Origin of the sequence: Eikenella sp. NML120348 (assembly GCF_001648435.1) — a bacterium.
GTDB classification, from domain to species: Bacteria; Pseudomonadota; Gammaproteobacteria; order Burkholderiales; family Neisseriaceae; genus Eikenella; species Eikenella exigua.
Map to the genome: position 1 here is coordinate 1 of NZ_LXSP01000001.1, position 56,896 is coordinate 56,896.

Consider the following 56,896-nt stretch of genomic DNA (forward strand, 5'->3'; position numbering starts at 1 on the left):
CCGCCACCACCAATGCCAGCTTGTTCCACCATTCCCATTCGCTCATTTTGAACCAAGCCATTTCGCTTTCTCCATTCGGTGTTCAGGCTACCTGAAAATATGCCTACCCGATTTTTCAGGCAGCCTTGCACATTCTTCACAAACAAGCAATTAAGTCTACCTGATAACCATGATTGTCTCCTAAGAACAGTTAAAGAATACAAGGCCAAGATGCGCAAACCAGCTCGCGCTCATTCAACAAAGGCTACCTGAAACCCATTTCAGGTAGCCTCTTATCAACTCAGCTTCGCCGCATGTTCCCTGGTTTCATGGAACACAATATCCGACCAGCGTTCCTGCGTCAGGTTCAGGTTCACGCGGTTGGGCGCGAGGTAGGCGAGGTTGCCGCCTGCGTCTACCGCCAGATTGCCCGCGTTGGCTTTTTCAAACTCCGCCAGCTTTTTCTTGTCTTCACACGATACCCAGCGTGCCGACCAAATGGATGCGCTGTCAAACACGGCTTCTACGCCGTATTCGTTGGCCAGCCGCGAGGTAACGACTTCAAACTGCAACACGCCGACCGCGCCCAAAATCAAATCCGCGCCGCTCATGGGTTTGAAGACCTGTACCGCGCCTTCTTCGCCGAGCTGTTGCAAACCTTTTTGCAGTTGCTTGATTTTCAACGGGTTTTTGATGCGTACGCTGCGGAACAGTTCGGGCGCGAAGAAGGGGATGCCGGTGAACGCCAGTTGTTCGCCTTCGGAGAAGCTGTCGCCGATTTGGATGTTGCCGTGGTTCGGGATGCCGATGATGTCGCCCGCGTAGGCTTCTTCCACCAGCTCGCGGTCGTGCGACATGAAGGTAACCACGCTGGAGGCGGCGATTTCGCGGTTGATGCGCAGGTGTTTCATCTTCATGCCGCGCTCGAATTTGCCGGAGCAGACGCGCAAAAAGGCGATGCGGTCGCGGTGTTTCGGATCCATATTAGCTTGGATTTTAAAGATAAATCCGGAAAACTTTGGCTCGTCCGGCTCGACCATGCGCACGGTCGCATCGCGCGGTTTCGGTGCGGGCGCCCAGTCAATCAATGAATTGAGGATTTCCTGAATACCGAAGTTGTTAATCGCCGAGCCGAAGAACACGGGTGTGAGGCTACCTGAAAGAAATTCGTCAAGATTAAACTCGTTGGAAGCAGCCTGCACTAATTCGATTTCGTCGCGCAACTGCTGGATTTCCAGCGGAAAGCGTTGTTCCAATTCGGGATTGTCTATGCCTTTGATGATGTCGAACTCGTGCGGCAGACGTTCGCCGCCGGCTTCAAAGAGATAGATTTCGTCGTTCAGGATGTGGTACACGCCCTTGAAGTTTTTGCCCATGCCGATCGGCCAGGTTACTGGCGCGCAGCGGATTTTTAAAATATTTTCCACTTCGTCCAACAATTCCAAAGAATCGCGCACTTCGCGGTCATATTTGTTCATGAACGTGACAATCGGCGTATTGCGCAGGCGGCAGACGTTCAAGAGTTTGATGGTTTGCGCTTCCACGCCTTTTGCCGCGTCGATGACCATCAAGGCGCTGTCGACGGCGGTCAAAACGCGGTAGGTGTCTTCGGAGAAGTCTTGGTGTCCCGGCGTGTCCAAGAGGTTGACGGTGTGGTCTTTGTAGTCGAACTGCATCACGCTTGATGCCACGGAAATGCCGCGCTGCTTCTCGATTTCCATCCAGTCGGAGGTGGCGAATTTGCCGGTTTTCTTGCCTTTTACCGTACCCGCGCTCTGAATCGCACCTGAAAACAGCAGTAGCTTTTCGGTCAGCGTGGTTTTACCCGCGTCGGGGTGGGAAATGATGGCAAATGTGCGGCGGCGGCGCACTTGGTCTGGAATATTGGACATGGCGGAAAATCCGAATTGAAAACGACGTATTTTAACATATTGCCGTGTAGGGAAAGGCTACCTGAAAGCATGAGCAATAATGAAGTTAAAAATCTATCCGCCCGATTTTTCAGGTAGCCTTCCCCTTGTATAATGCCACCTTTGTTTATTTTCCCGCCGTCTTGCCATGTCCGACCTATTCGCCCCCGCCGCGCTTTCTGTTTCCGAGCTCAACCATTTGGCCAAAAACCTGCTGGAAGACCAGCTTGCCGGGCTGTGGGTGGGCGGCGAAGTGTCGAATTTGGTGAAGGCGGCGAGCGGGCACTATTATTTTGTTTTAAAAGACCAACGCGCCCAGGTGCGCTGCACTTTGTTTAAGCATGCCGCCCGTTCGCTGGCCGCGCTGTTGCGCGAGGGCGAGGAAGTGGAGGTGTTGGGCAAAATCACGCTGTATGAGGCGCGCGGGGAGTTTCAGATTAATGTGCAGGAAGTGCGGCGCAAGGGGCTGGGGCAGCTGTTTGAGGCTTATGAGCGGCTGAAGCAGCGCCTGCAGGCGGAAGGGCTGTTCGCCGCAGAGCGCAAACGACCGCTGCCTACCGCGCCGCAGTGTATCGGCGTGGTCACCAGCCTAGCGGCGGCTGCATTGCGCGATGTGGTCACCACGTTGCGGCGGCGTGCGCCGGATGTGCGCGTGGTGGTGTATCCCACGGCGGTGCAGGGCGCGGGCAGCGAGTTTCAGGTAGCCTCGGCCATTGCGGCGGCGGCGGAACATGCGCAGGCAGATGTGCTGATTGTGTGCCGTGGCGGGGGCAGTATTGAGGATTTGTGGGCGTTTAACGAAGAAGCGGCGGTGCGCGCGGTGGCGGCCTGCCCGATTCCGGTGGTGAGCGGGGTGGGGCACGAAACCGATTTCACGCTCACGGATTTTGCCGCCGACGTGCGCGCACCCACGCCCACCGCCGCTGCTGAGCTGGCCAGCCCGAACCGTTTGGAGCAACTGGACAAAATGTGCCGCCTGCATAGCCATATGCGCCACACGCTGCAACGGCGCTGTACAGACGCGGCGCAACGGCTCGATTGGCATGCCGCGCAGTTGCGCCATCCGCGCCAGAAATGGCAGGAACAGCAGGCTGGCTTGTTGCGCAGCCGCCAAATGCTTGCCGACAATATGCTGCGCCACCTGCACCACAAACAGGAGCAGCTGACCTACTTGGTCGAACTATGTCGCCGCAGCCGGCCACAAGTGCAGACTGCTGTGCGGCAGCTACAAACACAGGCTATACAACTCAACCGCTACATGGCCGCACTCTTGGCACAAAAGCAGGCACAGTGCCAAAAGCAGGTGGGCATTTTGGATGCCCTCTCGCCACAACACACGTTGTCGCGCGGCTATAGCGTGATTACCGACCGTACGGGCAAAGTGGTGCGCGATGCGGGCAGACTGCACAGCGGGCAGGTGTTGCAGCTGCATTTCGAAACCGGCACGGCCAAGGCGCAGGTGTTGCCGCAGCGTACCGGGCAGCAGGATTTGTTTGATTAGCGCGTGCAAATATCGCTGCAGCAATTTTTTCCTGCGAGGTGGCACAAGCCAATGCAATCAAGAAACATCATCGCTGTAGTTATAGTTTTTCAGGTAGCCTCACTATAGGAAGGCTACCTGAAAAAGCAAAACGGCTTCTTTTGCGGAAGCCGTTTGTTGTTTGACCGATACGTTTATGTCACGGTAAAACCTTCTGCCGAGATGGCAGCTTTGAATGTTTCAAGGTCGAAGCCTTCGCCGTGTGTAATGACTACGCGGCCATTGTCATGATTAGCATTCACCATTCTCACACCCGCAACAGTTTCGCCCTTCAAAACCAAGCGATCCTCATCCGTTTTGTGCTTCATACCGGATACTTGAATCAACGTTTGTGGCATATTAACCTCTAAATATTAAGTTGATTGAAAACAAAGATCTGGCCATACTGCACTGTTTTTTACAATTATGCGGCCGTGTATCACAAAAATATTGTTCACACTTTGTTACGCGTTTCCCCCAACATCCTTGCTGCATCAAACAGGCAATGTATACATTTTGCCTAGGTAGCGGCAACTTGTCCAGCATTATTAAGGGGGGCCATATTCGTTGCTCGGTGTGTGGCAGCACACCCTAATGCTGCCAATGGCGCATTTGGTAAGATGTTGATGGATACGCAAAGTTGGATAACTATAGTGGATTAACTTTAAATCAGTAAGGCATTGGCTCGCTTTGCCGTTACGTGTGTACTATTTGTACTTGCCACCTTGTTCTGATTCTTGTTGGGTCACTATTATAAAGAGGTGGAAAAATGATCAGTATTTTTGACATGTTCAAAATCGGTATCGGCCCGTCCAGTTTGCATACCGTGGGACTGATGCGTGCTGGTATACTGTTTCGCAAACAGCTTATCAAACAGGGACTGCTGGATAAGATTGCTCGGTTTAGCGCCCATGTGTACGGCTCGCTCTCTTTCACTGGCAAAAACCACGGCATAGACCACACCATCATCGGCAGCCTGGCGGGCTACGAGCCGGATACAGTAGATACCACCGCCTCCCCCGAATTCATCGCGCAAGTATTGCACGGCAAAACCCTCACCGACATTGGCGGCCACTACACCCCGTTTGACTACGAACGCGACTTCATGTTCCATTCTTCCTTCCGCTACACGAAAACGGCATGCGCCTGGAAGCCTATGTCGGCGATGAGTTGGTGGCGCAGGAAGTGTTTTACTCCATCGGCGGCGGTTTTGTGGTAACCGAAAAACAGTTTGCCGACAGCGGCAAGCAATCTACCCCGGTGAATGTGCCCTATCCCTACACCAATGCTGAAGATCTCATCCGCCAGTGCAACGAGCATAATCTCACCCTCTCTGAATTGATGTTCCGCAACGAATGCGCCCTGCGGCCGGAGCAGGAAGTACGCGACTATGTACGCACTGTGTGGCAAACCATGAGCGATTGCATCCAGCGTGGCCTGCACGCCGAAGGTGTGCTGCCCGGCCCTATGCGAATACCACGGCGTGCGCCGCTTTCACGCAAACAATTTGAAAAGAATGGGTTAAACGAGAGAGACCCGATGGCTGCGGTGGACTGGGTAAATATGGTGGCCTTCGCCGTCAACGAAGAAAATGCGGCGGGCGGACGGGTGGTTACCGCGCCCACCAACGGCGCCTGCGGCATCGTGCCCACTGTGTTGGCCTACTACGACCACTTTATTTTCAAAGCCGATGACGAACACATCCTGCGTTATTTAATCACGGCCAGCGCCATCGGCAGCCTGTATAAAATGAATGCCTCCATTTCCGGCGCGGAAGTAGGCTGCCAGGGCGAAGTGGGCGTGGCCTGCTCCATGGCCGCCGCCGGGCTGACCGAGATTCAAGGCGGCACTGTCGAACAAGTGTGCATTGCCGCCGAAATCGCCATGGAGCACCATCTCGGCCTCACTTGCGACCCGGTGGGCGGCCAAGTGCAGGTGCCGTGCATCGAGCGCAACGCCATTTCCTCCATCAAAGCCATCAACGCCTCGCGCATGGCGCTGCAACGCACCACCGATCCCATAGTGTCACTGGATGAAGTAATCAAAACCATGTATGAAACCGGCAAAGATATGAACCCGAAATACCGCGAAACCTCTACCGGCGGCTTGGCCACACATGTGGTGCATGTGATGTGTTGAGACTTAATGCTGTTTAGTGCCGCAGAGACAGGAAGGCTACCTGAAAATGATTTTTCAGGTAGCCTTCTGATTGCAGCCACAGCCAAAACGATTATTCTCCCTGCCAAGCGACAAACAATAAAGCTACTTGCAAAGCGCGCCTACTCCAGCGTGAATGAAACGCTTTAGCTATACGATATTAACGGTTTGCCTGTTACCCATTTCCCCCCAACTGCCGCCATCCTTTACCATACACTTTTTTACGCGCTTGAAAAGTTTTGTTTTAATGTTTGCCCGAACGCCAGATAGACCAGATAATCCACAAGCTGTTGGCAAAGGCCAAGAGATAGCCGAGAAAGCCCAGAAACGAGAGGCCGAACAGCTTCGGGCCGATATTGCTGCTGAGCAGGATGGACGAGCCGATAATCAGAGCCGCCGTTACCATGCCCATGGTCAGCCGGTTGGCGCTATATTCCAAGTGCCGGTTCAGGGTATCGAGGCGTTTCAAATCCAGGTTCACGTTTAGCCGGCCGCTTTGCAGATTGCGGTTGAGACGCAGCAGGTTTTTGGGCAAATCGCCCAGCATCTGCCCCAGCATACGGCTTTGCGTGCGGCTTCTGCGCCAAAGCTGCTGCGGCGAAAGGCGCTGACGGATAACTTTCTGCACAATCGGTTTGGCGTGCTCCAGCAGTTGGAAGCTGCCGTCCAGCCTTTTCACCACGCCTTCGAGGGTGAGCAGGGCTTTGAACAGCATCACCAAATCGCCCGGCAAGACCAGCTCGTGCTCGCGCATGATGCGGGTTAAATCGTTGATCACCTGGCTGACGCGCAAATCGCGCACGGCGGTGTGTTCGTAGTCGAGCAGCATTTCCATCACATCGGCGCCGAGCAGATCCTCATCGGGAACATCGCCCTGTGCCCAGTTGCTCAGAATATATTGCACGGCAAACGGGTCGCGGTGGATAAGGGCTTCAATCAGCGCATTGATTTCCTGCCGACGCACCGGATTCAGGTAGCCTGTCATGCCGAAGTCGATCAGGCCGATGCGCAAATCGGGATAGACAAAGATGTTGCCCGGGTGTGGATCGGCATGAAACAGGCCCTGCCCCAGTATCATATCGAGCAGCACGTCGGTGATGCGGCAAGCCAGAATATGCCGCTCTTCAGCGCCCAGCAATTCGATGTTGGTATCTTTCAGCAGGGTTGCAGCCACATACTCCTGCACCAGCACCTGCCGGTTGCTGTATTCGGGATATACCTTGGGAATGTGCACCGCCGGATGGTTGGCATACAGCGCAGCAAACCGCTGCAAATGGCGCATTTCAGCCAGCAAATCGGTTTCCCTGGCCAGGCTTTTGGCAAAATATTGCACCATCTGCACCGGCTGATAGCGGCGGGTTTCCGGCATTTCCGATTCGGTGAGCTGCGCCAGATGGGTTAGAATACGCAAATCTGCCCGGATGAGCGGTTCGATATCCGGCCGGCGCACCTTTACCGCCACCTCGCTGCCGTCGAGCAGCACCGCGCGGTGCACCTGCGCGATGGAGGCGCTGCCCAAAGGCTCGCTGTCGATGTGCTGAAACACCTGCTCCGGCGGGCAGCCCAGCTGCTCGGTGAGCATGGAGAGAATTGCCTCGAAGGGCAAGGGATTCGCACTGCTTTGCAGATGCTCGAATTCCTCAATCCATTCGGCGTTGAAAATATCAACCCGGGTGGCCAAAATCTGGCCGAGCTTGATAAAGGTTGGCCCCAGCTCCTCAAACGCCAGCCGGAAACGATGCGCCGTGCTCGAATCACCAGCATCTTCCTGCGCGGCTGAGCCGCCGAGCCAAGAAGCCCGGTTCAGCTTAATCCGGCTGAGAAAACCGCCCAAACCGTGCCGCGCCAGCGTGGCCACGATTTGACGCAAACGATTGATGTCGCCCAAAGCGGGCATGGCAGATCTAACCATACAGCCCCCTTGCGGAACCAGTGTCCGCACAAACAGATACACAGCATAACATACGCGCCCACCCGTGCGCACAAACTGCCCCTATTGCACACTGCTCGGCCAAACACATTGCCGCGCCTTACCGCACTATGCTATAACATGGGCAAAACAAGAAAGTTTCAGATTGATGAAGTGGATAAAACAAGCAACCCTCTGCGCCCTGGCCGCCCTTGCTTTCGGCCTCGCTCCCGCCGCATACGCCGCCCCGGAAGGATTGGATAACGACGCACTCGAGCGCCTGATCCGCGAACGCACCAGCCACAGCAACAATGCCCCCGCATCCAGCCGACAGTCTTCATCTTCCGGCAGCCGCTCTTCCTCAGGCAGCCAAGACGAAGCCGGCGACCTCATCATGAATGCCATGAGCCTCATCGGCCTCTCCTACCGCTTTGGTGGCAACTCCCCCACCCAAGGCCTCGATTGCAGCGGCTTCATGCAATATATCTTCAAACGCAGCATGGGCATTACCCTGCCGCGCACTTCCGCCGAGATGGCCACCGTAGGCCAGCAGGTTGACCGTGCCAATCTCAAACCCGGCGACATGGTATTTTTCGGCGGCGGCGGCCGCGTTTCCCACGTCGGTATGTATATCGGCAACGACCGCTTCATCCACGCCCCGCGCACCGGTCGCGACATCGAAATCACCAGTATGAACGGCACCTACTGGAAAAACCGCTACATTACCGCCCGACGGGTAGACCGCTCCACCCGCTTCACCCGCTAAAGGCCTGCATCATGAATATGCCCGCCATGCCCAAATGGCACAGTGACGACGGCAGCATCGTATCGTGCACCGAAAAAGTGAAAGTGATGCAGGAAAACATGCAAGAACTCTACCAGCTCGCGCAAGATACCTTCGAAGACGCCCTATTGATGGGCTGCAGCGAAAAACAAGTGCGCGAATTCCTGCAAGATTTGGTACGCAGCGTGCATAACCCGTATAACTAATGCAGGCGGTATCTGCTGATTAAGGAAAGGCTACCTGAAACGCAAATGTGTTTTCAGGTAGCCTTTTTGCGATGGAGACGGAATAAATGAAAACAATACAAACGCATTTGGGTGAATGGAAAAGGTGCGGGAAGAAACAACGGACAGAGTTTCCCTGGTGGGGAAGTTTTTGGAGATGCCGGTGTCGGTTGAGCTTGGATCAGCTGGTGTTGAGTGGGTGGATTTTGATTTTATTCAAGACAAGGTATCCAAGTTGGCCCAAATGAAAGTGGCAGACTGAATTGTTTTTTGAACACATTGCCAGAAATAGCCCCGATTTATTGGATATGGCTGCAGAGGACGCAATTGGCGGATTGCCGGGATTGCGTTTCTTGTTCTGAAATTGCGTTTAGCGGCGGGGCGGAGAATTGGAGCATTGTTTATCGGGAAAGCGTGTTTCCGATTGCGGAGCCGTATGGGATTTTGGTGAATTATTTGGGGGGACGGTGTAGTAGGGGTTGAAGATATATCGGATGCGGAGGAGTGCTTGTGAGTAGTTTTGAGGCTGCCTGAAAATTGGCGGCCTGATATAAAACAGCACGGTATTAAATCGGGCATAACCGCTATATAATCTATACTATATAATTAAACTATTTCCACACACGCCGAAACCCATATGGATTTAACCAACCATTTCCTCATCGCCATGCCCGATATGCAGGATAATTTCTTTGCCGACAGCGTGGTGTATGTTTGCTCCTATTCCGCCGAAGGCTGCATGGGCGTGATCATCAACAAGCCTTCGCCGCTGCCGTTGCGGCAGATTCTGTCTGCCCAGCAGCACGCCGAGCCGCAGCATTTGTTTGACGACTATATCTTCTTGGGCGGCCCGGTGCAGGTGGACCGCGGGTTTGTGCTGCACAGCCCGGCGGGCAACTGGATGAGCAGCATCATCGTGGGAGACAGCCTCGCCCTCACCTCCTCCGGCGATATTCTTCCCCACCTGCACGACGAACAAAGCGTGAAACAGGCCATGCTGTTTATGGGCTACACCGGCTGGAGCGCCGGCCAGCTCGAGCGCGAGCTGGCAGAAAACAGCTGGCTCACCGTGCCTGCCAGCGAACACATCATCTTCGGCATGCCGCACGAGCAGCGCTACCACGCCGCCATGTCGCTGCTTAATATTGCACCCGAACAACTCATCCGAACCGGCGGCCATGCTTAATATTCCACACGGTATCACGCTGGCCTTCGATTTCGGCGAAACCCGCATCGGCGTGGCGCAGGGCGACGCCGAAGTGGGCATTGCCCACCCGCTGGCCACCATCAGCGGCGAGGGCAACGACAAAAAATTTGCCACCATTGCCGCCCTGGTGGCCGAATGGCGGCCGGTGCAATTCGTGGTGGGGCTGCCGCTTTCCACCGACGGCAGCGAACACGAAATGACCCGTTTGGCCCGCAAGTTCGGCCACCGCCTCAATGGCCGCTTCGGCCTGCCCGTGTATTGGGCAGACGAGCGGCTCACCTCGCTCTATGCCGCCGAACTCCTCAACCAAACCGGCCTGCGCGGCCGCAAACAAAAGCCCGTGCTCGACCAAGTGGCCGCGCAGGCGATTTTGCAGGGCTTCTTTGAAGGGGGCTGGGTGGAAGAGTTTCACGGTTGATCGCATGAAGGCTACCTGAAAACGGGAGTGAGGTTTCAGGTAGCCTTTTGGCAATGTGCAGGCAAATCTTTGGAGCTATATGCTGCCCGTTGCCATCTGGTTTGATCTATCCCCACTCAAATAATTAAGGATGAAAACATGAAACTAAAATTATGGCCAGCCATATTGGTGCTGTTGCCCGTGGTGGCTTTAGCCAAGCCTGCTCCGCGCGGCGAAGAAATCGTTTATTTCAGCGCGCCGCCGGCAGGTTTTGAAATCGGTTATCGGGCTTCGCAGGGCGGGCAGACGATTGTGGAGCTGGTGCCGAGAGGACAGACAGTGCAAAACTGGGAGCGGATGGTTACCCTGCAAACCTTCGCCGGCTACACCCGCTCGGTAAGTGATTTTCGCCGCGCGGTGTCGGACGGCTGGCGGCGCGCCTGCCCGAGCGGCAACACAATCAATCTGAGCGAGGGGCAGGAAAACGGCTATCCTTTCGCTTTTTGGCAAATGACCTGCGAGCGCAACCCGCAAAGCGGCAGGCCGGAATACACTTGGATAAAAGCGATGCGGGGCGAACGTGCGCTTTATGTGGAGCAATACGCTTTCCGCCACTTGCCGAGCCGGGCGGATCTGACCGATGCGGCCCGCCGCCTGCGCGGTATGTCGCTGTGCGATACGCGGCCGGGTAGGGCACGCCAGCATCCTTGCGGCCGTCGTTAGAAATGTGGGAAAGGCTACTTGAAAGCTCACTATATCCGCTTTCAGGTAGCCTTTAAGCTGAATGCTGCTGTATGCTTGTCGGGCAGGGAACTGTCTGTATGGCAAAGCTAAACTACGGTGATGTGGTAAGAGTTGGCTGAAGTTTTTCAGGTAGCCTGTGGGGGAAAGGGGCTACCTGAAAACATATGGGCTGCTTCTCGACAGTTCCGAAGCCAAACAGCAATCTGCCCCGATTACCCCGTTCCGTTATCATGCTTCCCGTTTGGATTTGCAGGTATGCGGAACCGCAACGACTGGGTGTGGAAACATTTTTACCGGTGGAAGCATTCAACAATTTGGCGTTCGACTGCCTTTGCTGCGGCGGCTTGAAAAAACAGGGCGGCGGGGTATAATCGCGCCCAATTAGTCGGGGTGCCGCCTTGGGCGGCTGAGAGGATACCCGTTGTACCTGATCCGGTTAGCACCGGCGTAGGGAACTATCAGGCAGAGGGCTGCGGGCGGCGTGTGCGGTTCAGGTTACTTTGCCCTCATCCGGAATGGATGGGCTTCTTCTCAGCTTTGCATTGTCCCTCGGCTTGGTATGCCGGGCTTTTTATGCGCGTTTGATATGCGGCTCGGTGAAGTGGTTTCTTAAATATCATAGAGGAAACAATTTGATGGAACAGCAGGCAGATAAACTTTCGGTTACCGCTTCGGCGGTGATTTGGTTTGGGGCGGCGGTGTCGGTGGCGGAAATCCTCACCGGCATGCTGTTTGCGCCGTTGGGTTGGCGCATGGGGCTTTTGGCGGTGGCGATTGGCCATGTGATCGGCGGGGTGCTGTTTTATCTGGCCGGGCTGATCGGGGCGCAAACGGGGCGCAGTGCGATGGAAACGGTGCAGCTTTCCTTCGGCCGGCGCGGCTCGCTGCTGTTTTCGGCGGCCAACGTGGTGCAGCTGGTGGGCTGGACGGCAATTATGATTTTCACCGGGGCGCAGGCTGCGGCGGCGCTCACGGCAGGCTGGAGCGGTGCGCAGATAGGCTGGAGCGTGATTATCGGTGCGCTGATTTTGCTGTGGCTGCGTATTGGGATGCGGAATTTCAGCAAAATCAATTTTGTGTCGATGGGGACGTTGTTTACACTGACGCTGTGGCTGAGTGTTCAGGTAGCCTCCGGCAAGCCGGCGGCAGCCGGGCAGGCAGATGCGGAGGCGATGAGTTTCGGGCTGGCGGTGGAGCTGGCGGCGGTGATGCCGCTGTCGTGGCTGCCGCTGGTGTCGGACTACACGCGCCGTGCAGCCAAGGCGCGGGCAGCCACGCTTTCGGCTACGCTGGCTTATTTCTGCACCAGCTCGTGGATGTATGCTATCGGGCTGGCGGCGGCACTGTTTGCCGGCCAGAGCGAAATCGCGCCGATGCTGCAATATGCCGGGCTGGGCGCGGCCGGGATTTTGGTGGTGGTGGTGTCCACGGTGAGCACGACGTTTTTGGATGCGTATTCGGCCGGGGTGAGCTTCCACAGCATCAGCAGCCGTTTTGGTGAAGTGGCGGTGGCGGCGGCGGTTACGCTGCTGGGCACGCTGCTGGCGCTGGTGTTTGATGTGAGCCGTTTTGAAGGGTTTCTGTATTTTATCGGCTCGGTGTTTGCGCCGATGATTGCGGTACAGATTGCGGATTATTTTGTGCTGAAACGCAAGCCGGCTTCGGGGGAAGTGGATTGGGTGAGCCTGGTCTTGTGGCTGGCGGGCTTTGTGTTTTACCGCCTGATGCTGCAATGGCAGCCGCTGCTGGGCACCACGCTGCCGGTGATTGCGGCCACGTTTGCGCTGACGCTGCTGGTGCGTAAGTTGCTGCCGGCGTCGGACGGGGCGGCAGTGCACGAAAGTTGAGTAGAACCAAGAGCAAAAGGCTACCTGAAAAATTTCAGGTAGCCTTTCGTTTTGTTGTAGATGGAGGAAAGTCTGTTCCCCACCATTTTTCAGGTAGCCGCTATCCGAAGGCTACCTGAAATTTTTGGCGGGTATCAGCCATTAAACACGGGCAGGATATTGGCGCGGCTGAGGATTTGGGCGGCTACGTTGGCCAGCCCGAAGAAGAACACCCAAGCCATCAGCCATTTCCCACCGTACACGCGGTAGCCTTTGCCTTCGCCGAATTTTTTGCGGCAGGCGTAGAGCAGTAGGGCGGGCACGAATGCGGTCCACACGGTGGCTGCGAAGCCGACGTAGCTGATGGCGAGCACGAAGCCGGTGGGGAACAGCAGGCAGGCAACGAGCGGGGGCAGGAAGGTGAGGGCGGCGGCTTTGCTGCGGCCGGCGCGGCTGGTGCCGAAGCCGAACAGGTCGGTGAGGTAGTCGAGCAGGCCGAGGGTTACGCCGAGGAAGGAGGAGGCGATGGCCATGTAGGAAAACAGTGAGAGCACGCGCACCAGCCCGCTGCCGGCCACTTGGGAGAGGGCGGTGAGCAGAGCGGCCACGTTGTCTTGCGCGGCAATCACGGGGCCGAATTGGCTGCGCGGCAGGTTGCCTTGCACGGCGAATTGCCAGAGGGCGTAGATCGCCAGCGCCACCAAGGTGCCGAGCCAGAGCGAGCGGGCCACTTTTTTGGCGTCGCCACGGAAGTAGTCGAATAGGCCGGACACGTTGCCGTGAAAACCGAAGGAGGCGAGGCAGACGGGCAGGGCGGTACCGAGGTAGATCCAGTAGCTGCCGTTTCCGCTGCTGGCAGTATCGAATAATACGGCGGGCTGGGCGGAAAGGAGCAGGCCGCCGTTGGCCCAGAGGAAGGTCATAATCATGCCGCCGATGAGGATGGTGGTGCCGCGGTCTACCCAGAAGGTGGACCACCATACGCAACCGGCGAAGATGAGGGCAAACACGATCTGCCCCACCCATAGCGGCGCTTGGAGGGCTTGGGCGGTGAGGTTACCGCCGGTGAAGATGTAGGCATAGGTGAGCAGATAGAGCACAAAGGCTACGGAGAGGCCGGTGATGATGCTCCAGCCGCGGCCGAGCAGGTCTTTAACGATGGTGTCGAAGTTGGCGCCGGGCGGGTAGTGGGTGGTGGCTTCGAGAATCATTAGGCCGCTGGAGAGCATGGAGAACCAGGTGTAGAGCAGCACGATGAGCGAACCGGCAAACCAGATGCCGGCGGTGGCGGTGGGGTTGGCGAGCATGCCGGCGCCGATTACGGTGCCGGCGATAATCATGGCGCCGCCGAGTACGGAGGGTTTTTGATTCATGGCGATGTGGGTATGGAGTGGGTTTTGGGTATGGTTAAAGCACTGAATTGCTTCCTGCTGCGTTGGCTTGCCTTGCTGTCTGTGGCTCACCGCCATGTAGGAACAAATCATTGCTTCTGCCACACCCTGGGGCAGGAAAATGAAACGGCCGCCCAAATCTGCAGCGGCCGGAGGCGAAATTATACAGGGCAGGGGCTTGGCTTGACTATATGATTTGCGATTTTTGTGAACCTGGTTTTTGGCATATTCTCACGTTATTGCTTATTTAATGGCGTTTAGTTTTTAATATGCAGTTTTGTTGTCATGTTGTTGCTTGGATGTTGTCTAGCAGGCAGATCATACTGTTTGAGCCAGAGGCTACCTGAAAATAAATTGTTAGCTTTGCAGAAACGGGCAAAGCTCGTTGGAACTTTGTTGAAGCCTTATGTTTTCAGGTAGCATGTGGCGTAGAACAAGTAACTTGCTGCTCACGTGGCAACTGTATTGGCTGTGTAATGCTGCATATGTTTCAACTAGAGAAAAAGGCTACCTGAAAATACCGGATAGGGTTTCAGGTAGCCTTTTCAATCAGGCAGGGCGTTTGGTTTAGAACAGAGCGTCAATCTCTTGCGAGGGTACTGCGCCGCCACCGCCGTTTTGCGGCTGTACCGGCTCTACCGCGGTTTCTTCCGGGATCACCGGATCGCCGCCTGCGGCTTGGATATCTTCGGCATCAGGAGTGGCGCCACGGTTGTCGATAGCCAGGCGCGGGCTGGTGCTCTGCTGCTCTTGCAGGAAGTATTCGCCGCCATTGCGGACAATCTTCGCGGGCATCGGCATGCCTTTTTGCGGTACTCCTTTGAGTGCGTAGCGCATGTATTCCACCCATACGGGCAGGGCGATCGTGCCGCCAAAGCCGGCGCGGCCCATGCTGCGCGGTTTGTCGAAACCGATATACACCACGCCCACCAAGTCGGGATTGAAACCGGCAAACCAGGCATCTTTGTTTTCGTTGGTGGTACCGGTTTTACCGGCAATATCACGTCGGCCCAGTGCGTTGGCGCGGGCACCGGTACCTCGGCGCACCACGTCTTGCATGATGGTATACATGATGTAGGCGTTGCGCGGATCAATAACCTGCGGCGCGCTTTCGCCGGCCACCAAAGGTTTCATCTGGGCATGCAGACGGCCTTGGTTATTTTCAATACGGTCAATCACATAGGGCGATACTTTATAGCCGCCGTTGGCAAATACGGCATAGGCCTGCGCCATTTGCAGCGGGGTAGCCACGCCACTACCCAAGGCCATAGACAGCGAATCGGGAACCTGGCGGGCATTGAAGCCGAAACGCTGTACGTATTGATGCACTTCGTGCACACCGAGTGCCATCACGATGCGGATAGAAACCATATTTTTAGACGCAGTAAGCGCCTGGCGTAGGGTGATGAAGCCAGAGTAGCGGCCATCAGAGTTTTTCGGACGCCACGGACGGCCGCCGCTACCCATGCCGGGCAATTCGATCGGGGCATCATTGATGGTGGTGGCGGCAGTCATCCCTTTGGCCAAAGCAGCGGAGTACACAAAGGGCTTGAAGGTAGATCCGGGCTGGCGCTCGGCCTGAGTGGCACGGTTGAAGCTCTTACTATGGAAGTCGAAACCGCCCACCAAGGCGCGGATGGCGCCAGTTTTGCTGTCTAATGCCACAAATGCGCCTTGCAGCTCGGGCATTTGGCTGATTTGCCAGCCGCGATCGAGTTTGCGCACGCGGATAACCGCACCGGGGCGGATGGCATTGTCTTTACCGTTGTTGATAGTACGCGCTACATAGTTGAGTGCATTGCCGCTGATTTTGATGCGGTTGCCGCCTTGTGTGTAGGCCTCTATCGAAGAGCGGTTGGCTTGCAACACCACAGCCGGTTGTAGACCGGCTACAGTGTAAACTGTATCCAGATATTGATCTAGGTTTTCATCCAAGGCGTCGGCTTCTATCGTTTTTAAATCGATAAATGCTTCTGCACCACGATAAGCACCCAGCCCGAAGCCTTTCAGGGCACGGCGCAGGGCTAGGGTGGCCACTCTTTGGCTTTCTGAGCTAACGGTGGTGTACACACGGAAGCCTTGAGTATAGGCATCTTCGCCGTATCGATCGTACATTTCTTGGCGAACCATTTCAGCTACATATAGAGAGTTTTGGTCAATCTCTACCTGTTGGCGTCGGTAATGCAATTCTTCAGCCAGCGCTTGGTCACGTTCCGCGGGCGTAATCATCTTTTCTTCAACCATATTGTTGAGAATATAACGCTGGCGCAAACGGGCACGTTCGGGGTTCACGATCGGGTTGAAAGAAGAAGGTGCTTTAGGCAGGCCGGCCAGGATGGTGGCTTCGGCCAAAGTCAGTTCTTTAACTGGCTTATTGAAGTAAATCTGCGAAGCGGCAGCAAAGCCGTAGGCACGCTGACCCAAGTAGATTTGGTTGAAATACAGCTCCAAAATCTGTTGTTTGCTTAGCGATTGCTCGATTTTGTAGGCCAATAATGCCTCATTGAACTTACGGCGGTAGCTGCGCTCGTTGGTGAGGTAAAAGTTGCGGGCTACCTGCTGGGTAATAGTACTGGCACCAGATTGCACACCGCCGGCACGGAAGTTGCCAATCAGAGCACGCGCCACGCCAGTAACGTCTACCCCCCAGTGTTGATAGAAGCGTTTATCTTCTGCAGCGATAACGGCATTGATCAATATCGGTGGGAATTCGTCGATTTTAGTAAACGCACGGCGCTCTTCGCCATACATACCGATGAGCTTGCCATCTGATGAATAAATAGTTAGCGGCATCCTGGGTTGATAATTTGTTACTATCTCTAAGCTGGGTAGTTTCGGGTAGGTTGCTAAAACTGCAATAGCCAGCAATCCGATACCGAACAAGGCTAGCCCCAATAATAATCCAAAGACAGTTTTAAATATTTTTCTAAACATAGTTACAAATTTTTCTATCAATAAGTACTTTGATTAAAGTAAACTATACCTTAATTTATGCAAGAAAACGCAAAACCTGATATAAATTTACCTGTGACCGTTCAATTGGTCTTTCAAAGGGAGACTTAAAGATGCGAATATTAAAAAAACCAAGAAAATCAAAACAAAAGACTAAAATATCTTTTGGCAGCAAAGGCTGTTTGGGCGTGGATATTACGCCAACCGCCATTAATATGGTACATCTTGTTGGCAGCGTTCCGGGTAATCTTCGGTTGGAAAATTACACCATCCAGCCCCTACCTAAAGGCGTTATTATAAACGGCAACATCGAAGATCATGACCAACTCGTGTCATATTTACAACAAGCTTACCAACAGCTCGGTAGTGGTTGCAAGAATGTAACAGCAGCCTTGCCGCAAGCTCTAACCAACATACAAACGATTACTTATGATGTTCGTAGTTCTGATTTGCCGATAGATGAGTTCGTTGAACTGGAAGCCAGCCAAACCATCGGCTCCGATAATCTGAGCTATGATTTCCAAGTTACTGCTGAATTGCAAAACGGTAATGTGCAGGAAATCGTGATGGCTGCCGCCAAGCGTGACGATGTGGATTTGCGCACAGACTTGTTCTCGGATGCTGATATTCCATTGACACAAATGGATGTGGATACTTTCGCTGTTGTAAATGCTTTCTCTGTTTGGATCGATCAATTCGCTCCCGATTTGGAACATCAAAAACTGGCTATCTTCCATGTAGATGAAGATCAGACCAAAGCTTTGATCCTCCAAAATGGCAATCTTGTTTATAAACAAGAAACCAATTTTGGCAACAAGCAGCTGACCCACAATATCCAGCGCCAATATAAATTGAGCGAGGATGATGCGTGGAGTATGCGTTTCAAAAGCAATAAGCCCGCAGATTTCCAAGGCGCAGTAGCTGATCACTTTAATAGTCAGCTTACTCAGGAAATCCAAAGGGTTCTGCAATTCTATTACACCACGGTTAGCAGTGATTACCAAGATAGCATTAAGCACATCTTGATTTCTGGATGTCCGTTTATGCAGCCTTTCGGTCTTGCAAAAAGCGTGTACGCTCAAACAAATATCTCTACTCAGCAAGTGGAGCCTATTGCTAGCACACGAGGCAGCAAACAAACCGAAACTTCGAAATTTAATTTGGAATCCGGGCAACTAACCGTTGCATTTGGATTGGCTGTAAGAGGATTGTAAAATGATTCCATTGATTCAACTGAATATGCTCCCTTATCGTGAGGAGCAGGATAAGCAGAAAAAAGCTCAGTTTACCAGGCTGATGGTATTTTCCGGTTTGATAGGAGTTGGTTTGTTGGTGTTTACCTATGTATCGCTTAGTGGCTTGATTTTGAACCAAGAGTCCCGCAATCAGCAGTTAACTGCTGGTATCGAGCAACTAGATATTCAAATCAAGGAAGTAGAAACCTTGGAAGCTGAGAAACGTGACTTCTTGGCTCGGAAAGCCAAAGTAGAAGAACTGGAAAATAAACGTTTTGAAGCGGCTAGGATGATTGATTCTCTGAATACTGTTGCACCTGAAGGTGTTTACCTTACAGGGATTAAGGCAAAAGATGTCAGTACTTATACCCTGTCGGGCAAAGCTACCAGCGATAGCAAAATTGCCGATCTCATGCGTGTGATCCCGAGTACCAATGTATTTGGTCAGCCCTCATTAGATCGCATCAATAAAGTAGAATCAGTGCAAGAATTTGAATTGACCGTAGCAGTTTCTGCTTCTGCACCGATGAATGGCGACTATGCGAATGTTGCTCCTATTGTAATGCCGTCAGAGTCTGCTTCTGCTGCCAGCGACGTTTCCGCATCAATACCTAATACACCTGTAGCGCCTGCGTCATCTGCTACAGCCACTTCCTCCCCTGCGAATTAATGGAAGGATGAAATCATGGCACAAAAAATTGACCTTAACACCCTATATAAACAGAACAAGCTGGTTCAGCTTGGGGCTGGTATTGTTATTGTTGTTCTTCTTTTAGTTGCGGGCTACTTTGTTTTGTTTAAAGAGCAGTGGGAAGAGTTTGAGGCCTTGCAGCAGAAAGAAGAGCAGTTGAAGCAGGACTATCAGAGTAAAGCTGATCAAGCGGCTAATCTGCCGGTTTTGAAAGATGAACTGGAAAAAATCCGAACTGCATTTAATGTGTTGCTGAAGCAGCTGCCAACTGATGCAGAAATTCCGAACCTGATTCAGGAGCTGCATCAAGCTGGGGCCAAAAACAGTATGCGGATGAATAGTGTGAAGCCTCTACCCCCGGTGGATCTTGATAACGTACAACAATTGCCTTATGAAATTTCCATTTCGGGAAATTATGATCAAATTGCACAATTTATACGTGATGTGGGCCGTCTGTCCCGTATCGTAACTTTGGATAAGATCAGTCTTGCTCCTGCAGATGCAAAAGATAGTAATGGCGTACTCACTTTGACTGCTAATGCTAATACCTATAAGGCGTTGGCGCAGAGTGAGGTGGCTGCTGCATCAGCTGCATCACAAGCTGAATGATAAGAATGGTTCTTTATAAAGGATTTTATAATGAAGAAAAATATACTAAGGTTCTTAGCTATTATTTTTTTGCTGACGGCCTGTTCTTTGGCAGAGGGTGATTTGCAGCAGTGGATGGATAACGCCCGGGCTGAAGCAAAAAATAAAGTTCGTCAACCTCAGATACCAACTATTTCAAAGTCGCCTGAGTATATCGATCCTGTTATTAATGGTTTGAATATATTTGATTCAAAGCGGCTTCGTGTGAATCAGCAATCAGGTATTAATGCTCCAAACCCCGATAGGCCAAAAGAGATTTTGGAGAACTTTAGTTTGGAAAGCTTGCGTTATGTGGGCTCTATTAAGCGGGGTGGACAGGTTTCTGCTTTTGTTGAAGCCGGTGGGCATACCTATACCGTACATGTTGGCAATTATCTCGGTCAAAACTACGGACAAATTACAGCTATTACGCCGGATAAGCTGATTTTATCGGAGGTAACTGAAGACAGCTATGGTGCATGGCAACGTCGAACAGCGGAGTTGGAACTGAACACAACTCCAGATGCTTCTAATCAATCAAAACCTAATTAAACTTATCAAGGGATTTACGCTATGAAAATCAAAAAACTGCAATATCTAACTGCTTTAGGTATGGGCTTGGCCATACAAGGCGTACTAGCTGGTAATATTACAGATATTAATGTCTCTGCTTTGCCAAATAATCAAAAAGTTATCAAAATCCATTTCGATCGGGATGTGTTGAAGCCTAGCGGTTTCATTACTACTACGCCTGCTCGTATTGCTTTGGATTTCCAAAATACCGGTGCTAATCTTAGCCAACCGGTACTTCAATATAATGACTCCTTGCTTAGTCAAATCGCAGTTGCTCAAGACGGCAATAAGACCCGTGTTTTGCTCAACTTAAACAGACCAGGGCAATACAATGCTGAAATCAAAGGTAACGAAGTTTGGATTTATCTGAACGAGTCTGGTCAAGCATCTTCTGCAGCTGCCAGAACTACTGCACCCAACAACCAGATTCAGCAAGAGTCTCTGGGTGTAACTGAGCGTAAGCCTGCCGCAGGACAAACTGCTCTTGGCAGCAATACTGCAAACGTAGCAGTTGATTTTCACAAAGGTGCAAATAATTCAGGTGTGATTGAAATTAATACCGCCGGCTATCGTGGCGCTCCTGAAATTAAACAGCGTTCAAATAACCTGGTTATTTTACTGAAAAATAACCAATTGCCGATTGCTGCTCAGCGCAATTTGGATGTGACCGATTTCAGCACACCGGTTCGGACTATCAGTTTGCGCCGTTTAGGTAACGATACTGAGATTACCATTAAAAATCAAGGCGGCTGGGAGCATAAAACCAGCCAGTCTGCTGGTCGGTATACTATTACCGTTTCTCCCAAATCTGTAGTGGCCGAAGATGGTATCAACCGTAATCGCAACCGTAACTTTACCGGCAAACGTGTTTCTTTAGATTTCCAAGACGTAGATGTGCGTACCATTCTGCAAATTTTAGCTAAAGAATCCAATATGAACATTGTGGCTAGTGACAGTGTTTCTGGCAAGATGACCTTGTCATTAAAAGATGTGCCTTGGGATCAGGCTTTGGACTTGGTAATGCAATCACGCGGGCTAGAGTCACGTCGTAACGGTAATATTATCCGTGTTGCTCCTGCTGATGAATTTCGAGAAATTGATCTTAAAGCTTTGGAAGGTGCTAAACGTATCGAAGAGCTTGGTCCGCTGGTGTCTCGTACATTTCAGTTGAAGTATAAAGATGTTAATGAATTCCGCAAAATTTTGAATATTAATGAGAATGGTGGATCCAATAACAGTAATAACAATAACTCTTTATTGAGCAGTCGTGGTTCTGCTGTTATTGATCCGGCTACTAATACTTTGATTATTAAAGATAATCAAAACGTTATTAAAGAGTTTGAGCGATTAATTGAACAGTTGGATGTTCCTGCCCGTCAAGTGATGATTGAGGCTCGTATTGTTGAAGCTAAAGATGGCTTCTCCCGTGCATTGGGTGTGAAATTTGGTTATGATCGTAAATTCGGTTCAACCCGAGTAGGTAGTGGTTTGGGTGGGGGCTCCAGCACCACCGGTAACATCTTTAACCTTGCTCCGAACGTGAATCTGCCGGCAGCATCTGCGACTTCTTCGCTGACCATTGTTCGTGCCTTGTCTTCCGGTGCACTTGGTTTGGAGTTGACTGCCATGCAGGAGCAAAACCGTGGCAAGATTATTTCTAGTCCGCGCGTGCTGACTCAAGACCGTAAAGAAGCAACCATTAAAGCTGGTCGGGAAATTCCTTACCAAGAAGCTTCTTCCAGTGGTGCTACCAGTACCAGCTTCAAAGAAGCTGTATTGGGATTGACCGTTACTCCGCAAATCACGCCTGATGGCAATGTGATTATGGATATCAAGCTGAATAAAGACTCTGTGGATCAGGGTTGTAGCGTATTAGGTACTCCATGTATCAGCACCAAAGAGCTGACTACCCGTGCCATGGTAGAAGATGGTGGCACTATTATCTTGGGTGGTATCTATGAGGAAGATAACTCCAATACTCAGTATAAAGTACCTTTGCTGGGTGATATTCCGCTCTTTGGCCCCTTGTTCCGTGGTACTAAGCGCAACAATGAGAAGAACGAATTACTGATCTTCATCACCCCGAGAATCATGGGTAGTGAAGGTAACGTTCTGCGCTACTAAGCCACACTTCACCGATTGATTCGGTTACAATGCCTGCCATGGATACCATGGCAGGCAATATTTTTTTCATCGGATTGATGGGTGCGGGTAAGACCACGCATGGGAAGCAGTTGGCAGCGTTGCTACAACGCGATTTTATCGATAGCGACCAACTGATTTGCCAACGCACTGGCGTTTCTATCCCCACTATTTTCGAGCTGGAAGGGGATAGTGGTTTTCGTAAGCGCGAAGCTGCCATTATTGACGAACTTACCCGCCGCCATCCCATCGTCCTTGCCACAGGTGGTGGAGCTGTCTTGTCTCCCGACAATCGCCGTTGTCTGCATACGCGCGGCACAGTGATCTATTTGCACGCCACCCCAGAAATTCTATACCGGCGCATCCAATACGACAAAAACCGCCCCCTGTTGCAGGTAGCCGACCCACTCGACAAGCTGCAAACATCCTACCAACAGCGCGACCCGCTCTACCGCGAAACCGCCCACCTCATTTTCAATATTCCGCCGCAACACTCCTGCCCGCGAATCACCAAGCAACTGTTGCAGCTGATTCAACAACATAGCCAAGAAAACCGATGATGCAAACTCTGCACGTCCATACCCCCGGCCACAGCTACCCCATCCACATCGGCTTTCGCCTGCTTGATAATCTGGCCGAACACATCCGCCCACACATTAGCAGCAAAGCCGCCATCATCAGCAACCAGACCGTTGCCCCGCTCTACCTTGCTTCTATTGAAGCCGCCTGCCGACAACTCGGCATCAGTACCTGCAGCATCATCCTGCCCGACGGCGAACAATACAAAAATAACGAATCCCTCCAGCAAATCTACACTGGATTGTTGCAGCACCATGCCGACCGCCGTACCACCATCCTCGCTCTCGGCGGCGGCGTAATCGGCGACCTTGCCGGTTTTGCTGCCGCTACCTACCAGCGCGGCATCCCCTTCATTCAAATTCCCACCACCCTGCTCAGCCAAGTCGATTCATCCGTGGGTGGGAAAACCGGTATCAACCATTCCCTCGGCAAAAACATGATCGGCGCGTTTTACCAGCCCCAAGCCGTCATTGCCGATACTGCCACCCTACAAACCCTTCCTCCGCGCGAATTTTCCGGTGGCTTGGCCGAAGTCATCAAATACGCCCTGCTCAGAGACATTGATTTTCTCGCCCGACTCGAACAAACCATGCCCAGCATTATGCAGCAAGAGCAAACCGCTCTCGCTGATACCATCCGCCACTGCTGCCAAATGAAGGCGCACATCGTTGAGCAGGACGAAAAAGAACAGGGCATCCGAGCCCTGCTCAACCTCGGCCACACCTTTGGCCATGCCATCGAAACCCAAATGGGCTATGGCAACTGGTTGCATGGCGAAGCTGTGGCTGCCGGCATGGTGCTTGCTGCGCGACTTTCCGAGCATAAAGGCTACCTGAAAACCGCCGACACCGAACGCATCATCCGCCTGCTGCAAGCCGCACGATTGCCCGTTGCACCGCCGGAGTTTGTGATTGATACCTGGCTTGCCCACATGCAGCATGACAAAAAAAATCAAGCCGGCCAAATCCGTCTTGTTATTCTCAAACAGCTCGGCCAAGCTGCAGTGGAAGCTGGCTTCAGCCGTGAAGACATGGCAGCCTTGCTGCAAAGCATCTGATTGCCCATTGCAAGCGAGTTGGCTAATTTATCAAGTTGGTACAGCAATACAGGCCGATGCCATATCGGGAATAAAAATCTTAGTTTTGCAGAAACTCGCCTTTTTGTGGAAATCTTACTTTCAGGTAGCCTCTCATACAGCAGGCTACCTGAAAATTATTTTGGCTGTTGGGCATGGTTTAAGTTTAAGGTTTGCTGAAAAATAAGGCTTTGTCTTTGGTAATAATCCAGAGGATCAATATAAGCAGCAAACCAGTTTGGATGATTTTGCTATCGGGATGAGTGGCAAAAATTTCGTTGCCGAGGTTGGCAGATAGGTGGAACAACACAGCAATCAGGATACTGCGGCCGCTTTTCAGATACAGCCAGTTGGAAAGCAACACGAATACAATCATGCTGAACACAAAATTGGCGGTATATAGCGCGCCTTCAGCTACTACTTGGCTATGGTAGTAGCCTTGAATAAAGGCCAGCGGCAGATGCCACAGCGCCCAATATATGGTAAAGATCATGGAGGCGGCGAACATACTGAATCGGCTCAATAGCGCATCGGTGCCATAGCTGTGCCAGGCCAGCTCTTCAATGATGGCAGCAGAAATGAGGAGGAACCACGGCGAGACCATAGCTGAGCTAAATGAGGGGTTGCCGGAGATGTGGAATTGCGCCATGCTGTGGCCAAACAGCAAGGAGATAAATTGTGCCAATATCAAAGTAAACGGCAGGAGCAGAAGGGTGCACAGCAGATAGCGTTTGGGAAAACCGCCCAGCTTCAGCAGCCGGTTGGCAGCATCGGCACGCAAGCTGGGGTTGCTTCGCAGCAGCCATAATGCCAGCAACATCGGCGATACCAGCCCAATTATGCTTAAGCCGATTTGTATATACTTCATAGCCTTCGAAGGCTGATGATGGCTGATGTAGGCGGCGACGAACCACATCAGCCAGGGAAGAAGCAGGGAAAGGGAGAAGAAGGTGAGGGGGTGGTAGGTTTGTCGCATGATAGTTTGGTATTTGCTATGCTGGAAAAGTTTTCAGGTAGCCTGTCTCAGAACAAAAGGCTACCTGAAAAACAAAATAGCGGCTTGAAAAATTGTCTGCTTGCCGTTACCCGTTTCAGGTAGCCCTCTGCTTGGTTTGGGGCTACCTGAAAGCGTAAGTTTCAACGAAGTTAAAACCGTTCGCCGTTTAAAACGTGTAGCCAGTTTGCAGTTCTTCGTCGCCCACCAGCTCGAGCAAGAGTGTGTAGAGTGGGGCGAGTTCGCGGTAGCGGCGGGCGGTGCGGCGCAGGTAGTTGAGGAAGCGGGGGATTTCGGGGCGGTATTTGCCTTTGCCGTCGCGGTGCCACAGGCGGGCGAAAATGCCGGCCACTTTCAAGTGCCGCTGCACGCCCATCCATTCGAAATCGCGGTAGAAACTGTCGAAATCGGCAGGTACGGGCAGGCTGGAGGCACGGGCTTTTTCCCAGTAGCGCACGGCCAGGTCGATCACAAACTCTTCTTCCCATTCGATAAATGCGTCGCGCAGGAGGGAGACCAGGTCGTAAGTAATCGGGCCGTAGAGCGTGTCTTGGAAATCCAGCACGCCGGGGCGGCCCGGGGTGAGCATCAGGTTGCGTACGATGAAATCGCGATGCACATACACTTGCGGCTGGGCGGTAAGCATGGGCAGGAGGGTGTCGAGCGTTTGCCGCCACAGCTGTTGCTGTTTGAAGTTCAAGCTTTTGCCCAGCTCTTTGGCCATAAACCAATCGGGGAACAGCTGCATTTCCCGCCGCATCACGGCTTCGTCGTATTCGGGCAGCACGCCGGGGTGGCTGGATTTTTGCAGTTCGATCAGTGTGTCGAGCGCATCTAAAAGCAGGGCGCGTTGCACTTCGGGACGGGTGTCGTGTTCCAGTGCGGCCAAGTAGGGCACTTTGCCGAAGTCTTCCAAGGCGGCGAAACCGTGTTCGATATCGTGATGGAACACTTGCGGCACGTGCACAGCGGCAAAAATCTCGCGCACGCGCAAATAAGGCTCGATGCTCATTTTGTCGGGCGGTGCGTCCATGCAGACCACGCTCTCGCCGTTTTCGAATACGGCGCGGAAATAGCGGCGGAAATCGGCATCCGCTGCAGCGAAGGAAAGGGTGAAACTCCGCTGCGGATAACGTTTCTGCAGCCAGTTTTGCAATTCTTTTTCTCGTTCCATGATGTTTTTCGGGTTAAAATATGCGCCATTTTAAACCCGCTGTGAAAAATTGGGGTGATTCTTTGTCTTGCTTTTTCCGATTGAGCTCGATGGCGGCCGCCGTGTTGGCCGGTTTGAGCCTGCCGGCCATGCTGCAGGCCGAGCCGTTGTCGCTGGCGGCAGAGGGAGGGGCAGCCTGCCACAGGCCGGATGCGCCCAAACAGATGATTGCGCCGGTGAAAACCAGCGGCGAAGGTGCATTGGCCGAAGGTGTTACCCGCGTGAATGCCGACCGTGTTATCGGCCAGAGCGATGTGCGCGTGCGTGCTGAGGGCGATGTGGTGGTGGAGCGCGGCAACCAGGTGCTCAACGCGCAATGGATTGACTACAATCAGCCGCAAGATACCGTGCATGCCGGTGGCCGCTTCATTTTGGAGCAGGGCGGTGGGCGCGTGAGTGGCGAGAATCTGCGTTATAAGATGGACACCCGCCAGGGTGAGGCCACCAATGCCCGCTTCGAAGTCGAAAGCAGCAGCGGCCGCCGCCTGCAGGGCACCAGCCGAACTCTGCGCATAGATGGCGAAAACCGCTACCACTTGGAAAACGGCCGCTTCAACACCTGCGACTCGGGCGATGAGAGCTGGTATATCCGTGCCAAAAGCATTGAAGCGGACTACGAACGCAATGTCGGCGTGGCGCGTAATGCCTCGCTGGTTGTAGGTGGTGTGCCGCTGTTTTACACGCCGTGGATTGATTTTCCGCTCAACGGCAACCGTAAAAGCGGCTTTTTAGTACCTACCTTCAAAGCCGGCTCCAACGGCGCGGAAATCACCATTCCCTATTATTTCAACCTTGCTCCGAACTACGACTTCACGCTTACGCCCAAACTCTATAGCCGGCGTGGCCTGCAGCTGGCCGGCCAGTTCCGCTATCTGCGGCCTAAATACCAGGGAGATATAAGTTTGGCCGTACTGCCCAAAGACCAGCTTAGCCGGCACGCCACCCGTAGCAAAATCGATTGGAACCACCAACATCAATTCAGCCGCACCCTCAGCGGCGGTGTGGATTTCCACCAAGTATCCGATGACGATTACTACCGCGATTTCTACAACCGTACTGATATCGCCACCAATGTTAATCTCAACCGCCAGTTGTGGCTGCGCCACCAAACCGAATTGTGGACTGGCCGCTTCGACAGCTACGCCACTGTGCAGAAATACCAAACTCTGGCTAATGCCGACGGCTACAAAGGCGACCAACCCTATGCATTGTTGCCGCGCCTAAGCAGCCAGTGGCAGAAGCGTTTTGGCATCGCCAACTTCCAAATGTTCGGTCAATACAGCAACTTCCGCCACGATAGCAAACAGGAAGGCAGCCGTTTGGTGCTCAACCCCAGTGTGAGCGCGGAACTCAACCGCAGCTGGGGCTATGTCCGACCCAAGCTCGGCTTGCACGCCACTTATTACAACCTCGATAGCCACAACGGCGCACAGGCACGCAATTTCAGCCGCATACTGCCCACCTTCAGCGTGGATAGCGGCATGGTGTTTGAGCGGCCGGCCAGCTGGCAGGGGCGTGATTATGTGCAAACCTTAGAGCCGCGCCTGTTCTACACCTACATCCCCACCAAGCAGCAAAACGATATTCCGCTGTTTGATACTGCCGAAAACAGTTTCAATTACAGCCAACTATTCCGCGAGAACCGTTTCTCCGGCCACGACCGCATCAACGCTGCCAACTTCCTCACCATGGCGGTGCAAACCCGCCTGTATGATGCCCGGAATGGCGCAGAGCGTTTCTCCGCCGGCCTTGGTCAGCGCCTGTATTTCACTCGTGACGACGTATTGCTCGACGGCAGCCGTGTGCAGCGGCGCAGCGGCCATTCCGATTTGCTGGCCTTTGCCGACGGCCGGGTAACCGACAATATCTGGCTGAACAGCGAAGTGCACTACGACACCAGCCAAAATGCCGCGGCCAAATATCATTTCGGCCTGCGCTACAGCCCGGAGCCAGGCAAAACTGTGGGTGCGCGCTATCAATACCGCCGCCATGGCGAAATTTACGACGACGTATACGGCAAAGTGCGCCGGGCCGACGTGTATTTCCAATGGCCGGTGAGCCGCAATCTTTATCTAGTGGGCCGCCACAGCTATTCCTTCAGCGAACATAAGCCAGTGGAACACCTTTTGGGCATGGAATACATCAGCGGCTGCGGCTGCTGGAGCTTGAGTGCCGTCGGTCAGCATTATGTAAACGGCGTGAACTCTAGCAAAAACGCCTTCTTCCTCCAGCTGCGCCTGCGTGATTTAAGCAGCTTGGGCAACAATCCTTTTGAACAAATCCGCCAGTCGATTCCTGGCTACACCAACATTGATGAGGTAATGCGTAAATGAAAATGAAAACTTTGGTTTTGGCGCTGGGCATGAGCCTGGCTTTTCAGGTAGCCTCGGCCAACACCGTGCGGTCGGTAGACAACATCGTGGCCGTGGTGGAGAACGAAGTCATCACCCAGCGTGAGCTCGATCAGGCCGTGGCCCACACCCGCAGTCAAATGCCGCGCGGTACGCAAGTATCCGAGCAGGAATTGCAGCGGCAAACCCTGATGCAGCTGGTGAACCAATCGCTTTTGGTGCAGGCCGGTCGGCGCAACAATATCCAAGTGCCCGATGCCGAAGTGGAAGCAGAAATCGCCCGCATCGCCGCCTCCCGCCGCAAAAGCGTGGCTCAATTTGAAGCTGCCCAAGCCCGCTTTGGCATCAACAAAAGTGCCCTGCGTCGCCAAGTACGCGATAGCATGCTCGCCCAGCGCGTACAGCAGGGGCAGACCGCCGGCGAGACTAAAGTGAGCGAAGAGGAAATCAATGCCGCTATCGCTCGCGCCCGCGCCCAAGGCATTGCCTTGCCGCAGGCTACGCCCAAAACCCAATATCATGCCCAGCACATCCTGATTGCCAGCCAGGGTGAACGCTCCCAGCGGCTGGCGCAACGCCTGGCGCAAAATGCCCAACGCGGCGCCGATTTTTCCGCCTTGGCGCGCCAGTATTCGCAAGACAGCAGTGCTGCCAACGGCGGCGATTTGGGCTGGCTCTCTGAAGGTGAAACCGTGCCCGAGTTCGAGCGCGCCATGCGCGGCCTGAAGCCTGGTCAGGTAAGCGCGCCGGTGCACACCCAGTTCGGCTGGCATGTGATCCGCCTGGTGGAAGCCCGCACGCCCAACACGCCCGATGCCCGCATCCGCGCCGGCGTGCACGATGCCATTGCCGCCCAGAAAACCCAAGCCGCTATGCAGAGCCTGCTCCAGCAGCTGCATCAAAACAGCTTTATTTCCATTCGGATGCAGTAGGCGGATTGGCCGCAGAGGATGATTGGCCTATCCTTTGCGGCCAATTTACAGGCTACCTGAAAGTTTCAGGTAGCCTCAGGTTTGGCCAAATCGTGCTGCCATAGATTTGGTATGACCATACCAATGCCACACTTCTTTTCAGGTAGCCTCCAAGGCTACCTGAAACCCGTAAACCCAAGTAACAGAAGCCTAATAGAAGAGAACTACCATGCGCCCGCTTACCGCCACCATCCGCCTCAGCCACCTGCGCCACAACTACCAACTACTCAAACGCCTGCACGGCAACAAAATGCTCGCCGTGGTGAAAGCCGATGCCTACGGCCATGGTGCCGTGCGCTGCGCCCGTGCGCTGGCCGATTTGGCTGATGGTTTTGCTGTGGCCACGCTGGATGAGGGCATCGAACTGCGCGAAGCCGGCATCAGCGCGCCCATCGTGATGCTCGAAGGCGTGTTTGAGCCCGCCGAATACGCTGCGGTAGACAAATATCGCCTGTGGCCTGGCGTACAAAACCAATGGCAGCTCGAAAGCCTGCTGGCACACCGCTGGCGCGAGCCGGTAACCGTTTGGCTGAAAATGGATTCCGGCATGCACCGCGTGGGCTTCTTCCCGCAAAACTTCGCCCCCGCCCACCAAGCCCTGCGCCAAAGCCCGCAGGTGGCGCATATTGTGAACATGACCCACTTCGCCCGCGCCGACGAGCCGGAACAATCGATGACCGCCGCCCAGCTGGCCGCCTTCGACACCGCCGTGGCTGGCCTTTCCGGCGCACAGAGTCTCGCCAACTCCGCCGCCATCATCGCCCACCCCGCCGCCCGCCGCGACTGGGGGCGCGCCGGCATCGCCCTCTACGGCATCGACCCCTTCCCCGGCGCCTGCCCCGAACTCAAACCCGTGATGCGCCTCACCAGCCGCATCTTTGCCGAACGCACCCTCCAGCCCGGCGAGCCCGTCGGCTACGGCGCATCCTTCATAACCGAACGCTCCACCCGCATCGGCATTGCTGCCTGCGGTTATGCCGACGGCTACCCCCGCACCGCACAAAACGGCTGCCCGCTCACCGTAAACGGCCAACCCAGCCGCCTCATCGGCCGCGTGAGCATGGATATGCTCGCCGTCGAGCTCGACCACCACCAAGGCGTGGGCAGCGAAGTGGAGCTGTGGGGCGACGCCGTTTCCGTCGCCACCGTGGCCCAATCCGCCGGCACGATTTCCTACGAGCTGCTGTGCCACATCAAGCGGGCCAACTATGTGTATCAAGAGTAATCAATAAGTTGAAGGCTACCTGAAAAAAGCTTCAACAGCGTTTCTGCGAAGTTTCAACGCAGTTAAAACAGTTGTGCATTTTCAGGTAGCCTTTGGCCTGTTATTTGAGGCTGTATAAAGCTATCATTCATCGACAATACTACCCATGACAATACCCATGAAAAAACTCCTTCCCTTCCTGCTCTTCGCCCCCTTGTGCGCCCAAGCCCAACCGCTTGGTACAGGTACATACAAATACGTTGAATGGGGCGTCCACGGCGGTGCCGACATCCGAAAAATGCTGGTGATCGAGGTGTTGCCCAACAGCCAGTACTGCCTGCTTTCCATCATGGATTACAAAGAAGACAGCGCCGCGGGCAGGTGGCAGCGCAGCGGCAACAGCATTCGTCTCGGCAACGGCCTGCGCCTGCAGCAGAGAAACGGCCAAGTGTATGCCGGCCAACAAGTTGTGCAATACGAACCCTATGCCAGCAAAGACAGAGAAGACTATGCCGCCAGGGTTTGTAAAGAAATAGAAGGCAATAGCACGCCGTCTCGGTAAAGTTGTTCCGCTGCTTGGAGGCTACCTGAAAAAAGCAGCCCGGCATTTATCGCCGACGTTTTGCCAAACCCGCCCAACACACATCAAACCACCCATGCCGCCAACCCTTTCCCCCGAAAGCCTGATCGAAGCCGCGCTGCTCACTCAATCCGAGCCGCTGCCCGAACGCCGCCTGCGCGCCCTGTGCGAGCCGCCGCTTTCTGCCGATAAGCTCGAAGACGTGCTCGAAGCCCTACAACAACGCTGGCAGGGCAGGGCACTGCAATTGGTGCATACCCACGAGGGCTGGCGGTTTCAGGTAGCCTCTGCCGCCTTCGAGCGGCTTGGCAGCCTGGAAGAGCAGCGTACACCGCGATATTCCCGCTCCGTGATGGAAACTTTGGCCATCATCGCCTACCGCCAGCCGGTAACGCGCGGCGACATCGAAGCCATTCGTGGCGTGGCGGTGTCGCAAAACGTGATGCAAACCCTGCAAGAACGTGGCTGGATAGAAAGTGTGGGCAAGCGCGACACCATCGGCCGCCCCAGCCTGTGGGCCACCACCAAAACCTTCCTCGCTGATTTGCAAATCGACACCCTCGAATCCCTGCCGCCCCTGGCTGAACTGGGTGAGTTGGTGTTGCCTGAGTTGGGTATTCATGGTGCAACGGCAGAAGAAGAGATGGTGGAAGAAGAGGACGTGGAATAGAGCATTCGAGCGCGCCCCATATTTTCAGGTAGCCTGATGAAGGCTACCTGAAAAGTATCCGCTCCAGTACAATCCCGCCATCTTTCTGCTCCGTACAAGCCCACGTTTTAGCTTCGCAGAAACTCACTCCGTTCGTTTTAACTGCGTTGAAGCTCACGCTTTCAGGTAGCCTTCCTCATGAGCGCCGATTTCAAACAACAACTCAAGCTCACCGACGCCACCGCCGGCAAGCTCGCCAAGCTGCATATCCGCAGCCTGTGGGACGCCGTGCTGCACCTGCCCCTGCGCTACGAAGACGAAACCCATATCACCCCGATCAAAGACGCGCCCGTGGGCGTATCCTGCCAAGTGGAAGGCGAAGTGGCGCATCAGGAAATCCAATTCCGCCCGCGCCGCCAGCTGATTGCCCAAATCCGCGACCAATCCGGCAGCGTGCTGCACCTGCGCTTTATCCATTTCTACCCCAGCCAGCAAAAGCAGCTCGCCAAGGGCAAATGCATCCGCGCCATCGGCGAAATCCGCCACGGCTTTTTCGGCGACGAAATGGTGCACCCCAAAATCCGCGATGCCGAGAGCCAAAGCCTGGCCGAGAGCCTCACCCCCGTGTATCCCACCGTGTCCGGCCTCAGCCAGCCCACGCTGCGGCGCATTATCCGGCAAGCCCTCGAGCAAACCGATTTGGCCGACACGCTACCTGAAAGCCTGCTGGCCAAACTCAAGTTGCCGTCGTTGGCCGAAAGCCTGCACCTTCTGCACGCGCCGCCGCCCGAATACAGCATTGGCCAATTGTCGGATGGCAGCCTGCCTGCCTGGCAGCGGCTCAAGTTCGACGAACTGCTCGCCCAACAGCTTTCCATGCGCCTGGCCCGCGCACAGCGGCTCAGCGGGCAGGCCGTGCCGCTGGTGGGCGACGGCAGCCTGGCCGAGCCGCTGGTGCAGAGCCTGCCTTTTGCCCTTACTGCCGCGCAGGAGCGCGTGTTGGCCGAAATCCGCCAAGATTTGGCGCACCCGCACCCGATGCACCGCCTGCTGCAAGGCGACGTGGGCAGCGGCAAAACCATCGTGGCCGCGCTTTCCGTGCTGGCAGCCATCGAAGCGGGCGCGCAAGTGGCCGTGATGGCGCCCACCGAAATCCTCGCCGAGCAGCACCACATCAAATTCCGCCAATGGCTCGAGCCGCTGGGCATCAGCGTGGCCTGGCTTTCAGGTAGCCTCAAAAAGAAAGAAAAAGACCAAGCCAAAGCCGCGCTGGCCGACGGCCGCATCCGCTTGGCCGTGGGCACGCACGCCCTGTTTCAAGACGACGTATCCTTCCAAAACCTCGGCTTGGTGATTGTGGACGAGCAGCACCGCTTCGGCGTGGCGCAGCGCCTCGCCTTGAAAAACAAAGGCCGCGACGTGCACCAGCTGATGATGTCCGCCACCCCCATTCCGCGCACGCTGGCCATGAGCTTCTTTGCCGACCTCGATGTTTCGGTTATTGACGAGCTGCCGCCTCGCCGCACGCCGATTAAAACCCGCTTGGTCAACAACATCCGCCGCCGCGAAGTGGAAGGCTTTGTGCTGGCTACCTGTAAAAAAGGGCAGCAGGCCTATTGGGTGTGCCCGCTGATTGAAGAGAGCGAAGCGCTGCAGCTGCAAACCGCCACCGATACGCTCGCCGAGTTGCAGGCCGCCCTGCCCGAGCTCACCGTCGGCTTGGTGCACGGCCGCATGAAAAGCGCGGAGAAAGCCGCCGTGATGGCCGAATTTGCCGCCGGGCGGATTCATGTGCTGGTGGCCACCACCGTGATCGAAGTGGGGGTGGACGTGCCCAATGCCGCCCTGATGGTGATCGAACACGCCGAGCGCATGGGGCTTTCCCAGCTGCACCAATTGCGCGGCCGAGTGGGGCGCGGCGCTGCGGTGTCGAGCTGCGTGCTGCTGTTTGCCGAGCCATTGGGCGACACCGCCAAAGCCCGCCTCAAAGTGATCTACGAAAATACCGATGGCTTTGAAATCGCCCGCCAAGACCTCAGCATCCGCGGCCCCGGCGAATTTCTCGGCGCCCGCCAAAGCGGCCTGCCCATGCTGCGTTTTGCCGATCTGGAGCAAGACCTGCCCCTCTTGGAAGCCGCACGCCGGATCGCGCCCGAGCTCATCGCCCGCCACCCCGATATTGTGGAAAAACACTTGGAACGCTGGCTTGCCAGCCGCGAAGAGTATTTAGGGGTATGAGCGGGGAAAGACCACCTGAGAACGGATTCCGTTAAAATTGAAAGAAGTAGGCAAATTCAAAATATCGGTGTGGCAACACCGGCCTACAAAGGAAGTGGAGGGTAGGGAGGTGTGACCACGCTGCCGTTTGGGCGGAATTGGATGGGAGAAAAGATACTGCTACATATTTTGTCAAATTCTCACTGTATATAAGGATGGATAAATAAATATACACCTTTTGGTTTTATTACATTTCTCGGATTATGTCGCCGACACATTAAAACTCAAAATCCTATCCTATCGGGCAGGGTCATTATTCCTGCTGCACTTAGCTTGGCGGCGACCTGCCTGCCTCTATCTCCTACGGAGCTAAAAGCATTCAGGCTGCTTTGGGTTGGTATGGCTTTCCGCTCTTCAGTACGGCAAAGCAGTAAACGGACAATTTGCACATGATGCACAAACAATCTGCTTGCCCCGGCATTGTAAATGCCATGACGGCTGGCATGTACAATGCCGCCCTCGCCGTCTTACCAAACAGCTCAACAAGCTGGTAAAAGTGCGGGCCTTGGGCAAAGACCGCAACGAGCTCCTGCGTCTCACCGATATTAACCACGGCCAGGTAGTGGCGTAACCGATAAGAGCTATGTGATTGAAATCACGGGCACCAGCGACAAACTCGACAGCTTCCTCGAAACCGTACCCAAAGGCCTGATTCTGGAAACCGTGCGCACCGGCGCCGCCAGCATCGGGCGCGGCGAGCGGATTTTGAAGATTTGATGTTTGTTTGGCCGGCTTAAAGCCTGCTGTGAATTTTCAGGTAGCCTTTTGCTGCACAGGCTACCTGAAACCAGCCACCACAACGCATACCGAAGACCAAAATAATGACAGGGTGGGCTTCACTTGCTGCTATTGAATTGTTGGCGATAAATTCTGTTTATATGAGTTAAATGGGGAGAATCACTTTTGGTAGCTTGGAATTGTAGGTAATGAATAGTTTTTCACTGCCATGCTGTTTGGTGGAAAATGGCGAAAATCCTTGCTGCAACGGGTTTGCAAACGATAGAATCCCCACCCATTAAGGCGTCCTGCCACATTTTCAATCGAGTTTTTACTGTGGATACTCCAGTTTACAACTTCTCCGCCGGCCCGGCCGTGCTGCCCGAATCCGTATTGCGTACCGCGCAAAGCGAAATGTTCGACTACAACGGCACGGGCTTTTCCGTGATGACTATGAGCCACCGCTCTGATGTGTTCATGAGTATCCTCTATCATGCCGAGCAGGATTTGCGCCAGCTACTGAATATTCCAGACAATTATAAAGTTTTGTTTTTGCAAGGCGGTGCCAGCGCACAGTTCAACATGACCGTGATGAACCTGAGCAACGGCTTCAAGCGTATTGATTCCGTAGTGAGCGGCAACTGGAGCCGCATTGCTCATCAGGAAATGGGCAAGCTGTCTGATGTAAACATCCATCTGGCCGCGCATGGCGGCGAGCAGTTTGATTACACCGACCTGCCGCCTGTTGCGTCTTGGGATATCGATCCGAGCTCTGCCTTTGTGCATTTCGTGATTAACGAAACCGTGCATGGCCTGCAATACCATGAAGTGCCCAAACTGGGTACGGATATGCCGCCCTTGGTGTGCGATATGTCGAGCGAGATTCTTTCCCGCCGCATCAATGTGGCCGATTTCGGTGTGATTTATGCCGGCGCGCAGAAAAACATCGGCCCCTCCGGCACCACCATCGTCATCATCCGCGAAGACCTGCTCGAGCGCTGCTCCAGCCACGTGCCCGATGTGTGGAACTATCGTTCGCACATCGACCGCCAAGGCATGTATAACACCCCCGCCACCTATCCCATCTACATTTCCGGCCTCGTGTTCCGCTGGTTGCAGTCGCAGGGCGGGGTAGGACAGATGGAAACCATCAACACCCTCAAAGCCAAAACCCTGTATGCCGCCATCGACAACAGCGGCGGTTTCTACCGCAACCGAGTTTCGCCTGCCGCCCGCTCCAAAATGAACGTGATCTTCACCACCGGGAACAAAGAATTAGACGAACTTTTCGTTCAAGAATCCACCACCCGCGGCCTACGCCTGCTGGGCGGCTACAAGAGCATGGGCGGTATGCGCGCCAGTATCTACAATGCCATGCCCTTGCAAGGGGTGGAGGCGCTGATTGAATTTATGCGCGAATTTCAGAAACGCTACGGCTGATGCGTGTTGAACATAATTCGCTGAAATGATTGTTTTTTCATACAAGGTGAGTTTATGCAGTAGGAAGAAACCAGGGCATTGGCGATAGGCGTATAATGAGGCTACCTGATAATTATTTTCAGGTAGCCTCTGTTTTTACTTCGTGAAAGCCTCGCTTGAGCTTTGAGAAATTCTTTCAGGTAGCCTCTTATTTGGTTTGTTTCTGGTGTGCAAACAGATAGTTCACAGGAGAAAGCCATGATTAAAATAGAAAATGCCATCAGCGAAACCCTGCTGATTCCGCTCTATATGAAATACCGTGCCTCCCAGCAGGCCAATCCTATCCTCACCGACCCCGCCGCCTGCCGCTTGGTGCCGCAGATCGACTATGATTTTGCCAAGTTCGACCGCGCCAAGCCCACTCTCATCGGCACAGCCATCCGTGCCCGCTATTTCGACCGGCTCACCGCCGATTTCATCCGACGTCAAAGCCGCCCGGTGGTCGTTATCCTCGGCTGCGGGCTCGACAGCCGCCGCGAACGGCTCGGCAGCGAAGCAGACGGCATACCGTTTTATCAGCTTGATTTGGAAGACGTTATCCAATGGCGGCGCGCCATCCTGCCGCCGCAAAGCAACGAAACCCTGATTGCCGCCTCCGCCTTCGACACTGAATGGATGGATGATTTGCATGTCCGCCACCCCGATGCCCAATTCCTGTTCGTGATTGAAGGCGTGCTGATGTATTTTCCCAACGACACAGTACGCGCCTTGTTCCAAAGCCTTGCCGCCCGTTTCCACGGTAGCGAAATCGCCTTCGATATGTGCAACCGCTGGGCGGTAAAAAACTCTGCCCGCCACGATGCCATGAGGCATGTTAGTGCCCGCTTTGAATCCTTTTGCGACAACGAACGCGAGCCGGAGAAATGGGCAGATAATCTGTGCTTCATTTCCAACAGCTATATCGTTGGCGACTTCCCTGACGAGTGGAAACGCATCGGCTTCGTCTCTAGCCTGATTATGCGCCTGGTGCGCGTTATCCGCGAAAGTAGCCGCATGTTGCACTATCGGATTGATTGAACGCGGCCTTGCCCTTTGTTTGGTGGAAATTAAAGGCTACCTGAAAGCGCAAGCTTCAACGAAGTTAAAACGAGCAACGCGGGTTTATGCGCGGCTATGGTTTCAGGTAGCCTTTATCTATGGAACGGGCTAACGGTTTAATCGTCGGGATCGAATTTGGAAGAGAGGATGCGGCCGCTGCGGGCGTCCACAATCACTTCATAATCGCCACGCCGGCCGTCTAAATCCACTTCATACACACGGCGGCCGTGCCAGGTGGTGAGGTACACGTCGGTTACGCGGGCACGGGTGTGGCGGGCAGCACAGGTGCTCGAATCAAAGTTCGGAGGTTGAGGAAACCGGGAAAGGCTACTTGAAGGATATGGCGTCGATTTTAACGAGACTCTAATGTGTTCGTTTTAACTTCGTTGAAGCTTGCGCTTTCAGGTAGCCTTCTTGCTTACTGGATGCGGGTAACAGCTTTCACATCCACTTCGGTGCGGCGCCATTCTTGATCGATTTCAGCTTCGATGCGTACTTTATCGCGCGGGGAAACGTTCAGGCCACGCCATACGTCATCGTCGATTTCCACTTCGATACGGCCGCTGGCATCGCGGAAGATATAGTGTTCGTGGCGCACTTGGCGTTCGATGTAGCCTTCCAAGATAACGTAGCTGTCGTCCGGTACGCTGCGCAGGGCAGAAACGCGGGTTACGGCATTTTGGGAGGCAGACGCTTGGCCATTTTCGGAGAAGCCGGCGGAAGCGGTGGCGGATACGGCTAACAGGGCGGTGAAGAGCAAAGCGTTTTTCATGGTGTTTTCCCTTATTCAAGATTGTGGTTTATCGGGCGGCAACCGGTGTTGCCTGAGGTGATGGCTCGCATTATAGGCAGGCAAGCTTAGCGGAAAATTAGGGTTGCGTGAAAAAATGTAAATTATGCAAACCGGTAAAAGCTGCCTAATAGTGGATGAATTTAAATCAGGGTGCAGCGGTATGGTTTAAATTTATCCGCTATAAAACAATCCGGCCGTATCCATTGCGGGATTCGGCCGGGCGGAACTACACGGCTTATTGTAAACCTTGAGTAAAGTTGTCCGCGGCATCCATTTCTTCGTTGCTCATGCGTTTGGCAATGTTGCTCATGATGGAGTTGGTGCGCTGGCCGCTTTGTGTAGATGCGGAGTTGGTCTACCACACAAGATTTGTGCTGACCGGCCAGGCGTGGGTAAGCCACTGTGCCGTCTTTCTGGGTTTGGTTGCCCCGAATGCCCGCGCCACAGGAACCGTGCCACGACATACATGCAGGCAAGCTACCACGATGCGTGCCTAATCTCTATTTTTATAAACGTGGTATTCTATACTAAATTTTACTTTTTGTTCTAGCTATGTCGCTTTTTAAAAACGCCAAATTTTATACCACCGTTAATCACTTAAGAGACCTACCCAATACCCCTGCCGAAATTGCTTTCGTGGGGCGCAGCAACGCCGGCAAATCCAGCGCCATCAATACGCTCACCGCCCACACCCGCCTGGCTTACGTTTCCAAAACTCCGGGCCGCACCCAGCATATCAACTTCTTCAGCCTGCCCAACGGGCACTATATGGTGGATTTGCCCGGCTACGGCTACGCCCAGGTGCCCGAAGCCGTGCGTGCGCATTGGGTTCAGCTGCTTGGCGGCTATCTGCAAACCCGCGCCCAGCTGATCGGGCTGGTGTTGGTGATGGATGCGCGCCACCCGCTCAAAGAACTGGACAAGCAAATGCTGGAATTTTTTGCCAGCACTGGCAAACCCGTGCATATTTTGTTGTCGAAAGCTGACAAACTTTCCAAAAACGAGCAGATTAAAACCCTCGCTGCCGTGCGTTGCGCCCTACAGCCGTTTGCCGAGCGGCAAGCGGTGGGAGTGCAACTGTTTTCCAGCCTGAAAAAACAGGGCATGGAGGAGGTGGATACTGTGGTGGCCGCATGGTTTGCGCAATGGGAGGCGGAGCATGCTTTGCCGGAAAACGAGCAAGCTGCCGAAAATGGAGAAGAGGCTACCTGAAACATGAAGCAGCCGGAAACCGATTGGTTTTAGCTGCAACAATGAATTTCCTGTAGGGCGAGCGGCGCTGTATGAAATATTGCAGCTGTATCTCACGGGGGAACGAAATCAGCTTTTCAGGTAGCCTCAGCTGAGGCTGCCTGAAAAGCTGCCGAAAGCAGCAGCAACAAGCTGGCTGAAAGCCGCATGGCTTAAACTTTCCCAACAGTATTTCAGGTTATAATCCGCCGCATGCAAAAATCTCTCTCTCTCTTTCTCAACGGCGAAGCCGCCACTGAAGCCTTCGGCAACCGCATCGCGCCCGATTTGGCCGCACCGCTGGTGGTGTGGCTGGAAGGCGATTTGGGTGCCGGCAAAACCACGCTGGTGCGCGCTATTTTGCGCCGGCTTGGGCATGCGGGCGCAGTGAAAAGCCCCACCTATGCCATTGTGGAAAGCTACCGGCCAAACGGCCTGGCGGTAAACCATTTCGATTTATACCGCTTCGCTGCGCCGGAAGAGTGGGAAGATGCCGGGCTGGGCGAACTGTTTGTCGAGCCCGCCATCCATTTCATCGAATGGCCGCAACGCGCCGAGGGCTTTGCGCCCGCAGCCGATTTGCGCATCGCCCTGCAAAACAGCGGCAGCGGCCGTGTCTGCACCCTTTCCACCGATTCCGAAAAAGGCAAGCAACTCATCGAATTATGGCAAAACTTACCCGCCGAACTTTCCTAAGCAGCGGCGCCGGCCTGCTGCTCCTGAGCATTGTGCCCACGGGCGAAGCGCACGGTACGCCGCAGTTTGTGGCCGTGCGCATTTGGCCAGCTTCTTCCTACACCCGCGCCACGCTCGAATCCACCCGCCCTCTGCAACATAAATACTTCCTGCTGGACAACCCGCGCCGTCTGGTGGTGGACATTCAGGGCGCGAGCCTCGATAGCGTGGTGCAGAGCCTGCCGCAGAAGCTCAGCCGCAGCGATCCTTATGTGGCCGGCATCCGCGTGGGGCAGTTCAACCCCGACACCATCCGCGTGGTGATGGATTTGAAAACCGCCGTGAACCCGCAAGTGTTCGCACTCACGCCGGTGGCCAATTTCAAACACCGCTTGGTGATCGACCTCTATCCCACCCAGGCTGTGGCGCTGGCGCAGGAAGCCAATGATCCGCTGATGGCGCTCCTGCAAGACTACACCAACGGCCGTATCCGCCAAGACGGCACCGCCACTGCGCAGGCGCGAACCACCAGCGTGCCGCCGGTGCAAAACCATGCCGGTGGTAACCGGCGCGGCAACCGCAAGCTAGTGGTGATGCTCGATCCCGGCCACGGCGGCGAAGATTCCGGCGCGGTCGGCCCCAGTGGCTTGCGTGAGAAAGACGTGGTGCTCTCGATTGCGCGCGAAGCCAAACGCGAAATGGAGCGGCTCGGCTATCAGGTGTATATGACGCGCAACGAAGACGTGTTTATTCCACTGGGCGTGCGCGTGGCCAAGGCGCGCAGCCGCAAAGCCGATATTTTCATTTCGATTCATGCTGATGCCTTCACTACGCCGCAGCCGCGTGGCACCGGCGTGTATGCCTTAAGCCGGGGCCGAGCCACCAGTGCCGCCGCCCGCCGGCTGGCGCAATCGCAAAACGCCTCCGACCAAATCGGCGGTATCCGCGTGAGCGGCAACCGGCAGGTGGACCACACGCTGTTTGATTTGGTGCAAACCGCTACCATCAACGACAGCCTGCGCCTGGGCAAATCGGTGCTTGACGAAATGGGCAAAATTAACCGGCTGCACAAAGGCCATGTCGATCAGGCTGGCTTTGCCGTGCTCAAAGCGCCGGATATTCCGTCTATCCTGGTGGAAACCGCCTTTATCTCCAACCCCACCGAAGAGCGGATGCTGGCCAGCAGCCAGTTCCGTCAAAAAGCCGCCCGCGCCATTGCCGCCGGTGCACAGCAATATTTGGCTACGGCAGCGGTGGCAAGGCGTTAGGTGCTTGTCCGGCATGCTTTAAAGGCTACCTGAAAAGGCAAACCCGTTTGTAGAGGCAGATGGGTTTGTTTTTTCAGGTAGCCTTTGCATTCGCGCCGGGTTGGCTGCCTGTGCTACACTTCGTGCATTGTTTGTTTGCTTGGAAACTATGATGAAATTGAAATTTGCCCCCGCTTTAGCCGTTTTGTTTGTGTTGGCCGCATGCAGCAGCGAGCAGCCGATTACGCCTGTGCCGGAGGCGCAGAAGGTGGTGCCGGAAGCATCGGCCTTGCCGGTGTCGGAAACCGGTTTCAGCCAAAATGCCGAGGTGCAGCGTTTTATCCGGCAGCAGGCCGGATTGGGCGTGATGGGCGAAGGGCAGTTGCAGCAGTTTTTCGCGCAGTCGGTGTATAAGGGCAATATTGTCAACATCATGAACCGCCCCGGCACGTCGCGCCCGTGGTATGAGTTCCGCAGCGGCAATGCCGGCGCGGGCAGAATCAACGGCGGCCGCCGCTTTTACCAGCAATACCGCCAAGTGCTCGACCAAGTGGCGCGCGAATACGGCGTGCCGGCGGAAGTGTTGGTGGCAATTGTGGGCATTGAAACTAACTACGGCAGCAATATGGGCAGCTTCCGCTTGGCCGATTCGCTGCCCACGCTGGCGTTCGGCTACCCGCGCCGGGGCGAGTTTTTCCAGCAGGAGCTGCATGAATTCCTGCTGATGGCCAAAGAAGAAGGGCGCGATCCGTTCAGCTTCATCGGCAGCTATGCCGGGGCGATGGGGATGCCGCAGTTTATACCGTCGAGCTACCGCAAATGGGCGGTGGATTACGATGGCGACGGCCAGCGCAACATTTGGGGTAGCGTGCCGGATGTGGCGGCTTCGGTGGCGAACTATCTGAAGGCACACGGCTGGCAGCGCGGCGGCAAAGTGATGGTGCCGGTGTCGATGGTGCCTACGCCGGAATTGCTGGCGCTGATTGATGAAAAAACTGCGCTGAATAAAACCGTGGGCGAGCTGCGGCGGATGGGGGTAACGCCGCTGGAGGAAGTGGCCGACCACGAAAAAGCCGTGCTGTTCCGCCTGGAAACCGCGCCCGGCCAGTATGATTACTATATCGGCCTCAACAATTTCTTCGTCGTTTGGCAATATAACCACAGCCGCCTGTATGTGAGCGCGGTGCGTGAAATCGCCAACGGCGTGGGCGGTGGCAAGCTGTAGACCACGTTGCAACAAAGGCTACCTGAAAAGCGATTGGCTGTTTTCAGGTAGCCTTTGGTTTGTACAAATAAAACGCTGTTTTTGTATTGGGCCATCTGTGCAGCGATAGAGGCTGGCTGAAAAGCAATCAACTGTTTTCAGGTAGCCTTTTCCGTTACAATACGCCACTCAAAAAATTCAGCCAAGAAAGCACACACCATGCCCAAAGTAACCGTCTTGCCGCACAGCGAATTGTGCCCCGAAGGCAAAATCATCGAAAACGCCCCCGAAGGCGAAAGCATTTGCAGCCTGTTGCTCGACAACGGCATCGAAATCGAGCATGCCTGCGAGCAATCCTGCGCCTGCACCACCTGTCACGTGATCGTGCGCCAAGGCTTCGACAGCCTGGAAGAACCGAGCGAAATCGAAGAAGACCTGCTCGACCAAGCCTGGGGCTTGGAAGCCGAATCGCGCTTGAGCTGCCAGGCCAAAGTGGCCGGCGAAGACTTGGTGGTGGAAATCCCCAAATACACCATCAACCACGCCCGCGAGCATCATTAAGCTTGGCGCTCCCCAGCCGCCGGCCGTACACATCTAGTTTCAGGTAGCCTCATCATGAAATGGACCGACACCCAACGCATCGCCGAAGAGCTCTTCGACCGCCATCCCGACATCGACCCGAAAACCGTCCGCTTCACCCAGCTGCGCCAGCTCACCCTCGATTTGCCCGAGTTTGATGACGACCCGCAGCGTTGCGGCGAACGCATTCTCGAAGCCGTGCAGCAGGCTTGGATAGACGAAGCCGAGTAAACAGCCAGCCAATGTTTCAATTCCGTTGAAGCGCATATTTTCAGGTAGCCTCACTATCGATGCAGGCTACCTGAAAAATTCATTCCGAAAGCAAACGCCATGAAAATCGCCACTTGGAACGTAAACTCCCTCAAAGTGCGCCTGCCGCACGTGAGCGACTGGCTGATTCAGCATCAGCCCGACGTGCTCTGCTTGCAAGAGCTCAAGCTGGATCAAGACCAGTTCCCGCTTTCCGCCTTTGAAATGCTCGGCTACCGCGCCGTGTGGAGCGGGCAGAAAACCTACAACGGTGTGGCCATCCTCAGTAAAGAAGAAGCGCAAAACGTGCATACCGGCCTGCCCGCCCTGCCCAACGACCCGCAGCGGCGCGTGATTGCCGCCACCATCGGCGGCGTGCGCGTGGTGGACGTATATTGCGTGAACGGCGAGGCCGTGGGCAGCGAAAAATTTACCTATAAGCAGCAATGGTTTGCCGCGCTGGCCGAATTTATCCGCAGCGAATTGGCGCAATACCCGGAATTGGTATTGCTTGGCGATTTCAACATCGCCCCCGCCGATTTGGATGTGTACGACCCGGAGAAATGGCAGGGCAAAATCCTCTGCTCCGCCGAAGAGCGCGCCTGGTTTCAAACCCTGCTCGACCTCGGCCTCACCGACAGCCTGCGCCGCCTGCACCCCGCCGAACCGCTTTACACCTGGTGGGACTACCGCATGAATATGTTCCGCCGCAAACTTGGCCTGCGCATCGACCACATCCTCGCCAGCCAAGCCCTGCTGCCACGCCTTGCCGCCGCTGGCGTAGACACCGTACCGCGCGCGCTGGAACGCCCCAGCGACCATGCGCCGGTGTGGGCGGAGTTTGAATAGCACATCGTTGCCGCAATAGAAAAGGCTACCTGAAAGCAATGCCTTGGCGAAACCGAGGCTGGGCTTTCAGGTAGCCTTTTGTATCGAAATCGGAGTGGGGGTGGGTTGGAAACCCAACATGTCTGGGCTATTTTCATTGTGTTGGGTTACGCCGTAAACGGCTAACCCAACCTACACATACTACACTCGGTAAAATGATGATGTTGTATTAGCAATAGTTAATTGGATATAGGAGAAATCACTGTACTGCTGGATTGGGTATTACCAGATTGGATATTGCTGGGTTTGGTGCACTGGAACTGGACACTGTGTCTATATAAATCGCAGGTAAATATACCGTGTCCAGGTTCAACGCATGAGGTTTTCACATAATCAAAAGGTTCGGCATCTTGGTAGCCCCATACTGAGCACCGTGTAACTGCTAATTGCTTTACTCTGCTATCGACGGGTTTCTCTTTATCGAGCGGGCTGCGGTCATAGGATAATTGGATGAAACCATCAGCCCGGCTACCGCCTGATGCGCCCCAATCGGTTGTTCTACTTTGAGCCACCATTGCGCCGATACAGCCTGATAATGATGTGGTTAACAGGATAAGAGCGGAAAGTCTTAGAATACTTGATTTGATTGGAGTCATAGCTAGCCTCTGGGTCTTAAGTAAATAGGTTTAATTATTGGTTGCATAAGGAAGTTAAGAATAAACTATTCTTATTAAAATTTTAACTTCGTTCTTTTTCTTTTACAAATTTTCTTTGTTTTATATGGATAAGTTGTTGTTTGTGAAGAAAGGTAAGCGGGTGGAAGCAGGTAGGTTGGGTTGTAAACCCAACATTATCCAGGCTATTTCCATTAGTTTGGGCTACTTGTTATACATGAAAAAGGCTACCTGAAAATGTGAGCGTTGCAGAAATTCGCTCCGCTTATTTTCAGGTAGCCTTTTTGTATCAAAATCAGAGCGGGCGGGGCTTACGATTGCATCGTCCAAGCCACGCTGCCGCCGGCGCGCATGGGGACGAGGTTGCCGCCGTTGCCGATGGGGAAGCTGTTGGGCACGATTTGCGCTTGTTTCACCAAGGTGATGGTATCGGTGTTTTCGGGCAGGCCGTAGAAGCGGGCGCCGTTTTTCGAAGCGAAGGCTTCGAGTTTGCCGAGCGCGCCGATTTGCTCGAAGGCTTCGGCGTAGAGCTCGATGGCGGTGGCGGCGCTGAACATGCCGGCGCAGCCGCAGGCGTTTTCCTTGGCGTGTTGCGGGTGCGGCGCGGAGTCGGTGCCGAGGAAGAATTTGTGCGATTGTGTGCCGGATACGGCTTCGAGCAGGGCTTGGCGGTGGCTTTCGCGTTTGAGCACGGGCAGGCAGTAGTGGTGCGGGTGCATGCCGCCCACCAAGAGGTCGTTGCGGTTGAGCAGCAGGTGCTGCGGGGTAACGCTGGCGGCGAGGTTTTCGCCGCTTTGGCACACGAAGCGGGCGGCTTCGGCGGTGGTGATGTGCTCGAACACGGTTTTGAGGCCGGGCACTTTATTCAGCACGGGCAGGAGGATGCGCTCGATGAATGCGGCTTCGCGGTCGAAAATATCGATGGCGGGATCGGTTACTTCGCCATGTACCAGGAAGCGCATATCTTGGGCGGCGATTTCTTCGAGCACGGGCAGGAGTTTGAACAGGTCGGTTACGCCGCTGTCGGAATTGGTGGTGGCGCCGGCGGGATAGAGTTTGAAGGCAACGATGCCGGCGGCTTTGGCTTCCCGCACCAGGGCGGGGGTGGCGTGGTCGGTGAGATAGAGCGTCATCAGCGGTTGGAAGCGGCTGCCGGCGGGCAGGGCGGCGAGGATGCGTTCGCGGTAGGCCAAGGCATCGGCCACGCTAATCACCGGGGGCTTGAGGTTGGGCATGATTACGGCACGGCCCATCTGGCGGGCGGTGTGCGGCAAAACGTGGCGCAGGGTGTCGCCGTCGCGCAGGTGCAGGTGCATGTCGTCGGGGCGGAGGAGGGTGAGGGTTTGCATGGTGGGGGCTTTCGTGATTTGGAGCGTTATATTTTCAGGTAGCCTTTGGATGCCGGGCGGATTAGGCTACCTGAAACTGTGTTGCAAGGTTGGTTAAAACGATATTGCGGTGAAGCCGGGCTATTTGTGTTGGATCACCAAAACGAACACGCCGTTATCAGTGCTGGAAGCGAGCAGCTGGTGGCCGGTTTGGCGGCAGAAGGCGGCGAAGTCGTCGGGGGCACCGGGGTCGGTGGCGCGCACGGAGAGTATCTGCCCGGCTTTCAAAGTGGCCAGCGCTTTTTTGGCGCGGAGGATGGGCAAAGGGCATTTGAGGCCGCTGAGGTCGAGCTTCAGGGTGGGGGACATGATGGTGGTTTCTATATGGTTGGGTGGGAGTGGATTATAGCGGAAAGTGGGGTGTGGACTGAGCCTGTGGTGAAAAAAGCTACCTGAATTTTCAGGTAGCCTTTTTAATGTGGCAACAGCCTAGTGCAAAGCCTGCCACACTTTCAACGCGTCGGCGGTGGCTTTCACGTCGTGCACGCGCAGGATGGCGGCGCCGCGTTCGGTGGCGGCTATGGCGGCGGTAACGCTGCCGTGGATGCGTTGGGCGGGGTCGGCCTCACCGGTGATTTCGCCGATCATGCGTTTGCGCGATACGCCGATGAGTAGGGGCAGGCCGGTTTGTGCTTGCAAATCGGGCAGGTGGCGCATGAGTTGGGTGTTGTGCTGGAGGGTTTTGCCGAAGCCGAAGCCGGGATCGAGCACGATGCGTTCGGAGCAGATGCCAGCGGCTTGGCAGGCTTGGGCACGGGCTTTCAGGTAGCCCGCCACTTCGCTTACTACGTTTTGGTATTGCGGGTTGTTTTGCATGGTTTCGGGCAGGCCCTGCATGTGCATTAGGCAGATGCCGGAGTTGGGGTAGGCGGCGAGCAGTTCGATGGCGCCGCTGTCTTCCAGGGCGGATACGTCGTTGATGATGTCGGCCAGGCCCTTGCCGAGCAGGCGTTGCATGATGGCGGTGCGGCGGGTGTCCACGCTGAGCGGGACGTTCCATTTGATGATTTCGCTCACGATAGGTTGCAGTCGTGCCCATTCTTCTTCGGGGGAAACGTGGTCGGCACCGGGGCGGGTGGATTCGCCGCCGATATCGAGAATGTGTGCGCCTTCGGCGAGCAGGCGTTCGGCATGGGCGAGGGCGGCGCTGCTACTGCGGGAGTATGTGCCGCCGTCGGAGAAGGAATCGGGGGTGAGGTTGATGATGCCCATGATTTTGGGCGTGGATAAATCGATGCGGAAACGCCCGGCTTGCCAGGTGGGTTGTGTCATGTGAGGCTACCTGAAAAAGAGGGAAAACAGAATTATAAGCCTGCGCTGAGAAAAGGTCTTCTTTGTTGTGCTAGGTAGTGGAAATAGGATTAGTGCGGTGTGTTTGAAACGAAAATAGCTGAAAAAAATGATATTATGCAGTGAAAAAATAGTCAGCTTGAACAGTGTTTAGCGGTGGCTAGGGCGCGGATATTTTTGGCCTTATGGGATTAAGAAACAAAAATATCATGGCACTTGGGTGTGGGTGCCAGAAGTTGCTGTGCATCAAATGCATACAATATCTGTCGGTGTTAATATTTACTTTGAAAAGTAAAAGGCATATACTGCGATTCAGCGTTGAGGGTAGTGGAGAAGCTTTATACAGCCAGCTGCCTAGTCCAGCCAACTAATAGAAGCAGGTGATGTTGTTTGGATAATAAGGCCTGCCAAGCCTTCCTGAGTTACAAAGTAGAGAGTATGAATTGGTTTCGGGAATCTTTAAATTATTTGTTTTTATTTTGTTTTTGTGGAGATCTTGTCGAAAATGAATTACGATAAAACCGTAGCGGAAATGTTGAACGTGGATGGCGCCCTGGCTGCCGCAGTAGTGGATTACTCCAGCGGTATGTTGTTGGCCGGTGGCGGTAGCCCCTCAATCGATTTGGAAATTGCCGCCGCAGGTAACACAGAAGTAATCCGTGCCAAAAAGAAAACCATGCAAATGCTTGGTTTGAAGGATGAAGTAGAAGACGTTTTGATGACCCTGGGTACCCAATATCACCTGCTGCGTCCGCTGCCCCGTCATGACGGTCTGTTTTTGTACTCTGTGCTGGACAGAAGCAAAGCTAACTTGGCTTTGGCTCGCCGTTCTCTGATTAACGCCGAACGCAACTTGGGCTAATTGCAATATTCGAAACCGGCTGTCTATTACCAGACAGCCGGTTTTTATTGTTTGCTACACAGGGCATGGTGCGGGAAAAATACAATGACCTATGCACCTTTTCTATTATGCACTTGCCGTAGCCGGTATCGACCGCTACCACGCACAGGTTTTCAATTATTCATTCATCACTGCAAAGAAAGGAGTTTATCATGCCGTACGCTTCAATCCTCCGTTCAACTCTCAACTCTTTGCAGCTCAGAAGCCTGAGGCTATTCCTTTTTTTGTGCCACCCGCTTCGGGTTGCTTTCTTCCTATTTTGTAAACTGTATTTAATGCGCTGCTTTGCCGCACCTGCCGTTTGCACTCTGCAGATGAATTTACTTGCTGTTTCAACCTGTCTCCACTGTATGTGCACGTTTGTGGCAGAGCTGTGCGCAAACGGATTTATCCGCCGCAAGAAAGTACATTATGGGCACACAAAATCCCCAAATCATTTCTGAAAACATTGTTTTAATAGCCGGTTCAAATACCTGGATTGAAGGCAACGCCATCCAACAGTTCCAAAACACCGCCTGCCTGCCACAGATGCGCCGGGTGGCCGGTATGCCCGATTTGCACGCCGGGCGCGGCTATCCCGTCGGCGCGGCATTTTTTAGCTTCGGCTGTTTTTATCCCGCGCTCATCGGCAACGACATCGGCTGCGGTATGGCGCTGTGGCAAACCGATTTGCCCGCACACAAAGCCAAACCCGCCAAATTGGCCAAACAGCTCGGCAGCATCGATGCGCCGCTGGATGAAAGCTGGCAGGAGCGGATTAACGAAATCTTGCCGCAGCATCCTTTTCAGGTAGCCTTAGGTACCATCGGCGGCGGCAACCATTTTGCCGAACTGCAAACCGTAGATACCGTTTACCGCCCCGAGAGGCTACCTGAAAGCTTCGATACAGGCTGCCTGCAACTGCTCGTGCACAGCGGCTCGCGCGGGCTCGGCCAGCAGGTTTTGCGCCGCCATGTGGAGGCGCACGGCCACCAAGGGTTACCTGAAAACAGCCCCGAAGCCGATAAGCAGGTGTACAGTTCATACGACATCGACACTGTGTATCCGCAACACCGTCGCCACCGCCTCCCTCTGCAGATGGTGCGCTTTCTCGACGGCAGCAAATACTGCCTGCCGCAATGCCATAACTACTACTGGCCCGGGTATCGCCACTTCCAAGCGCCCGACCTCAGCCCAGCCCGCTGCAACTGTAGCCAGCCCGCCATCGCCAAATACCGCCATACGCCGCTGTTGCTCGTCTATTACGCCGACCCGAACTAGCCCACTCGGCTCGACAGCCGCCAAGATTTCGCCGAAGATCCGCAGCTCTCCAGCCTCGGCGTGTACCTCGACCCCGATACCGTGTGGCAGCACCCATGCAAAACTGGTATATCGGCGTGTTTAGTTTATTTGAGATTTCCGCGCTGCCGGCAGAGACGAAGGCATCGAATTCCAAACCTACCGTGCCAGCAGCAAAGGCGGGCAGCACGTGAACAAAACCGACTCCGCCGTGCGCGCAGTCCACCTCGCTAGCGGCATCGCCGTGCGTGCCGAGAGCGAATGCGGTCAGCACGCCAACAAAAAACGCACACTGAGGCTGCTCGCGCTCAAACTGGCCGAACACCACTAAACCGCCCTGCGCCAACACGCCGCCGATGCACACAAATTACTCTATCAAGTGGAGCGCGGCAACCCGAGACGGGTATTTAAGGGGGAAGATTTCCGCGAACAGGCTTGACGGCGCGGGCAATGGGAAAGGCTACCTTAAATTTCAGGTAGCCTTTGTGGTTTAAATAGCCGTATCTGGTGGATAGGCCGCCATTCGGGAAGTCGGATTCAAGAATCCGACCTACAGGTTTTCAGGTAGCGTTTCCTTATTCGGCACATTGGCAGCCGGTATGGCGATGCCGTGTTGTTTGAGCGGTGTGTAGGGTTTTGCCGCAGGCATGCGCGCTGTCGCCCGATGTTTCAAACCGCGTGCGTGTGGTTCCGCACATACCTATGCACCCCGCAAAGGGAAAGGCTACCTGAAAACGGTTGGTTGTCGTGGGGGCGTGGGCAGGCGGGCTGTTGTCTGAGTATTAAAACCGCATGTGTGTGTTTCCGCGCACTTTGCGCGTCCAGCAACGGAAAGGCTACCTGAAATTGTTTTAGCCCAGTAGGAACAACTCGCGGCCGTGCTGTTTGAGCCAGGCGGTAGCGGCGGGTCGGTGCGGAGAGTGTTGTTCGACTTCTGCCCAAAAGGCTGGGCTGTGGTTGGGGTGGCGCAGGTGGCAGAGTTCGTGCACGCAGACGTAGTCGGCCACGTATTCGGGTGCGCCGACGAGCCGCCAGTTGAGGCGGATATTGCGGCGGCGGCATACGCCCCAGAAGGTTTTGGCGCGGCTGAGGGCGGTGTGCTCGGGAATGAGTTGCAGGCGCTGGGCGTGTGTGGCGAGGCGGGGGAGAAGGTAGGCTTCGGCCAGCGGCTGGAGGTGTTGGCACAGGAGGGCTTGCTGTTGCGGCCATTCGGCTGCGGGCAAGAGGATACGGCCGGGCTGGATTTGGACGGCGGCTTGGGCGTGGGATTGCAGTTGGTGCGGCTGGCCATAGAGCCAGAGGTGGCTGGGGGCAGCGGACGGGGTGGGGCGGCGCCGGAGCATTTGCTGCAGGGCAGTTTCGTTATGTTGTAGCCAGCGGCGCAACTCGGGTAGGCTTAGCTGCGGAGGAATGCTGAGCCGCAGGCTATGTTCGCTGTGCGCCCGCAGGATAATGTTTTTCTTGGCACGGCGGCTGAGGTGGAGCTGGATGGTGTGGCCGTTGGCGAGGGTGTGGGTGAGGAGGGGCATGGTAGACTTCAGGTCGGCTTTGGGGTTTGATTTATATGGTTTCAGGTAGCCTAAGGCTACCTGAAAATATTTATGCTGGTACAGCTACACCAGCCGATGGCTGGTAAGCTTATGCCCGATATTTGTGCCTAAAACTGCTATTTGGCATGAATGCCCGGCCTACGGTTTTAGTTTCAGGTAGCCTTTGAGCAAACAAAAGGCTACCTGAAAGTTTAATTGGATTGACCGGCGGCTTCCGGCTGGGCGGATACGGCTTCGGTGACAACAGCTTGGTGCAAAGTGGTGAGCTTGCGGGTGAGGATGTTGAGGATGAGGCCGTAGGCGGGCAGGAAGAAGAGTGTGCCGATCACGAGTTTGAACAAGTAATCAACAAAGGCGATGTGCGGCCAGTTGGCGGCCATAAAGGCATCGCTGCTGCCGGCGAAGGCGATGGAGAAGAAAAGCACGGTATCCACGGCGTTGCCGGCGAAGGTGGAGGCGGTGGGGGCAATCCACCAGGATTTCAGCTGGCGCAGGCGGTTGAACACGACAATATCGAGGATTTGGCCCACGGCATAGGCGGCAAAGCTGGCCAGGGCGATGCGGAACACGGGCATCACGAACACAGCAAGCGCGCTCCAGCCTGTCCACGCGCCTTCTTGAAACAGCACGGAAAAGGCATAAGAAACGAGCAAGGCGGGGAACATAACGAAGAAGATAATGCGTCGGGCGAGGCTTTGGCCGAAGATGCGCACGGTTAAATCGGTGGCGAGGAAGATGAAGGGGAAACTGAGCGCGCCCCAGGTGGAATGCACTTCGAAGCCGTTGGGCAGGGTGACGCTGAAGGGAAACTGCACGAGATAGTTGCTGGCGGCAATCACCAGGATGTGGAAGAAAATGAGCCAACGGAGGGCTTGCTGCTGTTGGGCGGGGGTAAAGCGATAGTTTTGCATGAATGGTCCTTAGTTTTGGTTTAGATAAAAATCTACGCGGGAGGGTTGCGAACCGCGCGGGGGTTGGAAACTGGCTAAAAATATCGAGTTTTAAATTATATAATTAATTAATATTAATAGGCTCAAAATTCAATGCAAGGCAATATTGCATCATCACGAAACTCATTTAGCATACCGGAAAATTGGGTGATGAAAGTATTGAATAAACCCGGTTCTGTTACAAAATACATTGTTGCCATGCTGCCAACCATTCTGGATTTGAACCTAAAATACTCAGTTTCTAAATATATTTTAATAAATAATCTACTATGATAAATTTCTGAAAAGTGTAATCGTGCAGCGAAAGCTCCTCCTGCATACTCTTCCCCCAAACCACCTAATCGTAAATCATAAATTCCATTAAGTTGTTTACTCAAGGTGCGGAGATCGTTCAAGATGGATATACAGTTCTTTTTGCCAGTATAAATCTTCGTACAGAATGTGGACTGGTTATTTGATGCGATAATTTCCCATTCCAGTAAGTCATTATCACTAGTAATTTGTTGGAAACGGATGAATTGATTCATTATGCTGAATTTTCTTAATTAGTGGATGGGATAATTTAATTTTGCCACTGGTTTCAAAGGAAAAAGTGAGGTTAGTAAACCAGTATAGGCTACCTGAAAAATATTGCCGCTATGTTTCTTGTTCAAATTCTGTCTGCATGATGCGGTAGACCTGTTCAAAAGCGGCTTTCTTTTGATTGCTGACAACCGGCAGGGAGAGGGTGAGCTGGTTGGCTTTGTTCAGGCTGATGCGGCGGTTGGCTTGTAAAATGCAATACAGGCTAGCAATGCTGTACTGTGCTGTTTCAGCCGGCAGATTTCGACGGCCAGTGCTGCGTTATCCAGCGGGGGAAGAGAGACGGCACGGTTTTTAATCTCAGCAATCGACATGGGTTTCAGGTAGCTCGCAGGCTTACTGCATATCGTGTGTAAATAGCCGCTCGCGCGCCATTTGCTCGAACGGCGTGCCGGGGCGGCCATAGTTGGCGAACGGATGAATAGCGATGCCGCCGCGCGGGGTGAATTCGCCGAACACTTCGATGTATTTCGGGTTCATCAGTTTGATGAGGTCTTTCATGATGATGTTGATGCAGTCTTCATGAAAGTCGCCATGGTTGCGGAAGCTGAAGAGGTAGAGTTTGAGCGATTTGCTTTCCACCATTTTGATGTCGGGGATATAGCGGATGAGGATGGTGGCGAAATCGGGCTGGCCGGTAAGCGGGCACAGGCTGGTGAATTCGGGGCAGACGAATTTGACGAAGTAATCGTTGCCGGGGTGTTTGTTGTCGAACGCTTCGAGGATTTCGGGGGCGTAGGTTGAGGGATATTGCGTGCCGGTGTTGCCCAGCAGGGAAAGGCCGCTGAGCTCTTCTTTGTTGCGCATGGGAGTCCTTAGTTTTGGTAACGCGGGAGGGTTGCGAACCGCGGTTTGGAAAAAAGGAGCGGATTATAAAGGATTTTTAGGCTACCTGAAAGCGCAGCTTCAACGAAGTTTCCAAAGGAAGCTGAGTTTCTGCAAGGCCAAAATTTCAGGTAGCCTTTGGCAGGTTTGCGCTAAATCTCTCCGGCGCGCAGGGCTGCGAGTACGGGCGCGGTTTTTGGGGAAAAACCGCGCCAGAGGCGGTAGGATTCGGCGGCTTGCTCCACCAGCATGCCCAAGCCGTCGGCGCTCTGCCGTGCGCCTGCTTCGGCGGCGAAGCGCATAAAGGCGGTGGGCTCGCGGCCGTAGGCCATATCGTAGGCGAGTTCGCATTGGGCAAACACGGCAGGGGCAATGGCGGGCACTTGGCCACTCAGACTACCGGAGGTAGCGTTGATAATAATATCGAAACCGGCGGCAGGCAGCTCGCCCACCTCGGCGGCACGGATGCCGAAAATGGCAGCCAGCTCTTGCGCTTTGGCAGCGGTGCGGTTAGCAATAGTGAGACTGGCTGGGCGGCATTCGAGCAGAGGCAGAATCACGCCGCGCGCTGCACCGCAGGCGCCGATGAGGAGGATGCGCTTGCCGGCTAGGGCTACCTGAAAGTTGCGGCCAATATCGGCCACCAAGCCGAAGCCATCGGTGTTGTCGGCGTGGATTTGGCTGTTCCCCTGCCTAATCAGCGTGTTGGCTGCGCCGGCGGCGCGGGCGCGCTCGGAAAGGCTGTCTGCCCAGGCATAGGCATCGGTTTTGAAAGGCACAGTTACGTTTGCGCCCACGCCGCCCGCAGCGAAAAAGGCGGCGGCAGTTTGGGCGAAGCAGCTCGGTTCGGCCAGCAATCGTTCATATTTGATGGTCACGCCTTCTTGGGCGGCAAACATTTGGTGGATAGTTGGTGAGCGGCTGTGAGCCACGGGGTTGCCGAAAACGGCGTAATGGGAAGCAGGCATGGTGTGCAGCAGAGAAAAGAAAAGTGCTGAATTATAGCCAAATATATGCCTCAACGCTTGCAAATCTGCCATGTCGCCCCATCTTACTGTTTGACTGCCGAAGCAGGCAGCAGCGGCCGGCTGAATTTTTTGCAAACGGCGTATTTGCTGCTACAATCAATATTCGTTTCTTTTTTATTTGATATTCAAGAGGAGTTTTTCCACATGCAACCACGCAATGTTTACGATTACACCGACGTGGGCAGCAGCGTTTCCGCACAAAGCACCATTTTGCGTAAAACCTACGGCTTACTCGGGCTCTCGTTTCTTCCGGCGGCTGCCGGCGCATTCGTCGCCATGGCCACCGGTCTGAGCCTGTTCAGCTTTACCGGCAACTATTGGATTGCTGTGGGCATTTTCTTCGCCTTTTTCTACGGCATTAGCTTTCTAATCGAGAAAAACCGCCACAGCAATGTGGGTGCTGCCCTGCTGATGGTGCTCACTTTCGGCCTGGGCTTCACGCTGGGTCCGATTTTGAACTACAGCCTGGCGCTTTCCAACGGCATAGAACTCATCGGCATTGCCGCCGTCATGACTGCCGCCGTATTTCTGAGCATGGCAGCCATGGCCAAATCGCCCACCTTCCAAACCAACAGCATCGCCCGCTTCGTTAGCGTGGGTTTCGTGGTGGCCGTTATTGCCATGGTTGCCAGCTTCTTCCTGCAGATTCCCGCGCTCTCGCTCACCGTATCCGCCCTGTTTGTGATCGTGAGCTCTGTGCTGATTATGTGGCAGGTGCGCGTGATCATTGAAGGCGGTGAAGACAGCCACATTAGTGCCGCGCTGACTTTGTTTGTTGCCATCTACAACATCTTCGTCAGCCTGCTGCGCCTGCTGTTGGCATTTGCCGGTGAAGACTAAGTCGCTTTAAGTAGATTGGATAAAGGCTACCTGAAAAATTTCAGGTAGCCTTTTGTTATGGAAAAATATATAGCTCAACGTTATTACGCTGAAGCCAACGGCTTGAGCATGATGCACCACCATATGCTGTAATAGGCTTCTTTGCGCGGCTAGGGGAATTGGGCAAGCTGTTTCTCGGCAGCGGCATTGTCTTGGTTGTCTATCATAAACTCTGCATTCAGTGTTTCGTTTTCGGCTTGGGCATAAAAAAGTGGATTAATGGTATTGCGTTTTCATGGTTTGCCATACCACTATCACTGGCGCCTTTGGTCACCCAGTAACCCAGAATTGCTTGAAAACTTTCACCGTTGCAGCTTATCCAGATTTCGTGTGGGCAAGGTTTTCACCGGTATTGAACGCATCGAGCAAAATGTGCAGGTTGTTGGTGCAGAAGTTGTGTAGGTTGCGCGAGAGGGAGTCCTCCAGGTTTTCGCCGATGCCGTCGCAGCATTCGTAGAGTTCGCGCCCGTCGGGCAGGGTAATGCCGACATCAAAACGGCTCACCATCGCACCGTTGCCGTGTTGGTGCGGAAACGCCCAGGTTTCGAGCTGCACGGGCACGGCGAAATCGGGCAGGATTTTGTCGCTCCGCGTTTGGCAGGCATAGCCGTGGGCTTGCAGGATTTCGGCAAGGGCTTCGTTGAGGTTTAGGGTATCGAGTTCTTGAGGTTCCATGAGTTTGCTCTTGAGGCTACCTGAAAAATATGGTGGTTGGTAGGGGCTATGTTGTTATCGATTCTAACAAAGTTTGGTGTAGCCTTAGTGCTGTTTGGTCATTTCGCTAATACAGCGCCGTACGCTGCGTTTGAATGAAACCAAGTGGTGTCCTGGCGTGGCGGAGTAGATGTCGTCGACCAGACAGCGGCCGTTTGGGCTGCATTGCAGTACGAATTGCACTTGGGTGGCCGAGAAATCGCCGGGAAACTGCTGAAATACGGCTTCGATTCGGCCGTTGGCCAGTGGCCGGATGTTCAGTGTCCGGTTTAGGCTGGCTTGATCCCAATCCTGCCCGGCAATAATCGGGTCGTAATCGATGCAGCCGACTTCGTTCGGTGGTGTATGCTGTTTGTCTTCTTGGTATACAGCCTGTAGATCGGCGGAAAAATGGCGTTCCGGATGTGCATGAATGGTATTGCCGTTTTGATAGGGTACATATAGGCTATGGATCAAGGCCAGTTTTTGTGGGCGGAAATTGTCTGCCCCAGCTGTTGTGGCGCAGGCAAGCAATAGGGTGGTCAAAATATATTTTTGCATATTGCTTCTCCTAATAATTGTGGGCTGAAACAATGTTTCTTCATTATATCAGTTATATAAAAGGCTACCTGAAACTTTCAGGTAGCCTTTGCCATACG

At 54.3% G+C, this 56,896-nt stretch carries 53 protein-coding genes, 3 pseudogenes and 1 riboswitch; of the genes and pseudogenes, 36 read left to right on the forward strand and 20 right to left on the reverse strand.

The features are described 5' to 3' along the window. Nucleotides 1-275: 275 nt before the first annotated feature. Nucleotides 276-1,871 carry a peptide chain release factor 3 gene (locus tag A7P99_RS00005; protein ID WP_067686130.1) on the reverse strand — a complete coding sequence of 532 codons (1,596 nt, stop codon included), beginning with the start codon at nt 1,869-1,871 and terminating at the stop codon, nt 276-278. Between the two features lie 166 nt (nt 1,872-2,037). Between A7P99_RS00005 and xseA the strand changes: the two genes are divergently transcribed. Next, nucleotides 2,038-3,390, forward strand: coding sequence for an exodeoxyribonuclease VII large subunit (xseA, locus tag A7P99_RS00010; RefSeq protein WP_067446142.1), 1,353 nt, complete (start codon nt 2,038-2,040; stop codon nt 3,388-3,390). Between the two features lie 173 nt (nt 3,391-3,563). On the opposite strand, the gene A7P99_RS00015 is transcribed toward xseA, so the two are convergent. Further along, the gene (locus A7P99_RS00015; protein ID WP_345840829.1) at nt 3,564-3,737 is read right to left on the reverse strand and encodes a hypothetical protein; all 174 of its coding nucleotides are present in this window, start codon (nt 3,735-3,737) and stop codon (nt 3,564-3,566) included. Nucleotides 3,738-4,243: 506 nt separating this feature from the next. Here A7P99_RS00015 and A7P99_RS10625 point away from each other — a divergent pair. Both A7P99_RS10625 and A7P99_RS00020 read left to right on the forward strand, forming a co-directional pair. Then, nucleotides 4,244-4,575: pseudogene (locus tag A7P99_RS10625) on the forward strand (serine dehydratase beta chain); the annotation flags it as partial. Next, nucleotides 4,549-5,547 (forward strand): L-serine ammonia-lyase, encoded by a 999-nt coding sequence (locus A7P99_RS00020; RefSeq protein ID WP_304438351.1) that lies wholly within the window; start codon nt 4,549-4,551, stop codon nt 5,545-5,547. The pseudogene A7P99_RS10625 and the gene A7P99_RS00020, both read left to right, overlap by 27 nt. 262 nt (nt 5,548-5,809) lie before the next feature. Here A7P99_RS00020 and A7P99_RS00025 read toward each other — a convergent pair whose 3' ends face one another. Next, nucleotides 5,810-7,477, reverse strand: a complete 1,668-nt coding sequence (locus A7P99_RS00025) for an AarF/ABC1/UbiB kinase family protein (protein WP_067527500.1) — start codon at nt 7,475-7,477, stop codon at nt 5,810-5,812. 166 nt (nt 7,478-7,643) lie between these two features. Here A7P99_RS00025 and A7P99_RS00030 point away from each other — a divergent pair, with 166 nt between their 5' ends. The 6 genes from A7P99_RS00030 (at nt 7,644) to cytX (ending at nt 12,677) form a co-directional block, all read left to right on the forward strand. Continuing rightward, on the forward strand, nt 7,644-8,240 hold the full coding sequence (locus tag A7P99_RS00030; protein ID WP_049258120.1) for a C40 family peptidase: 597 nt from the start codon (nt 7,644-7,646) through the stop codon (nt 8,238-8,240). An 11-nt stretch (nt 8,241-8,251) separates the two neighbouring features. Continuing rightward, nucleotides 8,252-8,464 (forward strand): hypothetical protein, encoded by a 213-nt coding sequence (locus A7P99_RS00035; protein WP_067446154.1) that lies wholly within the window; start codon nt 8,252-8,254, stop codon nt 8,462-8,464. Between the two features lie 655 nt (nt 8,465-9,119). Then, complete coding sequence (locus A7P99_RS00040) at nt 9,120-9,668, forward strand: YqgE/AlgH family protein (RefSeq protein WP_067686133.1); 549 nt, start codon at nt 9,120-9,122, stop codon at nt 9,666-9,668. After that, nucleotides 9,661-10,107, forward strand: a complete 447-nt coding sequence (ruvX, locus tag A7P99_RS00045) for a Holliday junction resolvase RuvX (protein ID WP_067686136.1) — start codon at nt 9,661-9,663, stop codon at nt 10,105-10,107. Before A7P99_RS00040 ends, ruvX begins: the two co-directional genes overlap by 8 nt. Before the next feature lie 138 nt (nt 10,108-10,245). After that, nucleotides 10,246-10,809, forward strand: coding sequence for a hypothetical protein (locus A7P99_RS00050; RefSeq protein WP_082880627.1), 564 nt, complete (start codon nt 10,246-10,248; stop codon nt 10,807-10,809). 397 nt (nt 10,810-11,206) lie between these two features. Further along, nucleotides 11,207-11,301, forward strand: a riboswitch (TPP riboswitch). Nucleotides 11,302-11,465: 164 nt separating this feature from the next. Further along, nucleotides 11,466-12,677 carry a putative hydroxymethylpyrimidine transporter CytX gene (gene cytX, locus A7P99_RS00055; protein WP_067686139.1) on the forward strand — a complete coding sequence of 404 codons (1,212 nt, stop codon included), beginning with the start codon at nt 11,466-11,468 and terminating at the stop codon, nt 12,675-12,677. A gap of 134 nt (nt 12,678-12,811) precedes the next feature. Here cytX and A7P99_RS00060 read toward each other — a convergent pair whose 3' ends face one another. Both A7P99_RS00060 and A7P99_RS00065 read right to left on the reverse strand, forming a co-directional pair. After that, nucleotides 12,812-14,029, reverse strand: coding sequence for an aromatic amino acid transporter (locus tag A7P99_RS00060; RefSeq protein ID WP_067447308.1), 1,218 nt, complete (start codon nt 14,027-14,029; stop codon nt 12,812-12,814). A 585-nt stretch (nt 14,030-14,614) separates the two neighbouring features. After that, a complete protein-coding gene (locus tag A7P99_RS00065; RefSeq protein WP_067446168.1) occupies nt 14,615-16,981 on the reverse strand; it encodes a penicillin-binding protein 1A in 2,367 nt (788 codons plus the stop codon). A gap of 131 nt (nt 16,982-17,112) precedes the next feature. Here A7P99_RS00065 and pilM point away from each other — a divergent pair, with 131 nt between their 5' ends. Genes pilM through aroB form a run of 7 tightly spaced genes read left to right on the forward strand, consistent with a single transcriptional unit; the run spans nt 17,113 to nt 23,903 of the window. Continuing rightward, nucleotides 17,113-18,213, forward strand: a complete 1,101-nt coding sequence (gene pilM / locus A7P99_RS00070; RefSeq protein ID WP_067438439.1) for a type IV pilus biogenesis protein PilM — start codon at nt 17,113-17,115, stop codon at nt 18,211-18,213. 1 nt (nt 18,214) lies between these two features. After that, nucleotides 18,215-18,904 (forward strand): PilN domain-containing protein, encoded by a 690-nt coding sequence (locus A7P99_RS00075; RefSeq protein ID WP_067446171.1) that lies wholly within the window; start codon nt 18,215-18,217, stop codon nt 18,902-18,904. Between the two features lie 15 nt (nt 18,905-18,919). Continuing rightward, nucleotides 18,920-19,534 (forward strand): type 4a pilus biogenesis protein PilO, encoded by a 615-nt coding sequence (locus A7P99_RS00080; RefSeq protein WP_067446176.1) that lies wholly within the window; start codon nt 18,920-18,922, stop codon nt 19,532-19,534. Nucleotides 19,535-19,564: 30 nt separating this feature from the next. Further along, nucleotides 19,565-20,104: a pilus assembly protein PilP gene (locus tag A7P99_RS00085; protein WP_067446180.1), complete on the forward strand. Its 540-nt coding sequence runs from the start codon at nt 19,565-19,567 to the stop codon at nt 20,102-20,104. 21 nt (nt 20,105-20,125) lie between these two features. Beyond that, nucleotides 20,126-22,249, forward strand: coding sequence for a type IV pilus secretin family protein (pilQ, locus tag A7P99_RS00090; RefSeq protein ID WP_197481751.1), 2,124 nt, complete (start codon nt 20,126-20,128; stop codon nt 22,247-22,249). Nucleotides 22,250-22,278: 29 nt separating this feature from the next. Continuing rightward, nucleotides 22,279-22,827 carry a shikimate kinase gene (locus A7P99_RS00095; protein WP_067527504.1) on the forward strand — a complete coding sequence of 183 codons (549 nt, stop codon included), beginning with the start codon at nt 22,279-22,281 and terminating at the stop codon, nt 22,825-22,827. Further along, nucleotides 22,827-23,903, forward strand: coding sequence for a 3-dehydroquinate synthase (aroB, locus tag A7P99_RS00100; protein ID WP_067446185.1), 1,077 nt, complete (start codon nt 22,827-22,829; stop codon nt 23,901-23,903). Before A7P99_RS00095 ends, aroB begins: the two co-directional genes overlap by 1 nt. Before the next feature lie 184 nt (nt 23,904-24,087). On the opposite strand, the gene A7P99_RS00105 is transcribed toward aroB, so the two are convergent. Next, nucleotides 24,088-24,897 carry a CPBP family intramembrane glutamic endopeptidase gene (locus tag A7P99_RS00105; protein ID WP_067446187.1) on the reverse strand — a complete coding sequence of 270 codons (810 nt, stop codon included), beginning with the start codon at nt 24,895-24,897 and terminating at the stop codon, nt 24,088-24,090. A 187-nt stretch (nt 24,898-25,084) separates the two neighbouring features. Next, nucleotides 25,085-26,089 carry an N-acetylmuramate/N-acetylglucosamine kinase AmgK gene (amgK, locus tag A7P99_RS00110; protein ID WP_067446192.1) on the reverse strand — a complete coding sequence of 335 codons (1,005 nt, stop codon included), beginning with the start codon at nt 26,087-26,089 and terminating at the stop codon, nt 25,085-25,087. A 20-nt stretch (nt 26,090-26,109) separates the two neighbouring features. Here amgK and A7P99_RS00115 point away from each other — a divergent pair, with 20 nt between their 5' ends. The 9 genes and pseudogenes from A7P99_RS00115 (at nt 26,110) to A7P99_RS00155 (ending at nt 37,373) form a co-directional block, all read left to right on the forward strand. Beyond that, complete coding sequence (locus tag A7P99_RS00115; protein WP_231863682.1) at nt 26,110-28,461, forward strand: LPS-assembly protein LptD; 2,352 nt, start codon at nt 26,110-26,112, stop codon at nt 28,459-28,461. Further along, nucleotides 28,458-29,411, forward strand: coding sequence for a peptidylprolyl isomerase (locus A7P99_RS00120; protein ID WP_067444928.1), 954 nt, complete (start codon nt 28,458-28,460; stop codon nt 29,409-29,411). Before A7P99_RS00115 ends, A7P99_RS00120 begins: the two co-directional genes overlap by 4 nt. Before the next feature lie 208 nt (nt 29,412-29,619). Beyond that, the gene (gene alr, locus A7P99_RS00125) at nt 29,620-30,675 is read left to right on the forward strand and encodes an alanine racemase (RefSeq protein WP_067527508.1); all 1,056 of its coding nucleotides are present in this window, start codon (nt 29,620-29,622) and stop codon (nt 30,673-30,675) included. Nucleotides 30,676-30,832: 157 nt separating this feature from the next. Continuing rightward, on the forward strand, nt 30,833-31,216 hold the full coding sequence (locus tag A7P99_RS00130) for a hypothetical protein (protein WP_067527510.1): 384 nt from the start codon (nt 30,833-30,835) through the stop codon (nt 31,214-31,216). A 94-nt stretch (nt 31,217-31,310) separates the two neighbouring features. Beyond that, a complete protein-coding gene (locus tag A7P99_RS00135) occupies nt 31,311-31,904 on the forward strand; it encodes an SMC-Scp complex subunit ScpB (protein WP_067686142.1) in 594 nt (197 codons plus the stop codon). 177 nt (nt 31,905-32,081) lie between these two features. Continuing rightward, nucleotides 32,082-34,121, forward strand: a complete 2,040-nt coding sequence (gene recG, locus A7P99_RS00140; RefSeq protein ID WP_067527515.1) for an ATP-dependent DNA helicase RecG — start codon at nt 32,082-32,084, stop codon at nt 34,119-34,121. A gap of 502 nt (nt 34,122-34,623) precedes the next feature. Next, nucleotides 34,624-34,877 (forward strand): annotated as a pseudogene (gene ilvN / locus A7P99_RS09880) (acetolactate synthase small subunit); the annotation flags it as partial. A gap of 336 nt (nt 34,878-35,213) precedes the next feature. Continuing rightward, on the forward strand, nt 35,214-36,317 hold the full coding sequence (serC, locus tag A7P99_RS00150; RefSeq protein WP_067686145.1) for a 3-phosphoserine/phosphohydroxythreonine transaminase: 1,104 nt from the start codon (nt 35,214-35,216) through the stop codon (nt 36,315-36,317). A 237-nt stretch (nt 36,318-36,554) separates the two neighbouring features. Continuing rightward, nucleotides 36,555-37,373, forward strand: coding sequence for a class I SAM-dependent methyltransferase (locus A7P99_RS00155; protein WP_067686148.1), 819 nt, complete (start codon nt 36,555-36,557; stop codon nt 37,371-37,373). A gap of 137 nt (nt 37,374-37,510) precedes the next feature. On the opposite strand, the gene A7P99_RS10170 is transcribed toward A7P99_RS00155, so the two are convergent. Together A7P99_RS10170 and A7P99_RS00160 are read right to left on the reverse strand one after the other, a co-directional pair. Further along, the gene (locus A7P99_RS10170) at nt 37,511-37,642 is read right to left on the reverse strand and encodes a PepSY domain-containing protein (RefSeq protein WP_197476456.1); all 132 of its coding nucleotides are present in this window, start codon (nt 37,640-37,642) and stop codon (nt 37,511-37,513) included. A 170-nt stretch (nt 37,643-37,812) separates the two neighbouring features. Continuing rightward, nucleotides 37,813-38,166, reverse strand: a complete 354-nt coding sequence (locus A7P99_RS00160; RefSeq protein WP_067686151.1) for a YgiW/YdeI family stress tolerance OB fold protein — start codon at nt 38,164-38,166, stop codon at nt 37,813-37,815. A 573-nt stretch (nt 38,167-38,739) separates the two neighbouring features. Here A7P99_RS00160 and yihA point away from each other — a divergent pair. From yihA to xth, 7 genes are all read left to right on the forward strand, one after another. Beyond that, complete coding sequence (gene yihA, locus A7P99_RS00165) at nt 38,740-39,399, forward strand: ribosome biogenesis GTP-binding protein YihA/YsxC (RefSeq protein WP_067446206.1); 660 nt, start codon at nt 38,740-38,742, stop codon at nt 39,397-39,399. Between the two features lie 231 nt (nt 39,400-39,630). Next, nucleotides 39,631-40,113, forward strand: coding sequence for a tRNA (adenosine(37)-N6)-threonylcarbamoyltransferase complex ATPase subunit type 1 TsaE (tsaE, locus tag A7P99_RS00170; protein WP_067446208.1), 483 nt, complete (start codon nt 39,631-39,633; stop codon nt 40,111-40,113). Then, nucleotides 40,083-41,360: an N-acetylmuramoyl-L-alanine amidase gene (locus A7P99_RS00175; RefSeq protein ID WP_067446210.1), complete on the forward strand. Its 1,278-nt coding sequence runs from the start codon at nt 40,083-40,085 to the stop codon at nt 41,358-41,360. The genes tsaE and A7P99_RS00175 overlap by 31 nt, the downstream gene beginning before the upstream one ends. A gap of 148 nt (nt 41,361-41,508) precedes the next feature. Further along, nucleotides 41,509-42,564 (forward strand): lytic murein transglycosylase B, encoded by a 1,056-nt coding sequence (gene mltB, locus A7P99_RS00180; protein ID WP_153705632.1) that lies wholly within the window; start codon nt 41,509-41,511, stop codon nt 42,562-42,564. Between the two features lie 198 nt (nt 42,565-42,762). After that, the gene (gene fdx, locus A7P99_RS00185; protein ID WP_003822051.1) at nt 42,763-43,104 is read left to right on the forward strand and encodes an ISC system 2Fe-2S type ferredoxin; all 342 of its coding nucleotides are present in this window, start codon (nt 42,763-42,765) and stop codon (nt 43,102-43,104) included. 54 nt (nt 43,105-43,158) lie between these two features. Then, a complete protein-coding gene (gene iscX / locus A7P99_RS00190) occupies nt 43,159-43,353 on the forward strand; it encodes a Fe-S cluster assembly protein IscX (RefSeq protein WP_067686153.1) in 195 nt (64 codons plus the stop codon). A 99-nt stretch (nt 43,354-43,452) separates the two neighbouring features. Continuing rightward, entirely contained in the window at nt 43,453-44,220 is a 768-nt protein-coding gene (gene xth / locus A7P99_RS00195; protein WP_067446213.1) for an exodeoxyribonuclease III, read from the forward strand. Between the two features lie 218 nt (nt 44,221-44,438). Here the strand turns inward: xth and yecR are convergent, their stop codons facing one another. From yecR to folP, 4 genes are all read right to left on the reverse strand, one after another. Beyond that, nucleotides 44,439-44,855, reverse strand: coding sequence for a YecR family lipoprotein (yecR, locus tag A7P99_RS09475; protein ID WP_082880628.1), 417 nt, complete (start codon nt 44,853-44,855; stop codon nt 44,439-44,441). Between the two features lie 329 nt (nt 44,856-45,184). After that, a complete protein-coding gene (gene pyrC, locus A7P99_RS00200) occupies nt 45,185-46,222 on the reverse strand; it encodes a dihydroorotase (RefSeq protein ID WP_067446221.1) in 1,038 nt (345 codons plus the stop codon). 120 nt (nt 46,223-46,342) lie between these two features. Next, entirely contained in the window at nt 46,343-46,570 is a 228-nt protein-coding gene (locus A7P99_RS00205) for a sulfurtransferase TusA family protein (protein ID WP_067686156.1), read from the reverse strand. A gap of 120 nt (nt 46,571-46,690) precedes the next feature. After that, nucleotides 46,691-47,533 (reverse strand): dihydropteroate synthase, encoded by an 843-nt coding sequence (folP, locus tag A7P99_RS00210; protein ID WP_067686158.1) that lies wholly within the window; start codon nt 47,531-47,533, stop codon nt 46,691-46,693. A 523-nt stretch (nt 47,534-48,056) separates the two neighbouring features. Here folP and A7P99_RS00215 point away from each other — a divergent pair. From A7P99_RS00215 to A7P99_RS10310, 3 genes and pseudogenes are all read left to right on the forward strand, one after another. Next, nucleotides 48,057-48,413 carry a hypothetical protein gene (locus A7P99_RS00215; RefSeq protein WP_067438504.1) on the forward strand — a complete coding sequence of 119 codons (357 nt, stop codon included), beginning with the start codon at nt 48,057-48,059 and terminating at the stop codon, nt 48,411-48,413. 450 nt (nt 48,414-48,863) lie between these two features. After that, nucleotides 48,864-49,712 (forward strand): RtcB family protein, encoded by an 849-nt coding sequence (locus A7P99_RS00220; protein ID WP_231863686.1) that lies wholly within the window; start codon nt 48,864-48,866, stop codon nt 49,710-49,712. Nucleotides 49,713-49,875: 163 nt separating this feature from the next. Further along, nucleotides 49,876-50,052, forward strand: a pseudogene (locus A7P99_RS10310) (peptide chain release factor-like protein); the annotation flags it as partial. A 529-nt stretch (nt 50,053-50,581) separates the two neighbouring features. Here the strand turns inward: A7P99_RS10310 and A7P99_RS00225 are convergent. From A7P99_RS00225 to aroE, 5 genes are all read right to left on the reverse strand, one after another. Further along, nucleotides 50,582-51,259 (reverse strand): M48 family metallopeptidase, encoded by a 678-nt coding sequence (locus A7P99_RS00225; protein WP_067446231.1) that lies wholly within the window; start codon nt 51,257-51,259, stop codon nt 50,582-50,584. A gap of 212 nt (nt 51,260-51,471) precedes the next feature. Beyond that, the gene (locus A7P99_RS00230) at nt 51,472-52,191 is read right to left on the reverse strand and encodes a 7-cyano-7-deazaguanine/7-aminomethyl-7-deazaguanine transporter (protein WP_067438517.1); all 720 of its coding nucleotides are present in this window, start codon (nt 52,189-52,191) and stop codon (nt 51,472-51,474) included. 122 nt (nt 52,192-52,313) lie between these two features. Then, nucleotides 52,314-52,757 (reverse strand): hypothetical protein, encoded by a 444-nt coding sequence (locus tag A7P99_RS00235; RefSeq protein ID WP_067446234.1) that lies wholly within the window; start codon nt 52,755-52,757, stop codon nt 52,314-52,316. Nucleotides 52,758-53,148: 391 nt separating this feature from the next. Next, nucleotides 53,149-53,619, reverse strand: a complete 471-nt coding sequence (queF, locus tag A7P99_RS00240) for a preQ(1) synthase (protein ID WP_064105635.1) — start codon at nt 53,617-53,619, stop codon at nt 53,149-53,151. Between the two features lie 170 nt (nt 53,620-53,789). Continuing rightward, nucleotides 53,790-54,605: a shikimate dehydrogenase gene (gene aroE / locus A7P99_RS00245; RefSeq protein ID WP_082880663.1), complete on the reverse strand. Its 816-nt coding sequence runs from the start codon at nt 54,603-54,605 to the stop codon at nt 53,790-53,792. Nucleotides 54,606-54,809: 204 nt separating this feature from the next. Between aroE and A7P99_RS00250 the strand changes: the two genes are divergently transcribed. After that, nucleotides 54,810-55,505, forward strand: coding sequence for a Bax inhibitor-1 family protein (locus A7P99_RS00250; RefSeq protein ID WP_067447318.1), 696 nt, complete (start codon nt 54,810-54,812; stop codon nt 55,503-55,505). Between the two features lie 354 nt (nt 55,506-55,859). Here the strand turns inward: A7P99_RS00250 and A7P99_RS10315 are convergent, their stop codons facing one another. Next, entirely contained in the window at nt 55,860-56,219 is a 360-nt protein-coding gene (locus tag A7P99_RS10315) for a DUF6348 family protein (RefSeq protein ID WP_231863688.1), read from the reverse strand. An 84-nt stretch (nt 56,220-56,303) separates the two neighbouring features. Beyond that, on the reverse strand, nt 56,304-56,798 hold the full coding sequence (locus tag A7P99_RS00260; RefSeq protein ID WP_067446237.1) for a hypothetical protein: 495 nt from the start codon (nt 56,796-56,798) through the stop codon (nt 56,304-56,306). Nucleotides 56,799-56,896: the final 98 nt, after the last annotated feature.

Coding starts and splice junctions, on each gene's coding strand:
- A7P99_RS00040 (WP_067686133.1), top strand. CDS start 9,120: ATGGATTTAACCAACCATTTCCTCATCGCCATGCCCGATATGCAGGAT.
- pyrC (WP_067446221.1), bottom strand. CDS start 46,222: ATGCAAACCCTCACCCTCCTCCGCCCCGACGACATGCACCTGCACCTG.
- folP (WP_067686158.1), bottom strand. CDS start 47,533: ATGACACAACCCACCTGGCAAGCCGGGCGTTTCCGCATCGATTTATCC.
- A7P99_RS00035 (WP_067446154.1), top strand. CDS start 8,252: ATGAATATGCCCGCCATGCCCAAATGGCACAGTGACGACGGCAGCATC.
- ruvX (WP_067686136.1), top strand. CDS start 9,661: ATGCTTAATATTCCACACGGTATCACGCTGGCCTTCGATTTCGGCGAA.
- pilM (WP_067438439.1), top strand. CDS start 17,113: ATGCGAATATTAAAAAAACCAAGAAAATCAAAACAAAAGACTAAAATA.
- A7P99_RS00015 (WP_345840829.1), bottom strand. CDS start 3,737: ATGAAGCACAAAACGGATGAGGATCGCTTGGTTTTGAAGGGCGAAACT.
- A7P99_RS00135 (WP_067686142.1), top strand. CDS start 31,311: ATGCCGCCAACCCTTTCCCCCGAAAGCCTGATCGAAGCCGCGCTGCTC.
- A7P99_RS00130 (WP_067527510.1), top strand. CDS start 30,833: ATGAAAAAACTCCTTCCCTTCCTGCTCTTCGCCCCCTTGTGCGCCCAA.
- A7P99_RS00250 (WP_067447318.1), top strand. CDS start 54,810: ATGCAACCACGCAATGTTTACGATTACACCGACGTGGGCAGCAGCGTT.
- A7P99_RS00230 (WP_067438517.1), bottom strand. CDS start 52,191: ATGCAAAACTATCGCTTTACCCCCGCCCAACAGCAGCAAGCCCTCCGT.
- A7P99_RS00060 (WP_067447308.1), bottom strand. CDS start 14,029: ATGAATCAAAAACCCTCCGTACTCGGCGGCGCCATGATTATCGCCGGC.
- A7P99_RS00260 (WP_067446237.1), bottom strand. CDS start 56,798: ATGCAAAAATATATTTTGACCACCCTATTGCTTGCCTGCGCCACAACA.
- aroB (WP_067446185.1), top strand. CDS start 22,827: ATGCAAACTCTGCACGTCCATACCCCCGGCCACAGCTACCCCATCCAC.
- A7P99_RS00220 (WP_231863686.1), top strand. CDS start 48,864: ATGGGCACACAAAATCCCCAAATCATTTCTGAAAACATTGTTTTAATA.
- recG (WP_067527515.1), top strand. CDS start 32,082: ATGAGCGCCGATTTCAAACAACAACTCAAGCTCACCGACGCCACCGCC.
- A7P99_RS00215 (WP_067438504.1), top strand. CDS start 48,057: ATGAATTACGATAAAACCGTAGCGGAAATGTTGAACGTGGATGGCGCC.
- tsaE (WP_067446208.1), top strand. CDS start 39,631: ATGCAAAAATCTCTCTCTCTCTTTCTCAACGGCGAAGCCGCCACTGAA.
- A7P99_RS00080 (WP_067446176.1), top strand. CDS start 18,920: ATGGCACAAAAAATTGACCTTAACACCCTATATAAACAGAACAAGCTG.
- A7P99_RS00160 (WP_067686151.1), bottom strand. CDS start 38,166: ATGAAAAACGCTTTGCTCTTCACCGCCCTGTTAGCCGTATCCGCCACC.
- cytX (WP_067686139.1), top strand. CDS start 11,466: ATGGAACAGCAGGCAGATAAACTTTCGGTTACCGCTTCGGCGGTGATT.
- pilQ (WP_197481751.1), top strand. CDS start 20,126: ATGAAAATCAAAAAACTGCAATATCTAACTGCTTTAGGTATGGGCTTG.
- A7P99_RS00065 (WP_067446168.1), bottom strand. CDS start 16,981: ATGTTTAGAAAAATATTTAAAACTGTCTTTGGATTATTATTGGGGCTA.
- A7P99_RS00085 (WP_067446180.1), top strand. CDS start 19,565: ATGAAGAAAAATATACTAAGGTTCTTAGCTATTATTTTTTTGCTGACG.
- mltB (WP_153705632.1), top strand. CDS start 41,509: ATGATGAAATTGAAATTTGCCCCCGCTTTAGCCGTTTTGTTTGTGTTG.
- A7P99_RS10315 (WP_231863688.1), bottom strand. CDS start 56,219: ATGGAACCTCAAGAACTCGATACCCTAAACCTCAACGAAGCCCTTGCC.
- A7P99_RS00095 (WP_067527504.1), top strand. CDS start 22,279: ATGCCTGCCATGGATACCATGGCAGGCAATATTTTTTTCATCGGATTG.
- A7P99_RS00030 (WP_049258120.1), top strand. CDS start 7,644: ATGAAGTGGATAAAACAAGCAACCCTCTGCGCCCTGGCCGCCCTTGCT.
- xth (WP_067446213.1), top strand. CDS start 43,453: ATGAAAATCGCCACTTGGAACGTAAACTCCCTCAAAGTGCGCCTGCCG.
- queF (WP_064105635.1), bottom strand. CDS start 53,619: ATGCGCAACAAAGAAGAGCTCAGCGGCCTTTCCCTGCTGGGCAACACC.
- fdx (WP_003822051.1), top strand. CDS start 42,763: ATGCCCAAAGTAACCGTCTTGCCGCACAGCGAATTGTGCCCCGAAGGC.
- A7P99_RS00075 (WP_067446171.1), top strand. CDS start 18,215: ATGATTCCATTGATTCAACTGAATATGCTCCCTTATCGTGAGGAGCAG.
- A7P99_RS00050 (WP_082880627.1), top strand. CDS start 10,246: ATGAAACTAAAATTATGGCCAGCCATATTGGTGCTGTTGCCCGTGGTG.
- iscX (WP_067686153.1), top strand. CDS start 43,159: ATGAAATGGACCGACACCCAACGCATCGCCGAAGAGCTCTTCGACCGC.
- A7P99_RS00005 (WP_067686130.1), bottom strand. CDS start 1,871: ATGTCCAATATTCCAGACCAAGTGCGCCGCCGCCGCACATTTGCCATC.
- A7P99_RS00025 (WP_067527500.1), bottom strand. CDS start 7,477: ATGGTTAGATCTGCCATGCCCGCTTTGGGCGACATCAATCGTTTGCGT.
- xseA (WP_067446142.1), top strand. CDS start 2,038: ATGTCCGACCTATTCGCCCCCGCCGCGCTTTCTGTTTCCGAGCTCAAC.
- aroE (WP_082880663.1), bottom strand. CDS start 54,605: ATGCCTGCTTCCCATTACGCCGTTTTCGGCAACCCCGTGGCTCACAGC.
- alr (WP_067527508.1), top strand. CDS start 29,620: ATGCGCCCGCTTACCGCCACCATCCGCCTCAGCCACCTGCGCCACAAC.
- A7P99_RS00020 (WP_304438351.1), top strand. CDS start 4,549: ATGCGCCTGGAAGCCTATGTCGGCGATGAGTTGGTGGCGCAGGAAGTG.
- A7P99_RS00115 (WP_231863682.1), top strand. CDS start 26,110: ATGCGCCATTTTAAACCCGCTGTGAAAAATTGGGGTGATTCTTTGTCT.
- amgK (WP_067446192.1), bottom strand. CDS start 26,089: ATGGAACGAGAAAAAGAATTGCAAAACTGGCTGCAGAAACGTTATCCG.
- A7P99_RS00155 (WP_067686148.1), top strand. CDS start 36,555: ATGATTAAAATAGAAAATGCCATCAGCGAAACCCTGCTGATTCCGCTC.
- A7P99_RS00225 (WP_067446231.1), bottom strand. CDS start 51,259: ATGCCCCTCCTCACCCACACCCTCGCCAACGGCCACACCATCCAGCTC.
- yecR (WP_082880628.1), bottom strand. CDS start 44,855: ATGACTCCAATCAAATCAAGTATTCTAAGACTTTCCGCTCTTATCCTG.
- A7P99_RS00120 (WP_067444928.1), top strand. CDS start 28,458: ATGAAAATGAAAACTTTGGTTTTGGCGCTGGGCATGAGCCTGGCTTTT.
- yihA (WP_067446206.1), top strand. CDS start 38,740: ATGTCGCTTTTTAAAAACGCCAAATTTTATACCACCGTTAATCACTTA.
- A7P99_RS00205 (WP_067686156.1), bottom strand. CDS start 46,570: ATGTCCCCCACCCTGAAGCTCGACCTCAGCGGCCTCAAATGCCCTTTG.
- A7P99_RS00175 (WP_067446210.1), top strand. CDS start 40,083: ATGGCAAAACTTACCCGCCGAACTTTCCTAAGCAGCGGCGCCGGCCTG.
- A7P99_RS00235 (WP_067446234.1), bottom strand. CDS start 52,757: ATGAATCAATTCATCCGTTTCCAACAAATTACTAGTGATAATGACTTA.
- A7P99_RS00105 (WP_067446187.1), bottom strand. CDS start 24,897: ATGCGACAAACCTACCACCCCCTCACCTTCTTCTCCCTTTCCCTGCTT.